Here is a 57,671-nt window from a genome sequence, read left to right on the forward strand (position 1 = left end):
TGCTCTGTGATTTTAATTATTCGTCCGCATCATCGACAAAATCGCTGGCGACCGGCATTTCACCCATCCGCATCGGGATGTTCAAACCAAAGTGCAGGTAGGCGTGCCGGGTAACGACACGCCCGCGTGGGGTACGCATGATATAGCCTTGCTGAATCAAATAGGGCTCGAGTACGTCTTCAATCGTGTGCCGCTCTTCGCTGATCGCTGCGGCAAGGCTGTCGACACCCACCGGACCACCGTCGAATTTTTCGATCATAGTCAGCAGTAGACGCCGATCCTGATGGTCGAAACCACGCTCATCGATGTCCAGCAGGTTCAACGCCAGATCGGCAATCGATTTGGTGATATGACCATTGGCGCGAACTTCAGCGTAATCACGCACACGGCGTAACAGGCGGTTGGCAATACGCGGCGTGCCACGGGCGCGTCGGGCGATTTCATAGGCGCCCTCGGCCTCGATCGGCAGCCCCAGAATACCGGCTGAACGCGTAACGATGGTGGCCAGGTCAGCGGTATTGTAGAACTCCAGACGCTGAACGATGCCGAAGCGATCACGTAGCGGGTTGGTCAACATACCCGCACGCGTAGTGGCCCCTACCAGCGTAAACGGTGGCAAATCGAGCTTGATCGAACGCGCCGCAGGACCTTCGCCGATCATGATGTCGAGCTGAAAATCTTCCATCGCTGGGTACAGCACTTCTTCGACGATAGGCGAGAGCCGATGAATTTCGTCGATGAACAGCACATCGTTGGGCTCAAGATTGGTCAATATCGCCGCTAGATCACCAGGGCGTTCCAGCACCGGCCCCGACGTGCTCTTGATGGAGACTGACATTTCCTGGGCAATGATATGCGCCAGTGTGGTCTTGCCCAGACCCGGCGGCCCGAAAATCAAGGTATGGTCCAGCGCTTCGCTACGTCCGCGCGCAGCCTGGATGAACAACTCCATTTGTTCGCGCACAGTGGGCTGACCAATATAATCAGCAAGACTCAGCGGACGGATCGCACGGTCCAGCTGTTCATCACGGTCGCGGCCGGTAGCGGTTATCAAACGGTCAGCGTCGAGCACTTAAGCCATTCCTTTCAAAGCACGTCGAATCAGGTCTTCACTGCTCAAATCTTTTTCCTTGATCGCAGACACCGCTCTGCTGGCTTCCTGAGGCTTGTAACCCAGGGAAATCAGCGCACTGACCGCATCGGCCTCGGCCGTCGCAACCGGTGCAGCGGCGTTCGGCCCGTTAGACACCAGGGTAAAGGTGCCCGGCAAGGACTCCCACGCCTTGAAACGGTCCTTGAGCTCGACCAGCAAACGCTCGGCGGTTTTCTTGCCGACGCCCGGGATACGGGTCAAGGCCGAGGTGTCTTGGGCCTGAACACAGCGAACCAGTTCATCCACTTCGAGACCGGACATCAGCGCCAGTGCCAGTTTCGGCCCGACACCATTGAGGCGGATCAGTTCGCGAAACAGTTCACGCTCGCGCTTTTCGAAGAAACCATAAAGCAGGTGTGCATCCTCACGAACCACCAGATGGGTGTGCAAGGTCACCGGCTCGCCAACATGCGGAAGCCGATACAGCGTCGTCATGGGCACTTCCAGCTCGTAGCCGACGCCGTTGACATCCAGAACCAGGTGCGGCGGATGTTTTTCAGCCAAGAAGCCGCGTAAACGTCCAATCACGTATCAAATCCTTTCTGGTGGCCAGTCGTATAGATGAAGCTGGCACAAATAGTGGTCGTATTAATGACAGGAGTGAGAACACCTGCAAGCTAAAAAGTTTGAGCCGATGATGCTATCAGAGACGCAGCCGTCCACCGCGACTGCGTGCGGTATTCAAGCCATGCGGTATCAGGCTCGAGCGCGTATGTGCATGACACAGCGCAATAGCCAGGGCATCGGAGGCATCGATCTGAGGTTTTTGAGTCAGTTTGAGCAAATGCATGACCATCATCATCACTTGCTCTTTATTGGCGCCGCCGGTGCCAGCCACAGCCTGCTTGACCTGGGTCGCGGTGTACTCGGCGATTTCCAGGCTCTCTTCAGCACCGGCAACAATGGCCGCGCCACGCGCCTGACCGAGCTTGAGTGCGGAGTCGGCGTTACGCGCCATAAACACTTTTTCGATGCCCATGGTCACGGGACCGTACGTCTGAATGACCTCACGCACACCGCGATACACAATCTGCAAACGCTCATGCAGCAGACCGCTGCCGGTACGAATACAGCCCGAGGCCACGTACACACAGCCGCGACCGGTGTCCCGCACCACGCCATAGCCGGTGATTCGCGAACCGGGATCGATACCAAGAATAAGAGTCATAACGCCTGCAGCTTAATAAGTGACGCACACAATTGAACGCAGCATAAAGGCAGAAGCCGGAGGCCGATAGCGCGTGGTATCACGGCTTCGTACCTCCGGCCTCAGGTTATGCACGAAAAGTGGCTGCGCTCGGTGATGCTGCGTTAAAAACGGCCTCGGAATGCTCATTTAGGGGCCTAAACTTCGCATCCTCGCCCGTTTTTGCCTTGCCTGACCTTCGCTCGCCGACTTTTCGTACAAAACCTGATGTAGTGCCGACAGGCATCTGTCAGCCGAGCTGTTCCATGACCTCGTCCGGGATTTCCGCGTTGGAATAGACGTTTTGCACGTCATCCAGGTCTTCGAGCATATCGATCAGCTTGAGTACCTTTTCAGCAGTCTCCAGATCGAGTACGGCGCTGGTCGTCGGCAACATGACAATTTCCGCGTCGAGTGCTTTGAAACCTGCCGCCTCCAGCGCATTACGCACCGCGTAGAAGCCAGAGAAGGAGGTGAATACGTCAATAGAGCCGTCGTCATTGCTGACCACATCATCGGCGTCCGCTTCCATCGCGGCCTCAATGAGTGCGTCTTCATCAATGCCCGGAGCGAAGGAAATCTGCCCTTTACGATCGAACAGATAAGCCACGGAACCGTCAGTGCCTAGGTTGCCGCCACATTTGGTGAACGCGTGGCGAACAGCTGCGGCAGTGCGGTTGCGGTTGTCAGTCATGGTCTCGACCATGACCGCCACACCACCCGGACCATAGCCTTCGTAACCGAGCTCTTCGACATCATCACCTTCGGCAGCGCCAGCACCTCGTGCCACGGCACGATCGATGGTATCACGTGTCATGTTCGCACCAAGCGCCTTGTCCAGCGCCAGACGCAGACGTGGGTTCGACCCGGCATCACCCCCGCCTTGACGAGCAGCGACAGTCAGTTCGCGGATCCACTTGGTGAAAATCTTGCCTTTTTTGGCATCTTGACGCTCTTTGCGGTGCTTGATGTTCGCCCACTTAGAATGACCTGCCATAACTCGCTCCGAATTCTTTTTGAAACATGTTCACCTTTCGCCCAACGAACCCAAGCAAAAAGCTTCAACTAAATCAGGGTCCGACCCAGGGCGCATCATCAAGATGATGCGCCCTGCTCAGCGTCATTCAGCCTTTGGCTGCTCGCGCAAACGGATGTGCAGCTCGCGCAATGCCTTGGCATCAACCACGCCAGGGGCCTGGGTCATGACATCGGCAGCGCTCTGGGTTTTCGGGAACGCGATCACTTCACGGATCGATTGAGCGCCGGTCATCAACATCACCAGACGGTCCAGACCGAAAGCCAAACCACCGTGCGGTGGCGCGCCGAACTTCAGAGCGTCCAGCAGGAAGCCGAACTTCTCTTGCTGTTCGTCTTCCTCGATGCCCAGCAGTCGGAAGACCGCTTGCTGCATTTCCTTGCGATGGATACGAATCGAACCGCCGCCCAACTCGGTACCGTTAAGGACCATGTCGTAGGCGCGGGACAATGCCGTAGCCGGGTTGGCCTCGAGCTCTTCAGGGCTGCATTTAGGTGCAGTGAACGGGTGATGCAGCGCACTGAAGCTGCCATCGTCGTTCTCTTCGAACATCGGGAAATCGACAACCCACATCGGCGCCCACTCACACGTGTGCAGCTTCAGGTCGTTACCGACCTTGATCCGCAATGCGCCCAAGGCTTCACTGACGATCTTGGATTTGTCTGCACCGAAGAACACGATGTCGCCATCGACGGCACCCACACGGTCCAGAATCACCTTGAGGTTTTCCTCAGGGATGAACTTGACGATTGGGGACTGCAGGCCTTCAGCGCCCTTGGAGCGGTCGTTGACCTTGATGTAAGCCAGGCCTTTAGCGCCATAGATGCTGACGAACTTGGTGTAGTCGTCGATCTGGCTACGCGGCATGCTGGCAGCGCCCGGTACACGCAGGGCGGCGACACGACCTTTAGGGTCGTTGGCCGGGCCACTGAACACCTTGAACTCCACGGCATTGAGCTGATCGGCAACGTCAACCAACTCCAGCGGGTTACGCAGGTCCGGCTTGTCGGAACCATAACGGCGCATGGCTTCTGCGAACGTCATGTGCGGGAAGTCGCCGAATTCCAGGTCCAGCACTTCCTTGAACAACTGACGGATCATCTTCTCGGTAATACCGATGATGTCTGCTTCATTCAGGAAGCTGGTCTCGATGTCGATCTGGGTGAATTCCGGCTGGCGGTCAGCACGCAGATCTTCATCGCGGAAGCATTTGGCGATCTGGTAATAACGATCAAAGCCAGCGACCATCAGCAACTGCTTGAACAGTTGTGGCGATTGCGGCAAGGCAAAGAAACTGCCTGGGTGGGTACGGCTCGGTACCAGATAGTCGCGAGCGCCTTCCGGTGTGGCACGGGTCAGGATAGGCGTCTCAACATCGAGGAAGCCGTTTTCATCCAGATAGCGACGGATGCTGGTGGTGACCCGCGAGCGCAGACGCAGCTTTTCAGCCATTTCCGGACGACGCAGATCGATGAAGCGATAACGCAGGCGCGTTTCTTCGCCGACATCGGAGTATTCGTTCAACGGAAACGGCGGCGTTTCCGACTCGTTCAGCACTTCGAGCTCATAGCCCAGCACTTCGATACCGCCGGACGCCATGTTCGTATTTACCGCGCCAGCAGGACGTGCACGTACCTTACCCGTGATCTTGACCACGTATTCGCTACGCACCCGGTCGGCAGCAGCAAAGCTGTCAGCGCGATCAGGGTCGAACACCACCTGAGCCAGGCCTTCACGATCGCGGATGTCGAGGAATATCACCCCGCCATGATCACGACGACGGTGGACCCATCCGCAAAGGGTAATTTCCTGACCTTCCAGGCTCTCGTTCAGTTGGCCGCAATAATGGCTGCGCATCATGATGGTGTTTTCACTTCTCGTAATTCGAAATTCGGTGGAGCTCTCGCCCTTCGCTTGCGCTCAATAGTGCAAGAACCTTGGCGTGCAGTTCAACCCGACCAGCCTGCGCCCCGTAGTAAGGCGGGGGATTATATAGGGTTAATTGACACTGTGCAGCCGCCCGACCTGATCACGACAACATATGTGCGATCCACCTGAACCAGAGCCCTGCCAGCGGTCCACGACCGTTCGGACGGGGTCACGCCTAGACAGGGGAAAACGCCATCGCTCCAGTTTTTAGCAGATGAGCGACGCAGACCACCCGGATCAGACCACTAAAATTTTTCACACCGCCATGGCGTAGATGCACTTCTCGATCAACATAAGACAGGACAGCATTGACCGAACAATCATTGGACCTGGCAATATCAGCCAAAATACTCCAATACACTTCTTCCAGGCGCAAACACGTCGCCAACCCATTCAAGCGAACAGACTTTGAATGCGGACGCGCGAGGTTCATATTAAAATCTTCAACAAAGGGATCGTCTTGTATTTTTCCATATCGACCGAGGTCTTTAATATTACGTCCAGCGCTTCGAGCCATCATCGCTTCTTTCACGGGCCACCCATCCAAACACAAACAAATCGAAAATAAATGCAACATTCACCTTCATATAAGTCCAGTCGTGGATTTCTAACCAGCAGGGTAAACACATCAACCCTGTAGGACATCACTGTATTTTGGCGAGGATTATCGACAGCAGAAAATCCGCTCACCTGAACCGCGTGCGGCTGCACCCTTAACTATTTATGTTACTTGTTATTAACATCAAAAAAACGGCATAAACAACCTGACCCTTTCACACCATTTGCTCGAAGATCAGGAAATTCAGACGACCAAACGCCACGCACGGCGTGCCACCATGACGCAGGAGCAGCCGATTCGGAGTCGAGAAATAAGCGACTAGCACTGAAAAAATGGAAGGACGAACAACGCGGGAAATATCACCTGCCAGAGAGCGGGAGGGATAACAAGATACTGTGCAAGTGACGCTTGCAGCGTCACCTGCAGATCGTGGTTACTTGGTTTCAAGTAGTGAGCGGAGCATCCATGCGGTTTTTTCATGCACTTGCATACGCTGAGTCAGCAAATCAGCAGTGGGCTCGTCGCTGACTTTATTGACCAGAGGAAAAATACTGCGTGCGGTACGGGTGACTGCTTCTTGTCCCTGGACCAATTGCTTGATCATTTCTTCAGCACCGGGAACACCCTCTTCTTCCTTGATTGAAGAGAGACGAGCGTACGTTGAATAGGTCCCGGGTGCAGGAAAGCCCAATGCACGAATCCGCTCAGCAACCAAATCCACGGCCAAGGCAAGTTCATTGTACTGTTCTTCGAACATCAAGTGCAGGGTGCGAAACATCGGACCACTAACGTTCCAGTGAAAGTTATGGGTTTTCAGATAAAGCACATACGTATCCGACAGCAGCCGAGAAAGACCGTCCACGATCGACTTGCGATCTTCTTCGCTGATACCGATTGCCATGTTTTTCCCCTCTATTTTGGATGATTTCACCGAACGGGTGCAGAGCCACTCTACCAAGAGCGCTGGAGCAACGCAGCCTTCTATTACTCTGCCACCCAACGGAAAAAGTCCTTTCATGCGAGAAATCGCAAACACCGTGGAATCGATGACAAATGATGGCGTCGCAGCTAAAGCGACGAGCGGGCACCTCGTGCTTCAAAAGACCCGACACCCATCCGGGCCGATCAAGACAGGGCAGCGACCGCTCTAAACCGGCTATCGGGGAGTAAACGGACACCCCACTTCAAAGCACCTGCGCACCCAGACTCAAGCAGCGCTAAGCGCTTGATTTGAGTAGCCCCCTGCTTTGCTGTTAAATACACGGGTGTCGCTGCAGACCTGCCGTCTGACTGTAGCGCATAGGCTGACCCAGCGTTCGTGCATCACGCCTCCTCTTATTCAGAAGCGTACCGAACGCAATCAGCTATTTCCTCGTGATCCGTCTTAAATGTGAGTTTATTAAAATGTTGAAAATCGTTCACCTGCTAACGGGCGCAGCAGCCCTGCTGCTCTCCTTCATCCCTAGCCTGCGTAGTGAAGCCCTGTCTTCTTACCTCCTGCAACCCGACGCGCTTTACCTGGCGCTTTTCGGCTTACTCAACCTGATACTTGCCCCAGTGATCCCTTACTGGAATAAAGGTCCACGTTATCAGCTACAAAATCTGGTCAGCGCTCTTCTCGTACTGGCCGTCATCCTTCAAACCTTGACATTGCTTGTTCCCCTGCAAACCATTGCAGGCCAACCGGCAATGATCGTCAGCCTGATCAGCGTCGTTATTGCAGTGTTGCTGCATCTGGGCGTCAGCTTCTATCAATCGTCACCGTCGCCCGCAGCTCAAAGCCATGACATGGCCAACCGCGATACCGGGACAGTCAAGTGGTTCAACACATCCAAAGGGTTTGGCTTCATTTCCCGCGACTCTGGCGACGATATTTTCGTCCACTTTCGCGCCATTCGTGGCGAAGGCCACCGGGTACTGGTCGAAGGCCAGCGCGTCGAGTTTTCAGTGATGAATCGCGATAAAGGCCTGCAAGCCGAAGACGTGATTGCAGCGCTGCCACGCCGCTAACCCACCTCCCCCAAAAAAAGAAAACCCGCGTCTCTTTACGAGATTGCGGGTTTTTTATCGACCAGAGAAAAGCTCAATCAATAATGCGGAGGGGGCGCCTCCTCCTCGAAGGTATCGAACTGACTGCCCATCTCTTCCTGACGCTTAAGAAGCGCAGCCATCTGCAACTGCAAGCGCTCGACCACGCGCTGCTGAGTGACCAGGACGTCATTGAGCGACTGAATCGTGTCGTCCTGAAAGGCCAACCGGCTTTCAAGATCAGTAATACGCGACTCAAGGTTCATGCCTGTTGCTCCTCGAAATGGAAATTGTCTGTTAATAACAACTGTAAGCGGTCACGGATAGCTGAGAGCTGTTCGGGTGTGTAAGGACGTGCCGGGTGCTTACCCCAAACCGGCGCAGGCCACGCTGCATCCTCGCGATAACGAACGATAATGTGCATATGTAGCTGGCTAACGATATTTCCCAACGCCGCGACATTGAGCTTGTCAGCATTGAACGCATCTTTGAGTATTTGCGAGAGCGCAGTGGCCTCCTGCCACAATTGCAATTGATCCGCCGTGTTTAGCTGAAACAGCTCGCTAATCTCCGCCCGACGCGGCACAAGAATGAACCACGGGTAATTCGAATCATTGGATAACAACAAGCGACACAGGGGAAAGTCCCCAACGGGCACAGTATCTTGCGCAAGACGCGGATCTAAAACGAACACCGCAAAACTCCTGATCAACTGGTTAGTTTTAGCGAGATGACCAGAACCGCAGAGTCACCCGGCAATACCGGACAGGATACGCGGGAATTTGTCGTCATTCACCGCCCACCTTGAATTTGGGTGCCACGGTGATACGTACAGATCAACCCTCACGCCATCCTGCCAGGCAAAAGCCTCGACGCGCACCATGAAGGCGCATGCGACTGCTACTCGCACTGATTTGACACAAATTCAAGCGCTGGACAAAACCTGATACACATCTTTGGAAGTGGGTCAATTTTCAACCCGACAGCCTCAAAGTGCCACCCAGTCTCTTTTCTGCAAAATAAACACAGCAAAACTGCCGCCTATGCAGCCTTATAGTCGATCCCACCGACCCATCATCAAGCACACCCGTAACGCCGCGCACCAAAACGACTCACATTTCCCTCCTACCCAGTGTTACCCGCTCACCATTTACCCAACAGGCAGAGCGGGCCGGTAACGCTTCTGAACCCTCCCCTTGATTGTCGAGCACTTTTTAGGGTTTTTAAGCCCTCAAAGAAATCAATAAAAAACCTATATAAAACAAATAGTTATGAAAAAATTCACTCTAAAATGGCGATTTGTGAAAAAAATGTCATAAATTTTGATCTTTGTGCACGGTTGTTGCTTTGTCACACACAAGAGCCAACAGGGACGCTCGCCATGAAGCAGGCGCTTTTGGGGACGAATAGAAACGCTGGTGTACGATCCAGAGAGCGTTTGAATGGCTGCCCATAGACTGTTTTTACCTATGCTTAAGCGTTAAATATTACGGGTATAGTTGGACGGTTTGGTAAGAGGAGCTACACAATTGCGACATGGACAACCTACATTTGCGACACGACCGTAAAGATACTGAAAGGATAGGTTTGTAACTATCGCCAACATGATCAGCGTGATATAAATTTGCGCGGACAAAAATAGAAAAAGCCTCCCAGATAAAAAAACAGGTGGGATGGCAGCAACTCTAATTAAAAAACCAAAGGAGCAAATCACGATGAGAGTGATGAAGTGGAGCGCAATCGCACTGGCCGTAACTGCGGGCAGCACCCAATTGGCAACGGCTGCAGCCTTCGTCAGTGATCAGGCCGACACCAAGGGCTTTGTAGAAGACAGCACGCTGAACGTGCTGCTTCGTAACTACTACTACAACCGCAACAAAACTGGCGGTGCAGTAGACGATAAAGACTGGAGCCAAGGCGTCATCGGCAACTTCAGCTCGGGCTTCACTCAGGGTACTGTCGGCTTCGGTATTGACGCCTTTGGCGACCTTGGCCTGAAACTTGATGGCTCTGACAAGTATTCCGGTTCCGGCAACCTGCAACTCCAGCATAATGCCGACGGCAGTACCAGCAACGAAAACAGCTACGGCAAAGCCGGCGCTGCGCTTAAAGTCCGCATTTCCAAGACTGAGCTGAAAGTCGGCGACATGCAGCCGACCACAAGCCCTGTCTTCGCGGTTGGCGGCACTCGCCTCCTGCCACAAACGGCTACTGGCTTCCAATTGCAGAGCAGTGAATTCAAAGGCCTTGACCTTGAAGGCGGTCACTTCACCTCGGCAACCAGCCAAGACACCACTAAAAGCAACGGCGGTCTTTTTGCCACCTACGCGGGTGTCGAAGCTAAAGCCATGGACTACGCGGGTGGCAAATACGCCATCAGCGACAGCCTGACTGCTTCGATTTATGGTGCCAAGCTGCAAGACATCTGGAACCAGTACTACGCTAACGTGAACTACGTTATGCCGATTGCTGACACGCAATCCTTGGCGTGGGACTTCAACATCTACCGCACAACCGATGCCGGCGCAGCAAAAGCAGGCGAGATCAGCAACACCGCGTTCTCCCTGGCTGCAGCGTATTCGTTCATGACCGCGCACACCCTGACCCTCAGCTTCCAGAAGGTCAACGGCAAAACCCCGTTCGACTACGTCGGTGTGGGTGACGATAACAAAGGCGGCGACTCGATCTTCCTCGCCAACTCCGTTCAGTACTCCGACTTTAACGGTCCTGGTGAAAAATCCTGGCAGGCTCGTTACGACCTGAACATGGCATCCTTCGGCGTACCTGGTCTGAGCTTCATGACCCGTTACGTTACCGGTGACAACATCGACGGTACGCGCACTCCATTGGGCAGCGCCTACGTTGGCCAGTACGGTGCAGACGGCAAACACCACGAGACCAACGTTGAAGCCAAATACGTTGTTCAGACCGGCCCGGCAAAAGACCTATCCTTCCGCCTTCGTCAGGCTTGGCATACTGCCAACGCCGACGACAGCGGCGAAGGTACTATCCAAGAGTTCCGCCTGATCGTCGACTACCCGATTTCGGTCCTGTAATCGCAAATCAGTTGCTCGTTACAAAAAACCCGGCCTAGGCCGGGTTTTTTTATGTGCCCCTGAAAATCGCTCGAACAATTTCCTTGCACCCGCCTTGCCCTGTACGCGACCGGATCCCCCCCGTACAATGCCAGGTCATTTCTAGTCTCAGCAACCGACCACGGCCTACCATGCGCACCAGTCAATATTTGCTCGCCACACAGAAAGAAACCCCTTCCGATGCAGTCGTCGTCAGCCACCAGCTGATGCTGCGTGCCGGCATGATCCGCAAACTGGCTTCTGGCCTTTATACCTGGCTCCCCATGGGCTTGCGTGTACTGCGCAAGGTCGAAGCTGTCGTTCGTGAAGAGATGAACGCTGCTGGCGCGCTCGAAATATTGATGCCCGGCATCCAGCCCGCCGAATTGTGGCAGGAATCCGGGCGTTGGGAGCAGTACGGCCCGGAATTGCTGCGCATGAAAGATCGGCATGATCGTGAATTCTGCGCGGGCCCTACCCACGAAGAAGTCATCACTGATTTGGCACGCAACGAGCTCAACAGCTATAAACAGTTGCCGATCAACATGTACCAGATCCAGACCAAATTCCGTGATGAGACCCGCCCACGCTTCGGTGTAATGCGTGGCCGCGAATTCATCATGAAAGACGCGTACTCCTTCCATGCCGATCAGGCCTCGCTTCAAGCAACCTACGATCGTATGCATCAGGCGTACTGCAACATATTTACGCGCCTGGGCCTGAACTTCCGCCCTGTAGAAGCCGATAACGGCTCCATCGGCGGCGCTGGCTCTCATGAGTTCCACGTGCTGGCCGAGTCTGGCGAAGACGACATCGCATTCAGCGACGGCTCCGACTACGCCGCGAACATCGAAAAAGCCGAAGCGGTTCCGCGTGAGCAGTCACGCCCGGTGCCGACTGAAGAGCTGCGCCTGATCAACACCCCGAACGCCAAAACCATCGCGCAACTTGTGGAAGGCTTCAACCTGCCCATTGAAAAGACCATCAAAACCTTGGTCGTACATGCGACCGAAGAAGGCAAACTGATTGCGCTGATCATTCGTGGCGACCACGAGCTCAACGAAATCAAAGCCGCCAATCTGCCGCAGGTCGCCAGCCCGCTGGTCATGGCATCCGAATCTGAACTGCGCGACGCCATCGGCGCTGGCGCCGGCTCGCTTGGCCCATTGAATCTGCCACTGCCTTGCATCATCGACCGTTCCGTCGAACTGATGAGCGACTTTGGCATCGGCGCCAACATCGACGACATGCACTATTTCGGCGTCAACTGGGAGCGCGACCTGCCGGTTCCAGCCGTCGCTGACCTGCGCAACGTGGTTGCTGGCGACCCAAGCCCGGACGGTAAGGGCACGCTGGAAATCAAACGCGGCATTGAAGTCGGGCATATCTTCCAGCTCGGCACCAAGTACAGCGAAGCGTTGAAGTGCCAGGTACTGGGTGAGAACGGTAAGCCTGTGACCCTGACCATGGGTTGTTATGGCATTGGTGTTTCTCGCGTGGTGGCCGCTGCCATCGAGCAGAACAACGATGAAAACGGGATTATCTGGAACGATGCTTTGGCACCCTTCCAGATCGCTCTGGTGCCGCTGCGCTATGAAACCGACGCTGTTCGCGAAGCAACTGACACGCTGTACGCGGAACTGACCGCTGCCGGCTTTGAAGTACTGCTGGACGATCGCGACAAAAAAACCAGCCCTGGCAACAAGTTTGCCGACATGGAACTGGTCGGCATTCCGCACCGCATCGTGATCAGCGACCGCGGCCTGGCCGAAGGTAACCTCGAGTACAAAAGCCGTACCGAAGCCCAGGCGCAAGCCCTGCCTGTGGCCGATGTCCTGTCCTTTCTTCAAGCCCGCATCCGCCGCTGAGCCCAGGGTACGCGCATGAAAATGTGCGTACCCTCAGCCAAAAGCGCCTGACTAGGCAAGACACGTCCTTTCTGCATCAAGAGATCACATGCTCAAGCGAAGTACCTTAAGCCTCAGGGGTGCCGCACTCTGCGGAACCCTGCTTGTCAGCGGTTGTGCCAACCACTTGTCACAACGCAGCGAACACGAAGAGCGCGTCGAACGCAAATTGCTCAGTCACAGCCTGCAAGTCGATATCGGCGAGCCTAAGGCACTTGAGCTACCGCAGCGGCGCGTGCGGATTCATGAGCAGAAAACATTCGAAGTCACCCAATTCGAAGTCACCCGCAACTATGATCGCTATACCCCCTACCAACCCTGGCGCGAAGTCTATGAAATACCGCTGGGCGCAGTCGCAGTGGTGGGCGGTGTAGGCGCCAACATTCTGAACGTTGTCATGCTTGGCCATTTGCCCGATAGCGTGACCAAGGACTGGATCCGCTATGGCGTTGACGGGCTCAATCCATTCATGAACGTACAGTCTCACGGAAGAGCACAGCAGAACCTGTTCAGCATTGATGAGGTTCAGCGTGACAAGCATGTTGAATACTCCAGCCTGCCATGGAGCGAACGCCCGGTTGAGGTCAAGGCCGGCGCACACACTTACGATCTGACGACCGATCGCAATGGCGTACTGCGCCTGAACCTGCTCGACAGCCCGTTTGCCGAGCATGACCTCAATCAAATCACCCGCTTGCAGATCACCGTCGAGGATGAACAGGACAATGTGCGCGCCAACGCCACCTTGCCGATCAGTCATTCATTACACGGCAAAATGCGCGAAGCTCACACGTTGATCTACGACGACCTTGAAGATGACGATGTCAGCCAATGGGTGCATCGGGTTAAACGTCTCTCGGAACTGGGCCTGGAAGAAGAGGCCAGCGAACTGGAGCAAAGCCTGATCGAACTGACGCGTAACGATCCGGAACTGCAGCAGCAATTCCTTAAGTCACTGACCAAAGACGCCGGGCGCCTGGTGGCCGATCCAGGGCCAAACAGCTAAAGCGTAAACAGCTCCAACTGCTCGTGGGCACCGCGCAAATCCTGCAAACGCACGCCGATTCCTAATAAGCGAACCGGTTTGCCACCTCGAGCGAAGGCCTGGGTCAGCAACTGCTCAAAGCTATCCAGATCACGCCCCGCCCCCGACTGCTCCAGGGTAGTTTGAGTGAAGTCATGAAACTTCACTTTGACGAAAGGCTTACCCGCGCGGTAACTGTCGTCCATGCGCGCCATTCTTCCGGCAAGGGTTGCGAGCAAATCGGGTAGTTTCTCCAGACAGCTGACCAGATCCGGCAGATCCGTATCGTAGGTATTTTCAACACTCACCGACTGACGTCGACTGTCGTTCTGTACCGGTCGGTCATCGATCCCCCGCGCCAGATTCCACAACCGCTCTCCGAAGGTGCCGAACTCGCGCACCAGGGCCAATTTATTCCAGTCACGCAGATCGGTGCACGTGACAATACCCATACGACCCAATTTATCAGCGGTCACCTTCCCGACGCCGTGCAACTTGTTCACTGACAACATGGCGACGAACGCCTCCACTTGATCGGGCGTGATGACAAACAACCCGTTGGGCTTTTTCCAGTCACTGGCAATTTTCGCGAGGAATTTATTCGGCGCCACACCGGCCGACACCGTGATATGCAGTTGATTGGACACACGGCGACGAATATCCTGAGCGATCCGGGTCGCACTCCCCGAGAAATGACTGCTGTCCGAGACATCCAGAAAAGCCTCATCCAACGACAAGGGCTCAATCAGTTCGGTGTAATCGCGGAAAATGGTCTGAATTTCGCGGGAGGCTTCTTTATAGGCATCCATGCGAGGTTTGACGATGGTCAGGTCGGGGCACAGCTTCAAGGCATGTCGGGACGACATGGCCGAGCGCACGCCATAAGCCCGCGCCTCATAGTTGCAGGTGGCGATCACTCCGCGCCGATCCGCCGAACCGCCTACTGCCAGCGGCTTGACAGCAAGACGCGGGTCGTCGCGCATTTCGATGGCGGCGTAGAAGCAGTCACAGTCGACGTGGATGATTTTGCGCTGCGTCATGAGGTGCGGTTATGAATGCTGTGGGCCGTGCAGTATCTCACTCACGCTGGAATGTGCCACTCACGTTACGGGGAGTTATGTGCGAAAGGTCCTAAAAGGGACTCCACTTACCCTCTAAGGTCCGTGCTACAAGCCCTCAAGCCGATTCGCATACCCAGCTGGCGAGGCTAAGCAATTGAAGGAAAAGCACTTTTCTTAAATTAACCATTGACAGCCTAGCGTTCCGCTGTAGAATACCGACACACAGACGCGGGATGGAGCAGTCTGGTAGCTCGTCGGGCTCATAACCCGAAGGTCGTCGGTTCAAATCCGGCTCCCGCAACCAAATATCAAAAAAGGCTACTCGAAAGAGTGGCCTTTTTTGTATCTTCAATTAACCCCCCCCAACCTTGCCCCTCCTCTTTGTAGAACCGCCAGTCATAGACCGGTGGGGGATGAGCAGCGCCCAATCAGAAGAAAGCCTTCGCACTCCGGCCACTTAGCCGTTCTGACAGACTATTTATGGTTAATTACTGCCACCGTGACATTAACAGTTGACACTCCGCCGTTCAGCTGTAGAATGCCGCCACACAGACGCGGGATGGAGCAGTCTGGTAGCTCGTCGGGCTCATAACCCGAAGGTCGTCGGTTCAAATCCGGCTCCCGCAACCAAATATCAAAAAAGGCTGCTCGAAAGAGTGGCCTTTTTTGTGCCTGACTAAAAAGCGCCGGAACAGCGGACGAAAATGCTTGTCAGAACTGTCGATCCGAAGGATAGGTGTCGTCGGCTAAATCGTCGGCTGAAACGAATCCGCTACATTCGCTCGTTAGACTATGACGCGCTAATATCTCGAAATATTTTTTGCGTAGGGATTGGTAACTTGTCTGTATACCTCCATCCTGTCGCGCACGATCCAAGGAGTGATTGATGCGCGCCAATTCGTCCGAAACCAATGAAGCTGTAACCGGCACTCAACCGATTGCGTCTGCTCGCTTGCACTGGCTGGAACTGCTGAGCAAATACCGCCAACCCTTGGGTCTGGCGATAACGTTGCTGCTGTTCTCGATTGCACTGATCGCCTGTCGTCATCTATTGAGTGAACTGGACCTCTACGCCCTGCACGATTCGCTGCTGAGCGTTCCGCTGCCTGCACTGGGCGGAGCCCTGGCGGCGACTGCCGTTGGCTTTGTGGTGCTACTGGGCTATGAGTGGTCGGCCAGCCGCTACGCCAATGTTCAGCTCCCCACCCGAACGCTGATCCTTGGTGGCTTTACTGCGTTCGCCATTGGCAACGCCGTAGGACTGTCGCTGTTGTCAGGTGGGTCGGTACGCTACCGACTTTACGCACGTCATGGCCTGGGCGCCGTAGAAGTGGCGCGCATGACTTTATTTGCCAGCCTGTCACTGGGCTGCGCCCTGCCACCGCTTGCCGCCTTGGCGACCTTGAGCGACCTGCCGGCCGCCTCTGTTGCTCTGCATTTGAGCATTCCACTGCTCGCGTCGGTGGCCGTGGCTGTCCTCGCGCTCAGTGTGTTGCTGGCCGTAGGCATTTATCGTCGTCGTCTGCCCGAACAACCGATCCCGCACAATCTGCTGGTCCGCGCGGGACGTCGCACCCTGCGCCTGCCCGGCCTGAATCTTACGTTGATGCAATTGGTCATCACTGCATTGGACGTCGGTGCCGCAGCCATCGTGCTTTACTTGTTACTGCCCGATGCGCCTCCCTTTGGCGCTTTCTTGCTGGTTTACCTGCTTGCTCTGGCCGCAGGCGTGCTCAGCCATGTGCCAGGTGGTGTGGGTGTGTTCGAGGCGATTTTGCTCGCCGCCTTCGCCGATCAACTTGGCGCTGCACCGTTGGCCGCTGCCCTGCTGCTTTATCGCCTGATCTATGTGGTGCTGCCGCTGCTGCTGGCCTGTGTGGCGTTATTGATCAGCGAAGCTCAACGCTTTCTGCCGACCCGCGAAGCGATACGCGTGGCATCTGGTCTGGCCGCACCGATCCTGGCGTTGCTGGTATTTCTGTCGGGCGTGGTCCTGCTGTTCTCCGGCGCCACACCCGAAATCGATACGCGCCTGCAACACGTTGGCTTTCTAATCCCACACCGCCTGATCGACGCTTCGCACTTTGGTGCCAGCCTGATTGGCGTATTGTGCCTGCTGCTGGCCCAAGGCCTGCGTCGTCGCCTGTCGGCCGCGTGGATGCTGACAGTCGTGCTGCTGCTGGTCGGCGCCCTGCTGTCTCTGCTCAAGGGCTTCGACTGGGAAGAAGCCTGCCTGCTGACGCTGACTGCTGGCCTCCTGACGATCTTCCGGCGATCGTTCTATCGCCCTAGCCGCTTGCTTGAACTGCCCTTTTCGCCGCTCTACCTGGTAGCCAGCATTTGTGTGCTCGGAGCGTCGATATGGCTACTCTTGTTTGCCTATCAAGATGTGCCTTACAGCCATCAGCTCTGGTGGCAATTCACCCTCAACTCCGATGCGCCTCGCGCCTTGCGCTCGGCGCTGGGCAGTGCGGTATTACTGGTAATCGTCTCTCTCACCTGGCTGTTGCGCACCGCGCGTCCGGTGATCACCTTGCCGACTGACGCAGAACTGGCCAAAGCCGCCGAGATCGTGAACGCTTCCGATCAGCCTGATGGCGGCCTTGTACTGACCGGTGATAAAGCGCTACTGCTGCACCCTAGCGGCAAGGCCTTTTTGATGTATGCACACCGTGGTCGAAGCCTGGTAGCGCTGTATGATCCCATTGGCCCGACGCAGCAACGCGCAGAGTTGATCTGGCAGTTCCGCGACCTGTGCGACATCCATCACGCCCGCCCGGTGTTTTACCAGGTGCGTGCGGAAAATCTGCCGTTCTACATGGACATCGGCTTGACTGCGATCAAGCTGGGCGAAGAAGCGCGGGTCGACTTGCGACGTTTTGACATCGACGCCAAAGGCAAGGAGATGAAAGACCTGCGCTATACCTGGAACCGTGGTACCCGGGATGGCTTGTCGCTGGAGATCTACGAGGTCGGTCAGGCTCCGTTGGACGAACTGAAGGTGATCTCCGATGCATGGCTCACCGGCAAAAACGTACGAGAAAAAGGCTTCTCCCTAGGCCGTTTCAGCCCACAATACTTGCAGCATTTCCGGATAGCGATCATCCACTTCGAAGGCAAACCTGTAGCATTTGCCAACCTGCTGGAAACCTCCCGGCATGAACTGGCCAGTCTGGATCTGATGCGCGCGCACCCTGACGCCCCCAAACTGACCATGGAATTCATGATGGTCAGCCTGATTCTGCATTATAAAGAGCAGGGTTATGGGCGCTTCAGTTTGGGGATGGTGCCGCTTTCTGGCCTGCAACCGCGACGCGGCGCACCCTTGACCCAACGCTTGGGCTCGATGGTATTCCGCCGTGGCGAGCAACTGTATAACTTCCAAGGCTTGCGCCGCTTCAAAGACAAATTCCAGCCTGACTGGGAACCCCGCTATATGGCCGTACCCGCCGGACTTGATCCGCTCGTGGCACTGGCTGACACTGCTGCCCTGATTGCAGGCGGCCTGACTGGATTGGTGAAACGCTAATGATTCAACGCTACTGGCGATTTTTGCTCGCAGCCCTGATTGTTCTCGCACTGGTACTTGGTTTTTGGCTATGGAGCCGCCCTGCGCCTGAAGCCAGTCTCGAACACCTGACACTGGAAAATGGGGCAGCCCTGACCCGGGTCTTGCCCGGCACCAAGGCCATCGCTCAAGTTGCCGTGGCCGTCCTGGCGGATGAAGGTCTGACGGACACGCAACTGCTGGCCCTGAGCCAGGACGCCAGCGCTGAGGTCGTACAGGTGATTTTGCCCAAGGATGACTGCGCCCTGCAGCAGCAAACGCTGAATGCCAGCCTGCAAAAGCTCGACGGCGCGCCCACCCTGGTGGCAGGTATCGGCCCGGGCGCAACGCTGGCCTGGCGCTGGCTTGCGGGACAAACCGACGACAAAGCACAAGCGATATCGGTAGGTTTTTCCCTCGAACCACCTGGCTGCAATGATGCACTGCCCAAGACTGCCGCTCACGGTCACTGGCTGGTCGCCTGGAACGACGGCCCGGATGACGCGGCCGCCTCATTCGTTCGTGATCAGCCCAATGCCGAGAACAGCATCAGCGACTATGACATTCACTTGCCGCAGGTACTCAACAGCCAACTGCGCCATCAATTGGTCGCAAATGACAATAACGGCGGCCTGAACATTCCGGTGGTAGAAGTCCCTGCCGGACAGACAACCGACACCGTAACCCTGTTTCTCTCCGGGGACGGTGGCTGGCGCGACCTTGACCGTGACGTGGCCGGCGAAATGGCCAAGATCGGTTACCCGGTGGTCGGCATCGACACCTTGCGCTACTACTGGCAGCACAAGGCTCCCGAGCAAAGCGCCGAGGACCTTGCCAAACTGATGGCGCATTACCGGCAAAAATGGGGCACCAAGCGCTTCGTACTGACAGGTTATTCCTTCGGCGCAGATGTGCTGCCGGCGATCTATAACCGCCTGGATCCCGACGATCAGAAACGTGTCGACGCAATTATCCTGCTGGCATTCGCGCGCAGTGGCAGTTTCGAGATTGAGGTCGAGGGCTGGCTGGGGACTGCGGGCAAGGAAGCACCCACGGGCCCTGAAATGGCCAAGCTGCCCCCTGAGAAAGTGTTGTGCATTTATGGTGCTGAAGAAGATGCCGAGAGCGGCTGCACCGAAGCGACTGCCGTCGGTGAGAAGCTCAGGCTGCCAGGCGGCCACCACTTCGATGAAAACTACCCGGCCCTGGCCAAGCGCATGATCGAGGCCATCGAGAAACGCCAAGGGAAAACCCCTGCCAAACAAGGCTGATCCCTCTCTGCTGAACCCTGCACCACAAAAAAGTCCCCGCAGCCTTGCAGCTCGGGGACTTTTTGTTTCTGCGCCTTACATCTCTACCTGAGTACCCAACTCGATCACCCGATTGAACGGTAGCTTGAAGAAGCGCAGGTTACCGTTGGCATTCTTGAGCATGAACGAGAACAACCCTTCGCGCCAACGCGCCATGCCTTCCAGCTTGGAGGCAACGACTGTTTCGCGGCTGAGGAAGTACGTAGTGCGCATCGGGCTGAAATCCAGCTCGTCCAGGTGGCACAGCTTCAGCGCGGCGGGTACATCCGGTTCGTCGATGAAACCGAAATGCAGAATCACCCGGTAGAAGCCCTCACCGTACGCCTCGACTTCAAAGCGCCGGCTCGCAGGGACACGTGGGGAGTCCTCGTAAACCACGGTCAGCAGCACCACCTGATCGTGCAACACTTGGTTGTGCAGCAGGTTATGCAACAAGGCATGCGGTACCGCATCGGCACGGGCAGTCAGAAATACCGCCGTACCTTGCACGCGATGCGGCGGCTGGACACGGATACTGCTGATAAAGATCGGCAGCGGCAGCCCTCCCTCATCGATCCGATCCACCAGCAACTGTTTCCCGCGCTTCCAGGTGGTCATCAGGATGAACAGAACAATACCTGCCAACACCGGGAACGCGCCGCCCTGCACTATTTTCGGCACGTTAGCGGCAAAGAACAGCGCGTCAACCAGCAAAAAGCAGAGCAGAACCGGTACGGCCAACAACGGTGGCCATTTCCACAACAGCAACACCACCGCCGCCACCAGGATCGTGGTGATCAGCATAGTCCCGGTCACGGCAACCCCGTAAGCGGAAGCCAGGGCACTGGAAGACTCGAAACCCAACACCAGCAAGATCACACCCACCATCAGCGCCCAGTTCACCGCGCCAATATAAATCTGGCCTTGGGCAGAGCTGGAGGTGTGCTGGATGTGCATACGCGGGATATAACCCAGCTGAATCGCCTGCAACGTCATAGAGAAAGCCCCGGAAATAACTGCCTGCGAAGCAATCACCGTGGCCAGAGTCGACAGAGCGACCAATGGGATCAACGCCCAACTCGGCGCCAGCAGGTAGAACGGGTTACGCGCAGCTTCCGGGTTATCGAGCAGTAACGCACCCTGACCAAAATAGTTCAGCACCAGCGCTGGCAGCACCAGAACGAACCAGGCACGGGCGATGGGTTTGCGACCAAAGTGCCCCATATCGGCATACAGTGCTTCAGCGCCCGTCAATGCCAGTACCACAGCACCAAGAATGGTCACACCGACGCCCGGGTGGACCATAAAAAAATGCAAGCCCCATGCCGGGTTAAGTGCGTTGAGCACATCTGGATGCTGCATGACTCCGTAGAGGCCCAGCGCAGCCAGCACGAGGAACCAGAGGACCATCACCGGTCCGAACAGAATGCCGATCCGCGCCGTACCGTGACGCTGAATTAGAAACAACCCCACCAGCACGATCAACGAAAGGGGCACCACCCAATGTTCGACGCCCTTGAACGCCAGCTCCAGACCTTCCACCGCCGAGAGCACGGAGATGGCCGGGGTAATCATGCTGTCGCCATAAAATAGCGCCGCGCCGAACAGACCGCAAACCACCAATGCACCGCGTAACCTGGGATACGGCGAGGCAGCCTGCCGAGCCTGCGCGGTCAGCGCCATGATTCCGCCCTCGCCCTGGTTGTCAGCGCGCAAAATGAACAGCACGTATTTAAGCGAAACCACCCAAATCAGCGACCAGAAGATCAGCGCCAGGATGCCGAGCACCCCATCGCGATCTACCGTTACCCCATACCCTCCGGAGAACACCGTTTGAAGGGTGTACAGAGGGCTGGTGCCGATATCGCCGTAAACCACACCGATGGCTGCGATCAGCAGTCCCAGTGGCTTTGCCGAATGATGTCCAGCCTCTGCCTGACTAATTGCCTGACCCATTTACCACTCCTACAACCAAGACCTGGGTTCCAAAAGCACAACGCTGTGCCTGAGCGAGCGCCGTTTTTACAGATACCGATTAACGCCATCGATGCGATCGAGCGTAACGCCGCGAAGCATAGCGCAGCACTCGTCGTAATTCTCTGCATAAAGCTGGTCAATCTACTGTGTCGCCGCTAGAATTGCGCACTTTTTGATCAGCGGCGTGCCAAGCGCCCAGTCGGTACCCCAGCCATTTGCCCGGGCGCCACCCAATACCGAGGTTCGCTATGTCCACCGTCACCACGCCGTCTGCCCCAAAGGTTGGCTTCGTTTCCCTGGGTTGCCCCAAAGCCCTGGTCGATTCTGAACGCATCCTCACCCAACTGCGCATGGAAGGCTACGAAATCGTCGCCACCTACCAGGACGCTGACGTCGTGGTAGTCAACACCTGCGGCTTTATCGACACTGCCAAAGCAGAATCACTGGAAGTGATCGGTGAAGCCCTCGCTGAAAACGGCAAGGTAATCGTTACCGGCTGCATGGGCGTAGAAGAAAGCGCGATCCGCCTGGTCCACCCCAGCGTGCTGGCCGTTACCGGCCCGCAACAATACGAACAAGTGGTCAACGCCGTTCATGACGCCGTGCCGCCAAACCTTGATCACAACCCGCTGATCGATCTGGTGCCGCCTCAAGGCATCAAGCTGACGCCACGCCACTATGCCTACCTGAAGATTTCCGAAGGCTGCAACCACAGCTGCAGCTTCTGCATCATCCCGTCGATGCGCGGCAAGTTGGTCAGCCGTCCAGTCGGTGACGTACTCGACGAAGCCCAGCGCCTGGTCAAGGCCGGGGTCAAGGAACTCCTGGTGATCTCCCAGGACACCAGTGCTTATGGCGTCGACATCAAATACCGCACCGGTTTCTGGAACGGGCAGCCGGTCAAGACACGCATGACTGAATTGTGCGAAGCACTCAGCACTCTCGGGGTGTGGGTCCGCCTGCACTACGTTTACCCGTACCCGCACGTCGATGAATTGATTCCGCTGATGGCGGCCGGGAAAATCCTGCCGTACCTGGATATCCCCTTCCAGCATGCCAGCCCGAAAATCCTCAAGGCGATGAAACGTCCGGCCTTCGAAGACAAGACCCTGGCGCGGATCAAGAACTGGCGTGAAATCTGCCCGGACCTGATCATCCGCTCGACCTTCATCGTCGGCTTCCCCGGCGAAACTGAAGAAGACTTCCAATACCTGCTCGAATGGCTGACCGAAGCCCAACTCGACCGCGTAGGTTGCTTCCAGTACTCCCCGGTCGAAGGCGCACCGGCCAACGCCTTGGGCGATCACGTCCCGGACGAGATCAAACAGGACCGTTGGGACCGCTTCATGGCGCACCAGCAAGCCATCAGCGCAGCCCGCTTGCAATTGAAAGTCGGCAAAGAGATTGAAGTGCTGATCGACGAAATCGACGAAAACGGTGGTGCCGTAGGCCGCTGCTTCTTCGACGCGCCAGAAATCGACGGCAACGTCTTTATCGACAGTGACCAGGACCTCAAGCCGGGTGACAAAGTCTTGTGCCGGGTAACCGACGCTGACGAATACGACCTGTGGGCTGAAACGGTTTAAATCAGCCGCTCGAAAAAAAAGCCCTGCCCTTTAACTGGCAGGGCTTTTTTGCAACTTAGGGAAAAGTCTTACCGCCTGTCACTCCCTCCGCCGACATAACCCTCTCTCCATTCCCGTCATAGTCGTCGCTTTCTATAAACGCGAAGGATTGTGCAAATGGGATCGGCCACTGCTAAACGGATCGCGTTGCCAGAAGATCTCCCCTGGCAACAAAGCGTCGGCCTGCTGCTTGATGCCGTACAGGTCGAGAAGCTTTTGCCGCGTCTATTCGAGTGGGCCGAGATTCCGAAGGTGGACGTGCTTTACCTCACCACCCGGCTTGCCGAGTTTAGAGACCTCTCCCCGTGCCTTGTCCGCCTGAAAAGTGCAGACGACCCAACGCTTGCGCAGTTCCTGGCCAACGTCGATCAACAATGGGGCTACCTGCTGGTCAGCGATGAGCCCTGGGAGCAGGTCGTGGCGCATCTGCGCTGGTTGACCGTCATTGAGCATCCGTCCGGGCAAGAAATGCTGCTGCGCATGGCCTACCCGCCGGTAGCAGATGCCCTGTTTGGGGCGGAATATCCAGACTCCGTGCTGTTCGGTCCCTGCCAGCACATTTTCACAGCAGACCTTGCGCGCAACGGTTGGCATCACTACACCCGCCCCGGCGAAATGCCGCCCCCGAAACACGATGCACCCTACCGACTTAACGAAAAGCAGTGGGACAGTCTCGACGACGCCAGCTTTCACAAGACGGTGACCGGACTCTCCCGGCACATGAAGCACTACTTCCCTGACTACCAGGCTGATTTAACGGACCCGCAGTATTGGGAGCATCTGCAGGCATTGGCGCGCCGTGCTGTCGAGCACGGTTTTGGAAGTGAAAAAGAACTCTATCTGTATGCCACCGCTCACGGATTTATGAATGAACAGGCGTTACTGGGCGACCGCCTCATTGCCAGCCTTTTGCAGCATAACCCCAACTATCCCGCCACCGAGCGGGCCGAAACCATCGCAGATCTGGCCCAAATAAGGAGCCAGCCATGACCGACTTCATGACCCCTCGCGGCCACATGGCCATCCTGGTCGCAAGATCCAAAAGCGCCACGCCCTTCGGCGAAGTCGGTGTTTGCCCACTCATGCAAACAACCCTTCACCTGCTGCCGGTACGTTACGGCCTGGTTGAAGACGGTCTCGATCCGAGCGCTGATCTGGCGATGCCTTACACGCTGCAAAGCCGCCCCTTGGGTCTGCGCATGCTGCGTGACGGTTATCTGTATGTGATCGACAGCGTCACCGGCATGCTGAGTGAATACAGCATCAAAGACGGCTCGCTGGAGTACTGGCTGTTCACCGGCAAGGCGTTCAAAGCGCATCGCCCGCCCCTGGGCGATCCACCCGAAATGATCTTCTCCCGGCGCAGCGTGCTGCATGTCGCCTACTCGGAGGTGCAGTGGACCGTCGCCAAATGCCGGCAGGTGCTCGATAGCGCCACCGAGCGCGAGCACTTCATGCAGCGTATCGACCTTGCGCCGGTCAACAGCGAACACATCGTCGCGCCGCTGCTGCATGAGCGGCACGCGAAAAAATGGCTGGCCGAGGTGGTGCGGGATCACGACGCCCCTCATCAAGGCCTTACGCCTGAAGAAAACATCCCGTACCTGTGGGAACACCCACCGCTGTTTCGTCAGACCTTGATCGAGGAGCTGACCAGCCAGGTCAGCAACGAGCACAAAAACGACTTCCTGTTCCTCGCCGTGCGCGACGATATCGGCGTAATGCGCGACCTGGCGAACTATCAGGACAAGGTGGTGGGCTGGATCGATGACTGGGCCCGCAGCGGTCAGGAAGAAGGCCACACCGAGCGTGATTACTTGCTGGGCTGCTACATCGAATCGCTGAGCCAGATCAGCGCCGCCAACCTCAGCGAGATGGCCAAGAGCACCGATGACCCTGCGCTCAAGGCGTTATTGCTTGATCTGGAAACGCTGCCCGAACCCCAACGTGGGGAAACGCGGCAGGCGTTGCTGGAGGTGCTGAACCTTGATCCGGTGGCCAATCCGCTGCCCGGTGTTTCGGACCCTGATCATCCTGCCGACCTCAAGGCACAGCTAAAAAGCATCCAGCTCGGCCCCGTGCGAGCCATTGGCTACAACATGGTCAGCGAGCTGAACAAAGCCGTCGAGCTTTACTACCTCAAACAAAAACTCGCCACCGCCGACCCCGATTTCATCGCCATCCACTGGCAAACCCTGGTCAAGCTGCACCGCGAACAGGATAACCGGCTAAGAGACCTGCTGTACGGCGCACGCTGGGGCCAGCGCGGAATCAACGACCTGATCGACCGTCCGCGCATGGACGCTTTTCTCAAGGAGCAACGCCCCAAGCTCGCGCATTGGAACGCCCTGCTTGATCGCATCACCTACGACCGACTGGAAATGCTGACCCACAACCGTTTCCACCGCGCCGCCTGGTATTACGACGCCAACGATCTGGAGCAGATCGATCACGCCTTGCTCACCCAATACGACTGCCTGAAAGACCTGTGCCGCAGTGACACCGCCAACGACACCATTGTTGCCTGGCTGAACCGCAACCCGCATCAGAGTCGGTCGCTGTTTTTTACCTTGCCGCTGAGCGTGCAGACCGAACTGGCCGCACAATTCGCCTTGCTCACCAACGCAGGCTGGCTGCTGATCAAAGACGCGCCGGAGTGGCTAGAGAAGCTGAAAACGCTGTTTGCCGGCCATCTGCCGGACATCGAGACCCTGCCCAACCCCACCCAAGTCAATGCCACCGCCGCTTGGGGCACCCTCGCCCCCGCCGTGCAATGGGGCGTGCAACAAGGGCTGCACGATTTCATGCAGGCCTTGGACAAAGGCCAGATGCCGGACATCGAGGCACTGTTTCGCTACCTGCCCAAGACCTTCGGGGTTTCGTTGCTCGACGCGGCCCGGCGCGAGAAGGTCAGTTTTCAAATAGCAGATGCCGATGACCTGAAAGCCTTGGGTGAGACGGTCAAGGAGGTGCAGGCGGAACGTAGACACCTGCGTTCCCTGAACAACAATGCCCGTCGCTATCGTGCGGAAAAAGATCACTGGCTGGCTCAAGAGCTGGAAAGCCAGCGGCCCGAGACTCAACAGAAACTTAACGTTCTGGAAGAGCGACTGGCCCGGATGCTGAGCCCGATTCGTGAACTGCCAGTGGGGGCGGTTCATTTGCAAACGGCGACGGCCGGCAAGCCTGGGTTGGCGCTGGTGTTCCCGCCGGAGCAGCAGGCGCAGGTGCGCTCGTTGCTGGAAAACTATCGGCAAGGGGTAAGGGTTGCGCCTAACGCAGGGTTGTTGGGGGATGGGGCTGGGTTGCTGGTGTTTGCGGCGCAGTTGGTGAATTTTGTGCAGGTGTGGAAAGAGGTAATGGTTCAACCCGAGCAAAAAAGGGACACCGGGCTATTGTGGGGTCCATTTTTTACTACCGCCGCAGCAGGGTTCGGGGCTGCACAAGGCATAGCCGATACAGCACTTGGCGCGCAGGCGGCGGTGTTGAGCAAGAACATAAAAGTAGCCGAGTTGAAAGGCGTCCACGTCCAATTGGGAAGGTTGCATCTTGGCTTGGGCCTTGCCGGCTACTTCGTAGGAACGCTAGCCGCAGCAATGAGCCTGAAGAGCACTAGTAGCAATTGGTTAAATGCTGCACGCGAGGGCAACGGTGCAGCACAAGCGGGTGCCACTCTAAGCATGGCGGGCAATACCGGCTTTTTACTAAGCAACGCTTATGGTTTTGGTGAAACATTGATGGCGGGCAAAAACGTCCTATCCGTCGCGTCTCAAACTGATGCGCGCCTAGCCGCTTGGGCAGCGGCTGGCACTCGCCTTTCTACAGTACTTTTCCGCGTTAACATGGCTGGTATTTTGTTTACTGCGCTGGAGCTATCCGGTAGTTGGCTTTATAACCGCTACAATCTCAGCCGCCATGATCAATGGCTGCTCACCACTCCCTGGAGTCGAGATGCGGATCGACGTTTGTCGCTGGCGTTAAGCGGGTACCAAAAAAGTCTGCACGTTCAGGTCAAGGCCCCAAAAATCGAAGTATGCCCCAACCAATCCGATAATCAGGGCACCCTGTCCGCGACGCGAATAATGCTGCACCTGCCCACCACCTCCAGTGCCGACCTTATGAAGCCGTTCGGCAGCAGAACGGCTAAAACCGTGCTCCGGATAGGCGGCTATGAAGTACGCACTCACACCACGCGAGTAAAAGCTGTCGAGCGCTGGACTGTCGCAACTGACGCCCTGATCCAAAAACTGCAGATCAAACAAGCAACACCTCTGGTTCTGGAGTTTGAGGCGCCCACTCGCGAGTATCACCCAACCGCCACCGAGCGCGACGAGTTGGTGGTCACCGTTGAACTCGGAGACTTTAGCCCCGAGGACGGCGTTTACTTACTCAACGTTTATCAATTCCGCGTACCTCTCGACGGCCAAGGCGGTGAGATCGCTGATAAGAACCTTGAACCTCAAGGGGAGAAATGCACTTTTTACCAAATTGATCCCCTCCACCTGCCACAGGAGGACGATTGATATGGCTAAACCCTCCGTTAGCAGTCCTCCGCAGATCAATCAGGAACCTTACGCAGGGATGATTGAAACATTTCCCAGTGGCCAGGTTATTTATCTGGCCCCCGTTCCGTTGCCCACCGATACGCTGGCTCAGGACTATGGAAATGCGGTGGGTTCGATAAGTGACGCCTATATGGATTTTGGGCTGGGATTACCGACTGCATTTAGTTGGCAATTAATAGTGGGAGGTCCATTTTCATGCTTTGTTATGGTCGCTTTCTTGGCTCCGATGATCTTTGGTCTAATGGGATTATTCCTAGGGGAGGATCTAAAAAGTTCTGTCGATTTTGCATCGGGCATGATCCCATCTGGCTTGCAAATCGGCGCGTGGGGCGGCGGCCTCGCTCTAGCCCTCGGCATCATCATCTCCCTCAACCACCTCGCAAAATACGAAACCCTCGTCCCCACCCGCTTCAACCGCCAACGCCGTGAAGTCTGTTTCGTCCCGGCCGGTCAAACCGAACCGATCTTCGTCCCCTGGGAGTCACTTTCTGCGTGGGTCGTTCAGGCCCGAGGGGTCACCCAATACGGCCTGAACATCCAGTACGCCATGGGCCTCGGTTTTTACCACCCGCCTCACGATCAGCAATACACCCTGGAATTTCACTGCGCCGGTTTTGAGTTGGCCATCTGCAACTGGGAAGCCATTCGTGCATACATGGAGTACGAGGTCCACACCCTCAAAGAGATTCAGGACCCCCTCGACCTGCAAGGCCCCGACGATCCGCCACACGAAGGGCTGCACACTTTCTACAACGCCCGCGAACGCATGCGCCGTCGGCGTAAAGCCGGGGAAGTGGGCTGGAGTTATCCGTTCTGGTGGTACCTGTACCACGTCATGACCCTCTGGACGTTGCCCAACCACCTCACCGAATGGGAAATCCGCCGCATCAAGAGCATGGGCCGCGCCGCCGTGCCCGAGGCCATGCAGGCATGGTCAGCTCCGCTGCCGGAAGCTGAATGGGCCAAACCCAGCGCGAAGCTGCAACGCATGAGCCGAATGGTTATGGACCTGCGCCAGCAAGAGCCGCAGGTTTCGTTGATTCAACACTTCGTTGAAGTGCAGATTGCTGAAGCGAAACGAGAGCTTCAAGGAGAGGAAGGCGATGCCCCCCTGATTGATCCCCTCCACCTGCCACAGGAGGACGACTGATATGGCTAAACCGCCCCTTGACGCGCCGCCACCAATCAGTCGTGAACCGTATGCTGGGATGATCGAAAACTTCCCCAGCGGCCAGGTTATTTATCTGGCCCCCGTTCCTTTGCCCACTGACAAGCCGGCTCAGGACTATGGAAATGAGGTAGGTGGAGTAAATGACATCTATATGGCCTTTGGGTCAGGAATGCCGGCGGTATTTGGCTGGCACATAACATTAGGTGTTCCTTTGGGCATTTTTTTTATGACCGCTATCTTGGCTCCAATGATCTTTGGCCTAATGGGATTATTCTTAGGGGAGGACCTAAAAAGCTCTGTCGATTTTGCATTGGGTATGATTCCATCTGGCTTGCAAATTGGCGCGTGGGGCGGTGGCGCCATCCTCACCCTTGGCATCATCATCTCCCTCAACCACCTCGCCAAATACGAAACCCTCGTCCCCACCCGCTTCAACCGCCAACGCCGTGAAGTCTGTTTCGTCCCTGCCGGCCAGACCGAACCCATCTTCGTCCCCTGGGAATCCCTCTCCGCCTGGGTCGTCCAGGCCCGAGGTGTTACTCAATACGGCCTGAACATCCAATACGCCATGGGCCTCGGCTTTTACCACCCTCCTCACGATCAGCAGTACACCCTGGAATTTCACTGCGCCGGTTTTGAGTTGGCCATCTGCAACTGGGAAGCCATTCGCGCTTACATGGAGTACGAGGTCCACACCCTCAAAGAGATTCAGGACCCTCTCGACCTGCAAGGCCCCGACGATCCGCCGCATGAAGGGCTGCACACTTTCTACAACGCCCGCGAACGCATGCGCCGTCGGCGTAAAGCTGGGGAAGTGGGCTGGGGTTATCCGTTCTGGTGGTACCTGTACCACGTCATGACCCTCTGGACCCTGCCCAACCACCTCACCGAATGGGAAATTCGCCGCATCAAAAGCATGGGCCGCGCCGCCGTGCCCGAGGCGATGCAGGCGTGGTCCGCTCCGCTGCCGGAAGCTGAATGGGCCAAACCCAGCGAGAAGCTGCAACGCATGAGCCGAATGGTCATGGACCTGCGCCAGCAAGAGCCGCAGGTCTCGTTGATTCAGCACTTCGTTGAAGTGCAGATTACTGAAGCGAAACTGAAGTAAGGGCTAAACATCAGCGATGGAACGCCGCTTTTTACCTTAAACGCTCTTCGGGACCGGCTTGTTCAACTCGCACAATGGGCAGGCCAGCTGTCCGCTGAGGATTTTGTCGACTTGCCCCTGCGACGCAAAAACAGTGTCGGCAACCAAGGGTTGAACCTGCCCCGGCATCAATGGCATCGCGGGCATTCCCGGCATCGGCACCCCGCCCAACACGATCGGTACGCTGCTGAAAATGCCGGCAGGGCTTATGAGGATGTGCTGACCGCCCGCGCTTAACGTCAGGCTGACGCCAGCATCGATAATGAGGTTAACGCCGGATTTGAGGTGCACCTCGAATCCGGCCTCCATGACCAACGCCTCGCCGACGCGGGTATGGCTGTTGCCTGCCACCTGCAGATGATCGCCCGCTAGCAGTTGAACCTTGCGCTCGCCGGTGGTGGTGCGGTGTTCTTCATTTTTGAGTACCGAGGTGCTGTTGCCCTTGATGGTCTCCAGGCGCTGACCGCCAATTTCAGTCCGGCGGTCGTTCTGGATCAGTTGCTCCATGTCGCGCTGGGCACGCAGGTAGACCCGTTCCGAACCGCTCTTGTCGTCAAAGTGGACTTCGTTGAAGCCCGTGCTCGCACTGGAACTCCGACTGCGAAAGACGCTTTTGGTCTTGTTTTCTGGCAGTCCATGCGCAACGGGGTTCAGGTTATTGGGCAGGCAGCCGACGATAACCGGCCTGTCGGCATCTCCTTCCAAATAGGAAACCAGCACCTCCATGCCCACCCGTGGGATGGTGACGGCACCATACCCGTCGCCCGCCCAGCTGGATGCGACCCGCACCCAGCAACTGGTTCTTTCGTCGTCCTGTTCGCTGCGGTCCCAGTGGAATTTGACTTTCACCCGGCCGAATTTGTCGCAGTAGATTTCTTCATTCACCGGGCCGGTAACCCTGGCGGTCTGGGTACTGTGGATTCGTGGTTTCGGGTGCTCCAGTGCAGGCCGGAACTGGACAGCTTCCGGCAGGGCGGTGAAGGTGTTGCGGTAACCCTGAACGATGCGCCCCTCTTCAACCGGGCGGCTGTCGGCCAGCTCCTCAAGCACCTGCGGCTGTCTTGCTTCATGCTGCACAAAAATCAGCACCCAATGGGTTTGGGGGGCGTAATCCTGAACCAGGTGCAAGCGCAATCCGCTCCGCAAACGTGATTCATCACTCTCACCCTCCGCCAGGCGAAACCCGGTTTGATGGCGCTCAAGCGTACGCCGGGATAACGCGTCACCACGTCTCCTCTCTTCGAAATTGCCGGGGTAGACGTAATCCTCCAGGTAGGGACCGTATTTGGGGACTTCGCCGCTCTCCCATTGCGCCTGCGTTCGCATGGGGTTTTGCAGGCTTTGCAGCGGGATATGGGCCTGTTTGAAGTCATGGTCGCGCAGGGCGACATGATTGGTTTGCGCGGTCAGACGCACGCCGAAGGCCTTGACCGCCGGACCTTCTGCCACCAGGCCACTCGCCGGTTTGAGCGGCAGCACCAGCGGGGATTTTTGCGGGAATCGGGTTTCATCGTCGGCAAAAATCAGGCGATGACTGTCAGGCGTATGCTCAAACCGGTAGAAAATCCCCTCTTCCTCGCATAACCGGCTGAGAAAGTGCAGGTCCGACTCGTCGTACTGAACGCAATAGTCGCGCGGCGCCATAACCGCCGTGATGCGGTCGAACGAGGCATCGGTGCCATTGAGCATGTGGTGCCCTTTCAGCACCTCAAGAATGATCGCCGGCACGGTCATGTGCTGGAACGAACGGCGATGGCTGGAATGCTGCAAAAAGGCCAGATAAGGCGCCAGCACCAGATGGTAATGGGTGAATCCCTTGCCTGTTTTACCCTGGCGAATCGAATAAATATGACCGTGCAGCCCCTGCCCTTGCGCCCCGAATCTCAGGTAGGCCGCTTTATGCAGCAAACCGTCCAATGCATGGGATGAGCGCCTGCTCACCAGTTCGATGTTGATTTCATACGGTCGACTCAGCGCCTCAGTCCCGTAAAAACTCAGTACCTGCAAGTCAGTTTGCGGCTTCCCGTTGATGTCCAGAGAGAACGTCGGGGTAAGGGCGGTTTGAGACATGCGCGGATCTTCGTGTTGAAAGGGGTTGGTAGTGTCATTGAAGATGGACTCAGCGGATGCCAGTAATGGTACGAGGAGCGCGTAGGATGCTTCCCGATATTGAGTGGGCGTGATTAGATTAAATAAGCATAAAATCACGCGCCAAAAAAAATCGACGTTAAAAATCTACCGAATCACGGACCCACACTTTTGCCTCAGGAGACAGGTTGTATGCGCAGTCATTCGGTCATTCATACACCCCGACAGAGTGATTACCCGGAACTCGCCCGTATTTGGGAAGATTCGGTACGGGCTACACACGATTTCTTGCCCGACTCCTACATCTCGATGCTCAAGAGCCTGTTGCTCAATCAGTACCTGGAGGCGGTGATGCTGATTTGCAGCAAAGACACTCAGCAACGAATCACCGGTTTCGCCGGAATCGCCGCTGGCAAGGTCGAAATGCTGTTCATCGACCCTGAGCACCGTGGCCAAGGGTTGGGCAAGTTACTGCTCACCCATGCCATCGATTACTTTCACGCCGACGAACTGGACGTCAACGAACAGAACCCTCAAGCGCTGGGGTTCTATCTCAAGCAGGGTTTTGAGGTGATCGGTCGTTCCGAAGTAGACGGTATGGGTCAGCCTTATCCGTTGCTGCATATGCGCCTGAGCAGGCAAGCCGTTTGATGCGACTCGCATGCCTGTCAGTGCAGCAAGCCGTCGATCAAGGCCTTATTGAAGTTCTGCGGGTCCTGAATTTGCGGCGCGTGCCCCAGGTTCGCGAACTCGACCAGCGTTGCATGGGGAATGCGTTTAGCCACGGCCTTGCCTAGCTCGGGATAGTTGCCCAATGTCTTGCGCAGTTCTTCAGGTGCGAGGTCTTTGCCGATGGCAGTGTTGTCCTTTTGCCCGATCATCAACAGGGTCGGCATTTTCAGTTTTTCGAACGCGTAGAACACCGGTTGATTAAAGACCATCTCATACGTCAGCGCCGAGGCTCGGGCCACTTCTTTGCGCCCCTTGCCGTTGTACATGCCTGCCTGCATATCAACCCAATGATCAAACTCCGGGCGCCACTCGTTGGCGTAATAAGTCGCCTGCTGGTATTTGCGGATGCTGTCGGCATTGGTTTTAAGGTCGCGGGCATACCATTGCTCGAACGTGAGGGACGGCACGCCTTTGGCTTTCCAGTCCTCAAGGCCGATGGGGTTGACCAACACCAGTTGATCCACCTGTTGCGGGTACATCAACGCAAAGCGGGTGGCCAGCATGCCGCCCATGGAATGCCCGACCACGATAACGTGGTCGATACCCAGGCGGGTGAGCAGCGCTTTGGTGTTCTGCGCCAATTGCTCGAACGTATAGCTGTAATGTTCGGGTTTACTCGATCGGCAGAAACCGATCTGATCGGGTGCAATCACCCGGTATCCAGCGTCGCTCAGCGGTTTGATGGTCCCCCCCCACGTCGCGCCGCAAAAATTCTTGCCGTGCAACAGCACGATGGTCCGCCCATTGGGCTCACGGGACGGCTTGATGTCCATATAGCCCATCTGTATTCGTTGCCCCTGCGACTCAAAAGCAAAATTCTTTGCCGGATAGGGGTAATCGAAACCTTGCAACTGTGGGCCGTAGGACGGTATTTCAGCGGCGGATAACGGCAAACTGACGCTCATCATCAACGCTGCAAACCATTTGGACATGAACCACACTCCATAAACATAAGCGTTAGCCAACTCAGACAACGATTGGCTGGCGATGGGTTCCTTGATGGCCTTCCTCTGAAAAAGCACAGGACATACACCTATCTTGAAGGCATTTTCAATGTAGCCGCGTTTAACACTGCTTGCGCGGGTACAATAGCCGCCTTTCCCCTTAAGTAACGGCTCTTTGTCATGACAGACCCCATTCGCCTTTCCAAACGCCTTGTCGAGCTGGTCGGCTGCTCCCGCCGGGAGGCTGAACTATTTATCGAAGGCGGTTGGGTCACGGTCGATGGTGAAGTCATTGAAGAACCCCAGTTCATGGTCGATACCCAAAAAGTCGAACTTGACCCTGAAGCCAAGGCAACCGCCCCTGAACCCGTGACTATTCTGTTGCACCAGCCCGCGAGCTTCGATGCTGAAAGCGCGCTGCAATTGATAAGCCCCGGGACCTTGTCCGAAGAGCATCGATACGGTAAACGCCCACTCAAAGGGCACTTCATGCGCCTGTCACCCATCTCGACCCTGCAGGCCAACGCCAGCGGTTTGATGGTGTTCAGCCAGGACTGGAAAGTACTGCGCAAGCTGACTGATGATCGCAGCAAGATCGAACAGGAATACGTGGTCGAGATTGCCGGTACGATGGCAGCCCATGGCCTTAATCGCCTCAACCACGGCCTGACTTACAAAGGCAAGGAACTGCCGGCAGTGAAAGCCAGTTGGCAGAACGAAAACCGCCTGCGCTTCGCCATGAAGAACCCCCAACCCGGCGTCATCGCCCAGCTGTGTGAAAGCGTTGGCCTCAAGGTTGTGTCCATTCGGCGTATCCGCATCGGCGGCGTGTCCATGGGTAAGCTGCCAGAAGGCCAATGGCGCTACCTGTCCGGCAAGGAAAAGTTCTAGGCCTGTTTGCCCCACCACATTTCAGCGTCGCACGGGCTCCCTGTGCGACGTTCACGCCAGACATATCAGGACCGTAACCATGATGAACAACGATGTACTGCGTAGCGTTCGCTACATGCTCGATATCAGCGATGGCAAAGTCGTGGAGATCATCAAGCTGGGCGGGCTGGACGTGTCCAAGGACGACGTGATCGCCTTCATGAAAAAAGACGAGGAAGAAGAAGGCTATCTGAATTGCAGCGATGAAGTCATGGCGCACTTTCTCGACGGTCTGGTGATCTTCAAGCGAGGCAAGGACGACAGCCGCGCACCGCAAAAAATCGAAGTGCCCGTGACGAACAATACCGTACTGAAAAAACTACGCGTCGCCTTCGAACTCAAGGAAGACGACATGCACGCCATTCTCAAGGCCTCCGAGTTTCCGGTGTCCAAGCCAGAGCTGAGCGCACTGTTCCGCAAGTTCGGTCACAGCAACTACCGGACCTGCGGCGACCAACTGCTGCGCAACTTCCTCAAGGGCCTGACGCTGCGCATTCGCGCCTGAGTCCCCTGCCTCAAAGCGAATGGCCCGACGGACCTCGACCCAAGATCATGACCATGACTTACAACGTCTCGCCCGTCGGCTTCATGCGTTCCTGCTTCAAGGAAAAATTCGCCATACCTCGGCAGCCTCAATTGGCTCCCGCGGCGCGTGGCGTCCTGGAGTTAGTCGCGCCCTTCGATCACGCCGACGCCGTGCAAGGGCTCGAGCAGGTCAGCCATATCTGGCTACTCTTTCTTTTTCATCAAGCACTGGAAGAAAAGCCACGCCTGAAGGTTCGCCCGCCGCGCCTTGGCGGCAACCAATCCATAGGCGTGTTTGCCACACGTGCGACCCATCGCCCTAATGGCATAGGCCAATCGGTGGTGAAGCTGGACAAGGTAGAGCCGGGGCGCCTCTGGGTGTCAGGCATCGACTTGCTGGACGGCACACCCGTGTTGGACATCAAGCCGTACGTGCCCTATGCCGATAGCGTCGAGGGTGCCTCAAACACGATTGCCAGTGCGGCACCGATGTTGATTCCAGTGCAATGGGAAGACAGTGCGCTGCTTCAGGCCCATGAACATGCGCAGCGGCTGAACGAGCCATTGGTTGAGTTGATCGAGCAATGCCTGGCACAAGATCCGCGCCCAGCTTATCAGGTACCCACCCCAGAGCGCCGCTACGGCGCACAGCTGTGGGATCTGGATGTCCGCTGGCATTACCCGCAAGCAGGGCTGATACGCGTGCTTGAGGTCGTGCCTGCGACACAGTAAGGCAACACATCACAAAAGAAAAAACCCGCTCGGCCATTGACTGCCGAAGCGGGTTTTTTTCTGAATCGACTGACCTTACTTCTCTACGAAGGCGCGCTCGATCAGGTAATCGCCAGGCTCACGCATCCGCGGGGATACCTTCAGACCAAAGCTGTTGAGAACTTCGCTGGTCTCATCAAGCATGCTCGGACTGCCACACAGCATTGCACGATCATCCTGTGGATTGATCGGCGGCAGACCGATATCCGTGAACAACTTGCCGCTGCGCATCAAGTCGGTCAGGCGACCTTCGTTCTCGAACGGCTCACGCGTCACGGTTGGGTAATAAATCAGTTTTTCACGCAATGCTTCACCGAAGAACTCGTTCTGCGGCAAGTGCTCAGTGATGAACTCGTGATAGGCCACTTCGTTCACGTAGCGTACGCCGTGGCAGAGAATGACCTTCTCGAAGCGTTCATACGTTTCCGGGTCCTGGATGACGCTCATGAACGGCGCCAGACCTGTCCCCGTGCTGAGCAGATACAAGTGCTTGCCCGGCTTGAGATCGTCCAGCACCAGAGTGCCGGTCGGTTTCTTGCTGATGATGATCTCGTCGCCTTCCTTCAAGTGCTGCAACTGCGACGTCAGGGGACCATCAGGCACCTTGATGCTGAAGAATTCGAGATGCTCTTCCCAGTTCGGGCTGGCAATCGAGTAAGCGCGCATGAGCGGACGCCCGTTCGGCTGCTGAAGACCGATCATGACAAACTGACCGTTCTCGAAGCGCAAACCTGGATCACGGGTGCACTTGAAACTAAAGAGGGTGTCATTCCAATGATGGACGCTGAGGACACGCTCGTGGTTCATGTTGCTCATGTACGGGGGCTCCGGAAATTTTCGCTCGCGATAACTCTGAGCGCTATTGCGCGTCATTCTAGTGGCAAGCACAATATCTGTTAAATGAATTATCAAGATATGGGTTATCGGTTATATAGATATGCGATTTACTCTACGTCAGCTTCAAATTTTCGTCGCCGTCGCCCAGCAGGAAAGCGTCTCGCGCGCGGCTGAGCTTTTGTCACTCTCACAATCGGCGGCCAGCACCTCTATCACTGAGCTGGAGCGCCAATCCAGCTGCCAATTATTTGATCGCATGGGCAAACGCTTGAGCCTGAACGCGACCGGCCGTCAGTTGCTGCCGCAAGCGGTGGCCCTGCTCGATCAGGCCAAGGAGATCGAAGACCTGCTCAATGGCAAATCCGGCTTCGGCTCATTGGCCGTCGGTGCCACGCTCACCATTGGCAATTATCTGGCCACCCTGTTGATCGGAAGCTTCATGCAGCGTCATCCCGAGAGCCAGGTGACGCTGCATGTACAGAACACCGCGAATATTGTGCAACAGGTTGCCCATTATGAAATTGATCTAGGTCTGATCGAAGGCGACTGCACCCATCCCGACATCGAAGTTCAGACGTGGGTCGAAGACGAACTGGTAGTCTTTTGCGCCCCGCAGCACCCTTTGGCCAAACGCGGTCATGCCACCCTGGACGAACTGACCCAGGAAGCCTGGATTCTGCGGGAACAGGGTTCGGGCACGCGCTTGACCTTCGATCAAGCCATGCGCCACCACAGAAACGCCCTGAATGTGCGTTTGGAGCTGGAGCACACCGAAGCGATCAAGCGCGCGGTGGAATCCGGTTTGGGTATCGGCTGTATTTCTCGCCTGGCACTACGCGATGCTTTCCGTCGAGGCAGTTTGGTAGCGGTGGAAACCCCGGAGCTGGACCTGTCGCGGCAGTTCTACTTCATCTGGCACAAGCAGAAGTATCAGACCTCTGCCATGCGTGAGTTTCTCGACCTGTGCCGCGCGTTCACCGCAGGGGTTCAGCGCAGCGACGAAATCGTGCTGCCGAGTATTGCCTGACCCGTCAGCCTGTCATCGAGCCATCAACCCAACAGGACGACGCCCCACACCAGACCTATCATGCCTAACGCAATGAATTGCGCCGCGCTGCCCATGTCCTTGGCGCTTTTCGACAGCGGGTGCAAATCCAGCGAGATCCGATCAATTGCCGCCTCGACAGCCGAGTTGAGCAACTCGACAATCAATGCCAGCAAGCACACGGCAATCAGAATCGCCCGCTCACCCCGACTGACATGGAACATGAAAGCCAGCGGTATCAGGATCACGTTGAGCAGCACCAACTGACGAAATGCAGCCTCACCCTTGAAGGCTGCGCGCAAACCGTCGAACGAATAACCCGCGGCATTGAGGACACGTTTCAGGCCGGTCTGGCCTTTAAAGGGCGACATAAATAGGCAACTGTGTAAAAAAAGACAGCAAAGACTAATTTAACAAACGTCAAAAAAGTGAGAACAACCAAGCCCGAATGCGGGTTTAGTTGGCTGGAATTGACTCCATCTGCTGTAAGAGCAACGCGGCCTGGGTGCGAGTGCGCACATTGAGCTTACGAAAAATCGCGGTGACATGAGCCTTGATCGTGGCTTCCGACACGCTGAGCTCATAAGCGATCTGTTTGTTCAACAACCCTTCGCAGACCATCGTCAGCACCCGGAACTGCTGGGGAGTGAGGCTCGCCAGACCTGCACTGGCAGCCTTGGCTTCAGCCGAAACGCTGATCGCTTCATTGACTTGCGGCGGCCACCAGACATCGCCATCGAGCACCGTACGCACGGCCTGCTGAATGGTCTCAAGAGAACTGGACTTGGGAATAAAACCACTGGCGCCAAACTCCCGCGAGCGAACCACGATGGACGCTTCTTCTTGCGCTGACACCATCACTACCGGGATTTGCGGGTACTGTCCGCGCAACAGAACCAAGCCCGAAAATCCATAAGCGCCAGGCATATTCAGATCCAGCAACACCAAGTCCCAATCGGCTTTTTCAGTCAGACGGGTTTCAAGCTCGGCGATGCTTTCAGCCTCGACCAATCTCGCCTCGGGGCCAAGGCCCAGGGTCAAGGCCTGATGCAGCGCACTGCGAAATAATGGGTGGTCATCGGCAATCAGGATTTCGTATGTCATTTATCAATGATCCTGTTTATAGGTGAGCGCCAATGGATTCAGCCCTCACGAAGGCATCCATCGATGCCAGCAAACTCACGGTACCAACAAGGCACATTCAACGCCAAGACCCATAAATCCAGCGTTCAAGCGTTATTACGGCGACAGGATGACGAGCGAAACCGGGGTGGTCAAGTTCAACGCTTTACGGCAAAGTCCACGCCTTGCACATTAGAGCGCCATCATGCGAAAACAAGCCCTGCGGGCCGACCTGTTAATGTTGATAACCGCAATGATCTGGGGGTCCGGTTTTGTCGCGCAGACCTCCGGCATGGACCATATCGGACCTTATCTCTATACCGGCCTGCGCTTCGCTCTCGGTTCTTTGTGCTTGTTGCCCTTGCTGTTTCGTCGCTCTGACGCGGTAAAGCCCGAACCCCTACTGACTCGCGGCCTGCTGCTCGGCGGCATGGTGATGGGGGTCGCGCTGTCCATAGGCATCAACCTGCAACAAGTCGGCCTATTGTTTACCAGCGTGACTAACGCCGGATTCATCACCGGCCTTTACGTCATTGTAGTTCCGCTGCTGGGGCTGCTGTTGGGCCATAAGACCGGAATGGGCACTTGGCTGGGTGCCGGTCTGGCAGTGGCCGGCATGTTTCTGCTCAGTGTCGGCGACAACTTTCATGTTGCCTCAGGCGATTGGTTGCAATTGATCGGAGCCTTTGTCTGGGGCGGACACGTGATCCTGGTCGGCGTGTTTGCCAGCCGCCACGACGCGATCCGCCTGGCGTTCCTACAATTTCTGACGTGCTCGATCATCAGCCTGATTCTGGCGCTAACGTTCGAAGACATTGAGTTGCACGCCATCATCGCCGCTGGCCCGGCCCTGCTTTACGGCGGAGTGGTTGCGGTAGGGATCGGTTATACCCTGCAAGTCATTGCACAGAAGGATGCCATTGCCTCCCATGCAGCGATCATTCTTTCCCTGGAAGCTGTCTTTGCCGCCATTGCTGGCGCGCTGCTGCTCGGAGAATCACTGCACCTGAAGGGCTACCTCGGCTGCGCGCTGATGCTTGCAGGCATGCTGTTGGCACAATTGTGGCCAAAAAAACTTGAGCCCACGATGGGTTATAAAAATGCCTTGAGATAGGTATGTGATGCATCGTCCAGGTCGACCGGGAGCAGATGTTTGGCAGCCAGATAGTGAGCGGTGAATACATCCAGGTACGCGTCCAGCACGCCACCAGCGATATTATCCTCGGCCAGCTCAAGACAAAGCGCGGCCACCTCGGCGGTGCAGAAATGATCATCCCGCTTGGAACGGCGCAGCCGATAACGGGAAATCTGTTCCGGCTCCAGGCTGAGCACTGGAAAACGATCCAGATACGGGCTCTTGCGAAACATCTTGCGCGCCTCACTCCAGGTCGCATCCAGCAGAATAAAGAGTGGACGCTTGCCTTCCTCCAGCCTGACCTCGGTAACCACCCGCTCTTTGGCCACAAATTCGCCAGGAAACACGATGTATGGCTGCCACTGTGGGTCATCGAGCAACGCCGGCAACTCAGCATCCACTTCAGTCCGCGACCAACCGAACGCGTGGGTCTCTTCGATGACATCGGCGATAAGCCAGCCGGTATTGGTTGGTTTCAGCGGCTCGACGTCATACATCAACAGGCACACGGCTGATTTGGCCGCCACCTTCGGGCGCCAGGCGCACAAGCAATAGCTGAAGATCACGCGGCACCCAGGACAACGCTCAGCCCTCGAGCCTCGGGCAGTAAAGGGCTTGATGCTGCGCGCCAGGCGTTGAGTTCGCAGGCGCGAAACGGCATGGCTCATCGTGGGTGACGCCAACAAATGGATAGCATCGACACAGCAAAAACTCGGCAGAAAATAGTCAGGGCAGTTTATCAGAGGCGGGTGACCCACCCTTTGTTTCCTCGCCCTTTGTTTACTTTATACTGCACCACCACTCGAACCTGCCCGGGCAGACACGGTCTGCGGTGATCGGCTTCATAGTCACCGGACCGAGCAGTGAACGCACTTTCAAGTCGCTGGTCCAACGGCCAGTCACTGAATCAGGAGAGTTTCATGCTGCGCCTTATCGTCCCCACCTTCATGCTTTGCCTGGTAGCGCCATTCTGCGCCCAAGCGGCTTCAAAGCAGGATTTCGAGCTGAGCAAAATGCTGCAAAAAGTCGCGCAGGAAAGCAGCGTCGGCACTCCGCGGGCGATCAATGAAGATATTCTGGATCAGGGTTATACCGTTGAAGGCAAGGTGCTGATCGATCACCTGAGCGTGCTCGAAAGCCATGCAGTGAAGATGCGCGCCAACCCGGACGCGGTTCGCAACCAATTGGGCGCCAGCGTTTGCAACAACGCCGGTTACCGACAGCTCATGGCCAAGGGCGCATTGCTCAAGTATGAGTTCACTGAATACAAAACCAACCGGAAGGTCGCTACCCACATCTTCAAAGCCGCCGATTGCTCGCTTAGAAAATAGCGTCGACTAGAAACCTTATCCGCTGGATGCGCGACGGTGTTCATCATCGGCGCGTTGTTCAGCCATAAGCGCTTGCATATACCGTGAGCACCCTCCCCAGCCGTCGCACACAGCCTCAAGCAGTCGTTGCCTGTTTTAACGACATAAGCACATGATCGAATCAACATGAGCAGCGATCAGGGTCTATACCGTTATAAGGCTTCTTTGTTTTCAGGGCAAAAAAAGGGGGTTGCTCGTAACGCTGCGTAATGCCAATGTTTTTCTTTTAACCCAAGGACATAAGCAGAATCAGTATGGATCAATCGGTAACGATATCCGTGCGAAGCTGGCGGTCCAAAGCCAGTTGCAATGCTCAGGCAGATGCCGGAGTAGCCAGCGACACACGATGTGTCGTGGTCCTGTCGATTATTTCGGCATGATCGATGATTTTGCAGAAGGAGAAGGTTTGAATGCCCTATGAACCGAATGATTTTTTGTCTCGTCACTTCCAGAGCAACGGTATCGACCTCACTGGCAAGGTTGAAGATTATATCGGCCTGGTTGCCCCCAACAGCCCCAACCTACCGCTCTACCGCGACATGATGCTGACTGTGCTGCGCATGGCGCAGGACGACCGTAATCGTTGGAACGCAAAAATCACCCTGCAAGCATTGCGCGAGCTGGATCATGCTTTCCGAGTACTGGAACAATTCAAGAGCCGTCGTAAAGTCACCGTGTTCGGCTCTGCTCGAACACCCGTAGACCATCCCCTGTATGCCTTGGCACGGGAAGTGGGTGCTGCCTTGGCGCGCTCCGATCTGATGGTTATTACCGGTGCCGGTGGCGGCATTATGGCTGCAGCGCACGAAGGCGCAGGGTTGGGCCACAGCCTGGGCTTCAATATCACCCTGCCTTTCGAGCAGCATGCCAACCCCACCGTTGAAGGTACGGAGAATCTGCTGCCTTTCCACTTCTTCTTTACCCGAAAACTGTTCTTCGTCAAGGAAGCGAACGGACTGGTGCTATGCCCAGGTGGCTTCGGCACGCTGGATGAAGCACTGGAAGTCTTGACGCTGATCCAGACGGGCAAAAGCCCACTCGTGCCTGTCGTACTGCTCGATGCACCCGGCGGCAGCTTCTGGCAAGAGGCGCTTAATTTCATCAGCAATCAACTGGAGGCCAATCACTACATATTGCCGAGCGACATGAAGTTACTGCGACTGGTTTACAGCGCTGAAGAAGCGGTCGATGAAATCAACCAGTTCTACAACAACTTCCACTCCAGCCGCTGGCTGAAGAATCTGTTCGTGATTCGCATGAATCACCCGCTCAATGAGCAGGCCATCGAACACATGCAGGTGGCGTTCGCCGACTTGCGGTTGAGCGACAACTTCCATCAGCATATGTACATGGGGGAAGAGCATGACGAACCGCAATTCAGCCACCTTGCGCGACTGGCCTTTACCTTTAATGGACGAGACAACGGTCGCTTGCGAGAACTGGTCGACTACATCAACAAACCAGAAAACTGGGCCAAAGCCCCTTCCCAGCAACAAACCCGCACCCGAGAACCACTAAAGGTCACGTAGATGGGTCCTACCCCGGGGCAAGCTCAACAGCTTGCCCGCTTCGTTCAGTCATCCCCACCCCGGCCGCTCAACAAGCGGCCAATCATGTCCAGCGGATAACCCCGATAGCTAAGGAAACGCCCTTGCTTCGCACGCTCGCGAGCGTCCACCGGCAGTTTCCCTGCAAACTTGCGTCGCCAGGTTTCTTCCAGTTGCGCCTGCCAGTCAAAGCCACACTCGCGTAATGCCTGCTCTATATCTGCTCGCTGCAAACCACGCTGCCCCAACTCTTCACGGATGCGCAAAGGCCCCTGACCCGAGCGTGCACGGTAAGAGACGAAGCTTTCGAGGTATCTCGATTCGGACAACAGCCCTTCTTCCGTCAGACGGTCAAGGGCAGGTTCGATCAATTCAGGAGGGGCGCCGCGCTGACGCAACTTGCGCGTCAGCTCAACTCGACCATGCTCGCGACGTGCGAGCAGGTCCATTGCCGTACGCCGTACGGCGACAGGCGTATCAAGCACCGCTGTCATAGGCAGTATCAGATATCAACGTCGGCTTCGGCCAGATCAGCAGCAGCTACTTTGGCACCTTTGGCAGGTGATGCCTTGGTGTCGGCAGCAGGTGATGCCTTGGTATCGGCCGTCGGAGCCAGCAGCTTTTCACGAATCAGCTTCTCGAGGGTCGCACCGACTTCTGGATTATCTGCCAGGAACTTGGCCGAGTTCGCTTTGCCCTGACCAATCTTGCTGCCCTGATAGCTGTACCAGGCGCCGGATTTCTCTACGAAGCCGTGAAGCACAGCCAGGTCGATGATCTCACCGTTCAGGTAAATGCCCTTGCCATAGAGAATCTGGAACTCTGCCTGACGGAACGGCGGAGCCACTTTATTCTTCACGACTTTGACGCGAGTTTCACTGCCTACCACTTCGTCACCTTCTTTCACCGCGCCAGTACGACGGATGTCCAGACGGACCGAAGCGTAGAATTTAAGCGCGTTACCACCCGTGGTGGTTTCCGGGCTACCGAACATCACACCGATCTTCATACGGATCTGATTGATGAAGATGACCAGGCAGTTGGCGTTCTTGATGTTACCGGTGATTTTACGTAGCGCCTGAGACATCAGACGGGCCTGAAGGCCTACGTGCATATCACCCATTTCGCCTTCGATTTCAGCTTTCGGAACCAAGGCTGCTACGGAGTCGATGACAATAACGTCGACAGCGTTGGAGCGCACCAGCATGTCGGTGATTTCCAGCGCTTGCTCACCAGTATCAGGTTGCGAAACCAGCAGATCGTCAACATTGACGCCCAGCTTGCCAGCGTATTCTGGATCGAGTGCGTGCTCAGCATCGACGAATGCACAGGTAGCACCCAGTTTCTGGGCCTGGGCAATAACTGAAAGCGTCAGCGTGGTTTTACCCGAAGATTCCGGACCGTAGATTTCAACGATCCGGCCTCGTGGCAAGCCACCGATACCGAGGGCGATATCCAACCCGAGTGAGCCGGTAGAAATAGAAGGAATCGCCTGGCGGTCATGATCCCCCATGCGCATCACGGCACCTTTACCGAATTGACGCTCGATCTGACCCAAGGCCGCAGCCAAGGCTTTCTTCTTGTTCTCGTCCATTGAAGTCCTCACGTAATCAATAAGGCCTGACGGCCATAACACCTGTATAAGTAGACAGTATTATTCCACAGGGTGGAGCGCTCGCCTACCCCCGTTTTAGTATTTATCCAGCCGTAAGCTGTATGAGCCCCTCTAGCGCGGCCTTCACCGTTTGTCGGCGAACCTCATCACGGTCACCATCGAACTGTCTGCGCTCGGAAATGAGCTGCTGTCCTGCGCCCCATGAAAGCCATACCGTTCCTACCGGCTTGTCAGCCGAGCCGCCATCAGGCCCGGCAACACCACTGACCGCGACAGCAAAATGCGCCCCACTTTTTTCCTGGGCGCCCGCCACCATGGCCTCGACAACTTCGCGACTGACCGCCCCAGCCGTGGAGAACAGCCCGGCGGGCACATTCAACTGGCAGGTTTTTTGCGCGTTGGAGTAAGTGACATAACCTGCCTCAAACCAGGCGGAGCTACCCGGTATACGGGTGATCGCCTCGGCAATCCCGCCGCCGGTGCAGGATTCAGCGGTGGTCACGTGTGCCTTTAGCGATTGCAGATGCTTGCCAAGTACAGCGGCAAGCTGAGTAATGTCATCCACGGCCTTCTCCGGTTTTCAGCGCATCAGGGAAGATACCGTACACCCGCTCTTTATACGTGCAAGAGCAGGAGCATTTCTCTCATGCCTCCACCCCTACCCGGCGCCCAACACTCAACTCGCCGAGCAGCCACCCTTCTTGACCGGCTTTTTAACCGTTTCAATCGTTGTTTCTCTCGGGCGTTTTTTGGCTTCCTCAACACGGATGAAGCGACCGTTGACTGAATCTCGACCACGTTTATTCGACATAAGAACATCCTGTTCATGCTGTATCTGGAATGAAGCGACCTATTCATCAGCGTAGCCATCCTTGAACAACAGCCCCTCGTGAAGTCGTAACCAGGCTTTTCACCGAGCGTCACTCTGCGGGGCAAGATCGTGCGTGTTAACCTTGCGTCCATTGTAAAAACAGACGGACATAAGGACCTCATCCACACCGATGAGCGCCGCAAAATGCCCGATATCTGCCCATATTTTTAACGAACCCGCCTAAAACACCGATGAATAAAGCCCTGACCGACCTGTCCTCCCACACACCGATGATGCAGCAGTACTGGCGGCTGAAAAATCAGCACCCTGATCAGCTGATGTTCTATCGCATGGGCGACTTCTACGAGATTTTCTACGAAGACGCCAAAAAAGCCTCCAAGCTGCTGGATATCACCCTGACTGCGCGTGGCCAGTCGGCGGGACAGGCGATTCCCATGTGTGGGATTCCTTACCACGCGGCCGAAGGTTATCTCGCCAAACTAGTGAAGCTCGGCGAGTCGGTAGTGATCTGCGAACAGATGGGCGACCCTGCGACCAGCAAAGGTCCGGTGGACCGTCAGGTGGTGCGGATCATCACACCTGGCACGGTCAGCGACGAGGCTTTGCTTGACGAACGTCGGGATAACCTGATTGCTGCGGTATTGGGCGACGAACGTCTGTTTGGCCTTGCGGTCCTGGACATCACCAGTGGCAATTTCAGTGTTCTTGAAATTAAAGGCTGGGAAAATCTGCTGGCGGAACTCGAGCGAATCAATCCAATCGAGCTGATGATCCCCGACGATTGGCCACAAGGGTTGCCCGCCGAGAAGCGTCGTGGAACCCGGCGTCGTGCACCGTGGGACTTCGAGCGCGATTCGGCGTTTAAAAGCCTGTGCCAGCAATTTTCTACCCAAGACCTCAAAGGCTTTGGTTGCGAGAACCTGACGCTGGCCATCGGTGCCGCCGGTTGCCTGCTCGGTTACGCCAAAGAAACCCAGCGCACCGCCCTGCCGCATTTGCGCAGCCTGCGCCATGAACGGCTGGACGACACCGTCGTGCTCGATGGCGCTAGCCGACGCAATCTGGAGCTGGATACCAATCTGGCAGGCGGACGTGACAACACCCTGCAATCAGTCATAGACCGCTGCCAGACCGCCATGGGCAGTCGCCTGCTGACCCGCTGGCTGAATCGCCCGCTACGCGACCTGAGCGTGCTGCAAGCTCGACAAAGCTCAATCACCTGCCTGCTCGAACGCTACCGTTTCGAAAATCTGCAACCACAGCTGAAAGAAATCGGCGATATCGAGCGGATTCTCGCCAGGATCGGCCTGCGCAACGCGCGTCCGCGTGATCTGGCCCGTCTGCGTGACGCTCTGGCTGCATTGCCCGAGCTGCAACGGGCGATGGCTGATCTGGAAGCCCCGCACCTTCAGCAATTGGCGCTGACAACCAGCACCTACCCGGAACTGGCAGACCTGCTGCAGCGGGCCGTCGTCGACAACCCGCCTGCGGTCATTCGTGATGGCGGCGTGTTGAAAACCGGCTACGACGCCGAGCTGGACGACCTGCAATCGCTCAGCGAGAACGCCGGGCAGTTTCTGATCGATCTGGAGGCTCGAGAAAAAGCCCGCACGGGCCTGGCCAACCTCAAGGTCGGCTACAACCGGATTCACGGCTACTTCATCGAATTGCCCAGCAAGCAAGCCGAGCAAGCACCCGCTGACTATATCCGGCGCCAGACGCTCAAAGGCGCCGAGCGCTTCATCACCCCTGAATTGAAGGCGTTCGAAGACAAGGCGCTGTCAGCCAAAAGCCGTGCGCTGGCTCGCGAGAAGATGCTCTACGAAGCGTTGCTCGAAGACCTCATCGGCCACTTGGCGCCCTTGCAAGATACCGCTGCGGCGCTGGCTGAACTGGACGTGCTGAGCAACCTGGCCGAGCGCGCGTTGAACCTGGACTTGAACTGCCCACGTTTCGTCGATGAGCCCTGCATGCGCATCGAGCAAGGTCGGCATCCGGTTGTCGAACAGGTGCTGACCAGTCCATTCGTCGCCAACGATCTGGCGCTCGATGACAACACCCGAATGCTGGTGATCACCGGGCCGAACATGGGCGGTAAGTCGACGTACATGCGCCAGACCGCCCTGATCGTTTTGCTGGCTCACATCGGCAGCTTCGTACCGGCAGCCAGTTGCGAATTGTCGCTGGTGGATCGGATTTTTACCCGGATCGGTTCCAGTGACGACCTGGCAGGTGGCCGCTCGACCTTTATGGTGGAAATGAGCGAAACCGCGAACATTCTGCATAATGCAACCGACCGCAGCCTAGTGTTAATGGATGAAGTCGGGCGCGGCACCAGTACATTCGACGGTTTATCGCTGGCGTGGGCTGCGGCAGAATGTCTCGCCCAGTTACGCGCTTATACGCTGTTCGCTACTCACTATTTCGAGCTGACAGTACTCCCGGAAAGTGAGCCGCTGGTTGCAAACGTGCACCTGAACGCAACAGAGCACAACGAACGAATCGTCTTCCTGCATCGTGTCCTGCCCGGACCTGCCAGCCAGAGCTATGGCCTGGCAGTGGCCCAGCTGGCGGGGGTTCCAGCCAAGGTCATCCTGCGCGCCAAGGAACATTTGCAGCGTCTGGAAACCACGAGCCTGCCCCACGAGGGACCACGATCAGCCCCTGGCAAACCATCGATTCCACAGCAAAGCGATATGTTCGCCAGCCTCCCGCATCCGGTACTCGAAGCGTTGTCAAAAACCAAAGTGGACGATCTGACCCCACGCCAGGCGCTAGAGTTGTTGTACGCCTTACAGTCACGTATCTAACGGGAATCGTTGCAAGCTGTTAGAATCCCGCGCGGTTTGGGATGCTGCAGGTTTTTAGCCTGACTGCGCAGATTATCCGAGCCGCGTGAGAACGAGCGAACCACGGTAGGGCAAGGCGCGAGGTTGTATAAGCGCCTTCCCACTGACTGCATTGTTTCACACGGCCAGAGAACGTCCCGAACTTAGCAGCCCTGCTGGAAGGGTTCTGCTACCGCCGCCTGAGGAGAGAATTAGAAATGACCTTCGTCGTCACCGACAACTGCATCAAGTGCAAGTACACCGACTGCGTAGAAGTGTGTCCGGTGGACTGCTTCTACGAAGGCCCGAATTTCCTGGTGATTCACCCGGATGAGTGCATTGACTGTGCGCTTTGCGAGCCTGAATGCCCGGCACAGGCGATCTTCTCGGAAGATGAAGTGCCTGAGGATATGCAGGAATTTATCCAGCTGAACGTAGAGTTAGCGGAAATCTGGCCGAATATCACAGAGAAGAAAGAAGGCCTTCCCGATGCTGAAGAGTGGGATGGCGTCAAAGGCAAGATCAAGGATCTCGAGCGCTAAGTCTTGTTGCTCTTGCAAAAGGCCCCTCTGGGGCCTTTTGTATGTTGAGTCTTTGAACCGGTGACGCCCTATCGGACCTTTTACGCTGGCCGCTTTTTATAGGCGAAAAAAGGGGCGGTATGACCCGCCCACATTTTTTCCTTAGTCCCTGTAATCCTTGTCATCGTCCTGATGAATCGCATCCTGCGATTTCCTTGGCTGTCATCCTTGACGACCTGTGCCTGTCCCTCGACACAGTTCTTATAATAGGGATTTAACCGCCAGGAGCAACCCGTCAAATCTTTCAAAAAGATACTTGATGACTCGTTCAGTTAAAAATAAATCCATTTAAAATCAATAATATAAAAAACAAAAAAAGTGAAAAGGACAATATTCCCCGCCAAAAACCGCGATAACTTACATCACGCGTAAGCAAAAGCTTACAGGGAAAAAGTCTTCTTGCCCGGCACGTTTGAAGCATCAAAGACACCCTTTAAAAAGACCCTACATGCCGTGCCATTGCTTAATCACCCCATCAATATAAAAACACCCCGACCAGGTCGAGGTGCTTTTATAAAGAGAGTCACACTACTTCGTACACGATTGAGTCAATGGACTGCTATTGAAACAGAGACTCGCTCGACAGGCCGTTCTTTTCAAGAATCTCACGCAAGCGCTTGAGACCCTCGACCTGAATCTGTCTGACCCTTTCGCGCGTCAGACCTATTTCCAGGCCTACGTCTTCCAACGTACTGCTTTCATGTCCCCGCAGACCGAAACGCCGTACCACCACCTCACGTTGCTTATCCGTAAGCTCGGAAAGCCACTGATCGATGCTCTGGGAAAGATCATCGTCCTGCAGCAGTTCGCAGGGGTCTGTAGGTCGATCATCGGTCAGCGTATCGAGCAATGTCTTGTCCGAATCTGGGCCGAGGGAAACGTCTACAGAAGAAACCCGTTCATTGAGCCCAAGCATGCGCTTGACCTCACCCACCGGCTTCTCGAGCAGGTTGGCGATTTCTTCTGGAGAGGGTTCGTGGTCAAGCTTCTGGGTCAATTCACGAGCGGCACGCAGGTACACGTTGAGCTCTTTGACCACATGAATCGGCAACCTGATCGTGCGGGTCTGATTCATGATGGCACGCTCGATGGTCTGGCGAATCCACCATGTCGCGTAGGTTGAGAAGCGGAAACCGCGTTCAGGATCGAATTTCTCGACCGCCCGGATCAAGCCCAGGTTGCCTTCTTCGATCAAATCAAGCAATGAGAGTCCACGATTGACATAACGTCTGGCGATTTTTACCACCAGCCGCAGATTGCTTTCAATCATGCGCTTGCGCCCTGCCGGGTCACCGCTTTGCGACAAACGCGCAAAGTGGACTTCTTCTTCCGGCGAAAGCAGAGGAGAGAAACCAATTTCATTGAGATACAACTGGGTGGCGTCTAGCGCCCGGGTGTAGTCAATGTACTTGTGTTGCTTAAGCGATGTGGAGTGTTTGGCCTTGGCGCGAGCGGAAGGCACAGCCGTTTCCTCGCTCGAAGCCTGGTCCAAAACGATGCCGGGGCCCGTAAGGAGCACCTCATCGTCGATGTCAAACTCCGGCGCTTCTTTACTGAGAGCCATTGTTATAGTCCTTTGGTGAGTTCGACCTCAAGCCCTAGCGGCGCCTTATTATCCATGGCAACGCTTGAGCCTGTTCCCTCTACGCCAGGAAACAGGCTGGTAACCGATCAACGACGTGGCAAAAACTCCATAGGATCTACAGGTTTACCTTGGCGGCGAATCTCAAAATGCAGCTTCACCCGGTCAGTCCCCGTTGACCCCATTTCGGCAATTATCTGCCCGACCTTGACCTGTTGCCCCTCCCGAACCAAAAGCCTACGGTTATGTCCGTAAGCGCTGACGTAGGTATCGCTGTGTTTAATGATTACTAACTCGCCGTAGCCCCGCAAGCCACTCCCGGCGTACACCACTGAACCATCAGACGCAGCCAAAACAGGCTGTCCCAAATCTCCAGCGATATCAATTCCTTTATTCAAACTACCGTTTGAGGAGAACTTACCTATCAAAACGCCATTAGACGGCCACGCCCACCCGGATGGCGAACGTCCTACAGACTGTATCGGCGTTGTCGCAGGAGTCGTTGTCGAAGCAGGAATAATCACAGGTACAACCCCGACAGGACGCGAGAGCACGGTATTCTTGATCGAACCGGAAGGGGCTACAACAGATGTGGAAACGACTGACGTCGGCGCTGAATTTGAACGCCCATCAAAGCGAATCGTCTGACCTGGATGGATGGTATAGGGCGCGGGAATCTGATTGCGTTCGGCCAGCGCTTTCCAGTCCCAGCCGTAACGAAATGCAATAGAGAAAAGGGTATCGCTACGTCGCACCACGTACTGACCGGTTGTAACCGGCTGACGTTGGGGTGCCGCCTTGTTGCGATCAACAACATTCACCCCGCCAGAAGGCGTGCTTGAGCAGCCGGCCAAAAACAGACCAAAGGCAATGCTAATCACCAGGCGCTGAAAGCTTGTTATAGACATACGTTGTCGAATGACTGTGAGACCCACCCGCCACTCCCTTTACTGGTGACTGAATTAAAGTTGCCTATTGTGCCGTAATAATAGCCGGCAGCTAACACTTAACTGGTTACAAAACCGTGCGTTACAGCACTCATTCAAGAGACTGCGTTAACTGACCGCCGACTTATGACCTTCAAGACCGGAAAGAATTCATTACGAGCTGTAATGAACCTCACGCCAGCGGCCCGTTGAGCAACGGCACGAACCGTACGGCACCGAGCGCATGACGAGAGAATCCATTCTCCTCGCGGATGATCAACATCAATTGCTGTACCTCGCCTGAGCCGACCGGAATGACCAACCGCCCGCCCGGCGCCAATTGATCGAGTAAGGCCTGCGGTACATCGGCCGCCACAGCGGTCACGATAATGCCATTGTATGGCGCCAGAGCTGGCCAGCCCTCCCACCCATCACCCCAGCGAAAAACCACATTGCGCAGGTTCAACTCGACCAGCCGCTCTTTGGCGCGGTCCTGCAAAACCTTGATGCGCTCCACCGAAAAAACCCGCTCGACCAGTTGTGCCAGAACCGCCGTCTGGTAACCGGAGCCGGTGCCTATCTCCATTACCTTGTCCAAGGGACCTGCCGCCAGCAGCAGTTCGCTCATGCGCGCCACCATGTAAGGCTGGGAAATGGTCTGGTTGTGGCCGATGGGTAACGCAGTGTCCTCGTAGGCGCGGTGCGCCAGTGCTTCATCAACGAACAGATGCCGCGGAGTACTCCGGATCACTTCCAGCACCTGAGCGTTGGACAGGCCTTCTTCATATAAACGTTGAATCAAACGCTCTCGGGTACGCTGGGAGGTCATCCCGATCCCACGTCGTAACCGATCATCTTGCTCGCGCGACATCAATGCAGTCCCTCTAGCCAGCTATTGAGGCTACTGAAGCCATCTTGATACGTGCGATCCAGCTGTAGCGGGGTAATCGACACATAACCTTGCATTACCGCGTGAAAATCGGTCCCTGGCCCGCCGTCTTCAGCGTCGCCAGCCACCGCAATCCAATAACCGATCTTGCCACGCGGGTCGACAACCTTGACCGGCGCGGCGGCGCGGGCGCGATGCCCCAATCGGGTCAGTTGAATCCCGCGAATATGCTCAAGCGGAAGATTCGGAATATTGACGTTAAGCACGGTGCGCGGCGGCAAGTCGAGCTGTTCATGGGCTTCGACCAGCAGGCGAGCGAAATGCGCGGCGGTAGGCAGATTGTCCGCCAGACGCGATAACAACGAAAACGCGAACGACGGACGTTCGAGAAAACGCCCCTCCAGCGCTGCGGCCACCGTGCCGGAATACAGCACATCATCACCCAGGTTTGCACCCAGATTGATACCCGAGACAACCATGTCCGGCTGCAGATCAAGCAGCCCATTAAGCCCAAGGTGCACGCAATCGGTCGGCGTACCGTTCAGACTGATAAAGCCATTGGCCAATGTGAGAGGGTGAAGCGGGCGATCAAGCGTGAGCGAGCTGCTTGCACCGCTTTTGTCTTGATCAGGGGCAATGACCACGCACTCGCTATAGTCCGCCAGCGCAGCATGAAGCGCGGCGAGACCGGGAGCCATTACCCCATCATCGTTAGAAATCAGAATACGCATGAGTTGTCCGTCTGCCCCTGCGGTACCAGATCGACGAGTTCGCGCACCAGCACGGTGGCGAAGCATCCGGCCGGAAGGACGAATTCCAATTGCAGAATATCAGGCTCGGGATAATGCCACGTCAACCCGCCAATGGGCAGTCGCAGGATGCGCCGTTCGTGCTCCATGCCTGCTTTGATCAGCCAATCGCGCAGTGTCGGTTCGCGAGCCGCGATGGCTTGCTCAAGCTCGCCAGTCACGCCGGTCGCAGGCGAATCACCTTCGCCCCACTGAGGCCCGGTCGGGTGCAGGTCGAGGATAGCCAGACGCGGGTCACTGCATTCAGCCTCACCCGCAGGAAAAAAGCTGCGACTGTCAGTGAACGCCAGTAGATCGCCCACTTGCGCCCGCTGCCAACTGCCGTCAGCCACTCGCGCCGCCAGCACCTGATTGAATAGATAGCTGCGAGCCGTCGACAGCAGCCGCGAACGCACATTGCGTTGCTCTGGCAATGCCTGGCGCGATGCATACTCACGAGCTTCGCCCAAATTGCCACCCTGCCAACCGAAGCGCTGGACACCAAAATAATTGGGGATGCCATGGCTGGCGATCAATTCGAGGCGCGCCTGCAAGGCCGCGTGATCAGCGTGCAACTGGGTCAGACGCAAGGTGAAGCCATTGGCCGCATGAGCGCCACGGTTCAGTTTGCGTTTATGACGGCCAATTTTCAGAATTTTCAGCGTGTCGTCCTGAGCCGCGGACAGATCAGGGTCCGCCTTACCCGGCAGGTGCAAGCTGAACCACTGGCGCGTCAATGCCTGACGATCCTTCAAGCCTGCATAACTGACGGTACGCAACGGCACACCGGCCGCACGCGCCAGACGACGGGCCGCTTCTTCGGTGTTCAGGCCGCGCTTCTCGACCCACAACCACAGGTGTTCGCCGTCGCCGGACAATGGAATATCCAGGACTTCATCAACCTGGAAGTCTTCAGCCGTGGCTTTGAGCACCGCAGTACCCAACGCATCGCCATAGGCACACGGGCCAAGCAATTCGAATTCCGTCATGCCGAGAGCAACAAGGCGACAGCATGAACCGCGATGCCTTCTTCACGGCCCACAAAGCCAAGATTTTCGGTGGTGGTAGCTTTTACGTTCACTTGATCCAACTCGATGTGAAGATCCGCGGCAATCAGCGCGCGCATCGATTCGATATGAGGGGCCATTTTCGGCGATTGGGCAACAATGGTGGCGTCGACATTGCCAACTTTCCAGCCTTTGTTATTGACCAATGTCACGACGTGGCGCAACAACGCGCGACTGTCAGCACCCTTGAATTGCGGGTCTGTATCGGGGAAGTGTCTGCCGATATCTCCCAGCGCTGCCGCGCCGAGCAAGGCATCGCTGAGTGCATGCAGCAATACGTCGCCATCGGAATGGGCGAGCAGCCCGAAGCTGTGTTCGATCCGCACGCCACCCAAGGTAATGAAATTGCCTTCAGCGAAACGGTGCACATCATAGCCGTGGCCAATACGCATAAAAAAACGCCCCGAAAAAGTCAGGGCGTGATTCTACCTACTTTGTTCAACATTAACCGCTTAGTGCGGCCCCATGATGACGTAGGTGATCTTCGATAAAGCTCGCGATGAAGAAATAGCTGTGGTCATAACCGGGTTGCATACGCAGGGTCAGCGGATGCTGAGCCGTTTTTGCGGCCTGTACCAGCGCCTCTGGCTTGAGCTGATTGGCGAGAAAATCGTCACGATCGCCCTGATCCACGAGGATCGGCAATTTTTCCCTGGCCTCAGCGATCAATACACTGGCATCCCATTCGCGCCAACGCGAACGCTCTTCCCCCAGGTAACGGGAAAAAGCTTTCTGGCCCCATGGGCAGTCCATCGGATTGCTGATCGGCGAGAAAGCCGACACCGACCGGTAGCGCCCAGGATTACGCAAGGCGCACACCAGCGCGCCGTGCCCACCCATGGAGTGACCGCTGATTCCGCGCCGGTCCGAGGCCGGGAAATGCGCCTCGACCAGTGCTGGAAGCTCGTTCACCACATAGTCGTGCATGCGGTAGTTCTTCGCCCATGGCTGCTGGGTAGCATTCAGATAAAAGCCAGCGCCTAGACCAAAATCCCAGGCGCCATCCGGATCGCTCGGCACCTCTGGGCCTCGCGGGCTGGTATCGGGGGCGACGATGATGAGTCCCAGCTCAGCCGCGACGCGTTGCGCCCCGGCCTTGTGCATGAAGTTCTCATCGGTACAGGTCAACCCTGACAGCCAATACACCACCGGCAATTTACCGCCCTGCTCCGCTTGCGGCGGCAGATATACGGCAAACACCATGTCGCAGCCGAGCACATCGGAGTGATGTTTGTAGCGCTTGTGCCAGCCACCGAAGCTTTTCTGGCAGGACAGGTTTTCCAGGCTCATGACAGACCTCAGAAATGGATGACAGAGCGGATGCTCTTGCCTTCATGCATCAGCTCGAAAGCCTTATTGATGTCTTCCAGGCCCATGGTGTGAGTGATGAAGGTGTCCAACGGGATTTCGCCCGTCTGCGCCATGTCGACATAGCTCGGCAACTCAGTGCGACCCCGTACACCGCCGAACGCCGAACCACGCCAGACGCGCCCGGTGACCAACTGGAAAGGTCGGGTCGATATCTCTTGACCGGCGCCCGCCACGCCAATGATCACGGACTCGCCCCAGCCTTTATGGCAGCACTCAAGCGCGGCACGCATGAGTTGCACGTTGCCGATGCACTCGAAGGAAAAATCCACACCACCGTCGGTCAGATCAACGATTACGTCCTGGATAGGGCGATCGTAATCTTTAGGGTTGATGCAGTCAGTGGCACCCAACTGTTTGGCGATTTCAAACTTGGAGGGGTTGATGTCGATGGCGATGATACGCCCGGCCTTGGCCTTGACTGCACCGATCACCGCTGACAGGCCGATGCCACCCAGACCAAAGATCGCCACGGTGTCGCCCGGTTTGACTTTGGCCGTGTTCAGTACCGCACCAATCCCGGTGGTGACGCCACAACCGAGCAGGCAGACTTTTTCCAGTGGTGCATCTTTGGAGATTTTCGCGACTGATATTTCCGGCAACACGGTGTACTCGGAGAAGGTCGAGGTGCCCATGTAATGGAAAATCGTCTGGCCTTTATAAGAGAAACGCGAGGTACCATCCGGCATCAAACCTTTGCCCTGGGTGGCGCGAATGGCTTGGCACAGGTTGGTCTTGCCCGACAGGCAGAATTTGCATTTACGGCATTCCGGGGTGTACAGCGGGATCACGTGATCACCGACTGCAACTGACGTCACGCCTTCGCCGATTGCTTCGACGATTGCGCCACCTTCATGACCGAGGATCGACGGGAAGATGCCTTCCGGGTCGGTGCCAGACAAGGTGTAGGCATCGGTGTGACACACACCGGAAGCGACGACCCGGAGCAGCACTTCACCAGCCTTGGGCATCGCGACATCGACTTCAACGATTTCGAGCGGTTTCTTGGCTTCAAAGGCAACGGCAGCACGTGACTTGATCATCAATCTTCTCCAAGCGAAGTAAAAACAAGCCTGAGAGTGTAAAGCAGTGCCGTTTGATGAATAATCGGGTCAAAAGCAAAACATTATTGCTGTACAGGGATAATCGATGTACGCCAATCGCTGGGAAGGGCTTGATGAGTTTGTGGCGGTTGCTGAATGCGGGCAGTTCACCGCTGCCGCCGAACGCCTAGGCGTTTCGTCGTCACATATCAGCCGGCAAATCGCCCGGCTCGAAGAGCGCCTGCAAACGCGGTTGCTGTATCGCAGTACGCGGCGCGTAGCCTTGACCGAAGCCGGGCAGACATTTCTTCAGCACTGCCAACGCCTGCAAGATGGTCGAGAAGAAGCGCTGCGCGCTGTAGGCGACCTGACCAGTGAGCCCAAAGGCCTCCTGCGCATGACCTGCGCCGTGGCGTATGGAGAGCGCTTCGTTGTACCGCTGGTGACCGGCTTCATGGCGCTTTACCCGCAATTACGCGTGGATATCGAGCTGAGCAACCGCACCCTGGATTTGGTGCATGAAGGCCTGGACCTGGCGATTCGCCTGGGTCGCCTGCAAGACTCGCGACTGATTGCCACCCGCCTGGCGCCCCGGCGTATGTACCTGTGCGCATCGCCCTCTTACCTTGAGCGTTATGGGCGACCGCACAGCCTGTCGGAGTTGAATCGGCACAATTGCTTGATCGGCAGCACCGACACGTGGGTACTGCAACAAAATGGCCGGGAATTTTCACAGCGGGTTCAGGGTAACTGGCGCTGCAACAGCGGGCAGGCGGTGCTCGACGCGGCATTGCAGGGGGTCGGATTGTGTCAGCTGCCGGATTACTA

General features: G+C 56.4%; 51 protein-coding genes, 2 tRNA genes and 1 pseudogene (1 of these 54 running past the window's edge). 25 read left to right on the plus strand and 29 right to left on the minus strand.

The window, feature by feature from the left end:
• Positions 1 to 16: 16 nt before the first annotated feature.
• The 7 genes from ruvB to AC1ME2_RS06260 form a co-directional block, all read right to left on the minus strand.
• Entirely contained in the window at positions 17 to 1,072 is a 1,056-nt protein-coding gene (ruvB, locus tag AC1ME2_RS06230; protein ID WP_480439920.1) for a Holliday junction branch migration DNA helicase RuvB, read from the minus strand.
• Positions 1,073 to 1,681: a Holliday junction branch migration protein RuvA gene (gene ruvA, locus AC1ME2_RS06235; protein WP_480439921.1), complete on the minus strand. Its 609-nt coding sequence runs from the start codon at positions 1,679 to 1,681 to the stop codon at positions 1,073 to 1,075.
• Between the two features lie 115 nt (positions 1,682 to 1,796).
• A complete protein-coding gene (gene ruvC, locus AC1ME2_RS06240; protein ID WP_480439922.1) occupies positions 1,797 to 2,321 on the minus strand; it encodes a crossover junction endodeoxyribonuclease RuvC in 525 nt (174 codons plus the stop codon).
• Positions 2,322 to 2,589: 268 nt separating this feature from the next.
• Positions 2,590 to 3,336 carry a YebC/PmpR family DNA-binding transcriptional regulator gene (locus AC1ME2_RS06245; RefSeq protein ID WP_480439923.1) on the minus strand — a complete coding sequence of 249 codons (747 nt, stop codon included), beginning with the start codon at positions 3,334 to 3,336 and terminating at the stop codon, positions 2,590 to 2,592.
• Positions 3,337 to 3,459: 123 nt separating this feature from the next.
• Positions 3,460 to 5,235 carry an aspartate--tRNA ligase gene (gene aspS / locus AC1ME2_RS06250; protein ID WP_480439924.1) on the minus strand — a complete coding sequence of 592 codons (1,776 nt, stop codon included), beginning with the start codon at positions 5,233 to 5,235 and terminating at the stop codon, positions 3,460 to 3,462.
• Positions 5,236 to 5,479: 244 nt separating this feature from the next.
• Entirely contained in the window at positions 5,480 to 5,824 is a 345-nt protein-coding gene (locus AC1ME2_RS06255) for a ribbon-helix-helix domain-containing protein (RefSeq protein ID WP_480442026.1), read from the minus strand.
• Between the two features lie 472 nt (positions 5,825 to 6,296).
• Complete coding sequence (locus AC1ME2_RS06260) at positions 6,297 to 6,764, minus strand: Dps family protein (RefSeq protein ID WP_480439925.1); 468 nt, start codon at positions 6,762 to 6,764, stop codon at positions 6,297 to 6,299.
• Between the two features lie 503 nt (positions 6,765 to 7,267).
• Between AC1ME2_RS06260 and AC1ME2_RS06265 the strand changes: the two are divergent.
• Positions 7,268 to 7,591, plus strand: a pseudogene (locus AC1ME2_RS06265) (cold shock domain-containing protein membrane protein); the annotation flags it as partial.
• A gap of 60 nt (positions 7,592 to 7,651) precedes the next feature.
• Positions 7,652 to 7,873 (plus strand): cold shock domain-containing protein, encoded by a 222-nt coding sequence (locus AC1ME2_RS06270; protein WP_205993822.1) that lies wholly within the window; start codon positions 7,652 to 7,654, stop codon positions 7,871 to 7,873.
• Between the two features lie 77 nt (positions 7,874 to 7,950).
• Here the strand turns inward: AC1ME2_RS06270 and AC1ME2_RS06275 are convergent, their stop codons facing one another.
• Together AC1ME2_RS06275 and AC1ME2_RS06280 are read right to left on the minus strand one after the other, a co-directional pair.
• Complete coding sequence (locus AC1ME2_RS06275) at positions 7,951 to 8,157, minus strand: SlyX family protein (protein ID WP_480439926.1); 207 nt, start codon at positions 8,155 to 8,157, stop codon at positions 7,951 to 7,953.
• Positions 8,154 to 8,585, minus strand: a complete 432-nt coding sequence (locus tag AC1ME2_RS06280) for an HIT domain-containing protein (RefSeq protein ID WP_480439927.1) — start codon at positions 8,583 to 8,585, stop codon at positions 8,154 to 8,156. Before AC1ME2_RS06280 ends, AC1ME2_RS06275 begins: the two co-directional genes overlap by 4 nt.
• Before the next feature lie 1,021 nt (positions 8,586 to 9,606).
• Here AC1ME2_RS06280 and AC1ME2_RS06285 point away from each other — a divergent pair.
• The 3 genes from AC1ME2_RS06285 to AC1ME2_RS06295 all read left to right on the plus strand — a co-directional run bounded on the left by AC1ME2_RS06285 (position 9,607) and on the right by AC1ME2_RS06295 (position 13,878).
• Positions 9,607 to 10,947: an OprD family porin gene (locus AC1ME2_RS06285; protein ID WP_480439928.1), complete on the plus strand. Its 1,341-nt coding sequence runs from the start codon at positions 9,607 to 9,609 to the stop codon at positions 10,945 to 10,947.
• Positions 10,948 to 11,117: 170 nt separating this feature from the next.
• Positions 11,118 to 12,833, plus strand: a complete 1,716-nt coding sequence (locus AC1ME2_RS06290) for a proline--tRNA ligase (protein WP_480439929.1) — start codon at positions 11,118 to 11,120, stop codon at positions 12,831 to 12,833.
• A gap of 88 nt (positions 12,834 to 12,921) precedes the next feature.
• On the plus strand, positions 12,922 to 13,878 hold the full coding sequence (locus AC1ME2_RS06295) for a hypothetical protein (protein ID WP_480439930.1): 957 nt from the start codon (positions 12,922 to 12,924) through the stop codon (positions 13,876 to 13,878).
• Here AC1ME2_RS06295 and dinB read toward each other — a convergent pair.
• On the minus strand, positions 13,875 to 14,936 hold the full coding sequence (gene dinB / locus AC1ME2_RS06300; RefSeq protein ID WP_480439931.1) for a DNA polymerase IV: 1,062 nt from the start codon (positions 14,934 to 14,936) through the stop codon (positions 13,875 to 13,877). The two genes, AC1ME2_RS06295 and dinB, sit on opposite strands and share 4 nt — an antisense overlap.
• A gap of 248 nt (positions 14,937 to 15,184) precedes the next feature.
• On the opposite strand from dinB, the gene AC1ME2_RS06305 reads away from it, so the two are divergent.
• The 4 genes from AC1ME2_RS06305 (at position 15,185) to AC1ME2_RS06320 (ending at position 19,775) form a co-directional block, all read left to right on the plus strand.
• Positions 15,185 to 15,261 (plus strand) — tRNA-Met (locus AC1ME2_RS06305).
• 249 nt (positions 15,262 to 15,510) lie between these two features.
• Positions 15,511 to 15,587, plus strand: a tRNA-Met gene (locus AC1ME2_RS06310).
• A gap of 256 nt (positions 15,588 to 15,843) precedes the next feature.
• Complete coding sequence (gene mprF, locus AC1ME2_RS06315) at positions 15,844 to 18,486, plus strand: bifunctional lysylphosphatidylglycerol flippase/synthetase MprF (RefSeq protein WP_480439932.1); 2,643 nt, start codon at positions 15,844 to 15,846, stop codon at positions 18,484 to 18,486.
• Positions 18,486 to 19,775 carry a virulence factor family protein gene (locus tag AC1ME2_RS06320; RefSeq protein ID WP_480439933.1) on the plus strand — a complete coding sequence of 430 codons (1,290 nt, stop codon included), beginning with the start codon at positions 18,486 to 18,488 and terminating at the stop codon, positions 19,773 to 19,775. Before mprF ends, AC1ME2_RS06320 begins: the two co-directional genes overlap by 1 nt.
• A 75-nt stretch (positions 19,776 to 19,850) precedes the next feature.
• On the opposite strand, the gene AC1ME2_RS06325 is transcribed toward AC1ME2_RS06320, so the two are convergent.
• On the minus strand, positions 19,851 to 21,749 hold the full coding sequence (locus tag AC1ME2_RS06325; RefSeq protein ID WP_480439934.1) for a potassium transporter Kup: 1,899 nt from the start codon (positions 21,747 to 21,749) through the stop codon (positions 19,851 to 19,853).
• A 269-nt stretch (positions 21,750 to 22,018) separates the two neighbouring features.
• Between AC1ME2_RS06325 and rimO the strand changes: the two genes are divergently transcribed.
• From rimO to AC1ME2_RS06350, 5 genes are all read left to right on the plus strand, one after another.
• Positions 22,019 to 23,356, plus strand: a complete 1,338-nt coding sequence (gene rimO, locus AC1ME2_RS06330; RefSeq protein ID WP_322180408.1) for a 30S ribosomal protein S12 methylthiotransferase RimO — start codon at positions 22,019 to 22,021, stop codon at positions 23,354 to 23,356.
• 156 nt (positions 23,357 to 23,512) lie between these two features.
• Positions 23,513 to 24,385 (plus strand): DUF4123 domain-containing protein, encoded by an 873-nt coding sequence (locus AC1ME2_RS06335; protein ID WP_480439935.1) that lies wholly within the window; start codon positions 23,513 to 23,515, stop codon positions 24,383 to 24,385.
• Positions 24,382 to 27,918, plus strand: coding sequence for a toxin VasX (locus AC1ME2_RS06340; RefSeq protein WP_480439936.1), 3,537 nt, complete (start codon positions 24,382 to 24,384; stop codon positions 27,916 to 27,918). Before AC1ME2_RS06335 ends, AC1ME2_RS06340 begins: the two co-directional genes overlap by 4 nt.
• 337 nt (positions 27,919 to 28,255) lie before the next feature.
• On the plus strand, positions 28,256 to 29,110 hold the full coding sequence (locus AC1ME2_RS06345; RefSeq protein WP_480439937.1) for a hypothetical protein: 855 nt from the start codon (positions 28,256 to 28,258) through the stop codon (positions 29,108 to 29,110).
• A 337-nt stretch (positions 29,111 to 29,447) separates the two neighbouring features.
• Complete coding sequence (locus AC1ME2_RS06350) at positions 29,448 to 30,239, plus strand: hypothetical protein (protein ID WP_480439938.1); 792 nt, start codon at positions 29,448 to 29,450, stop codon at positions 30,237 to 30,239.
• A gap of 36 nt (positions 30,240 to 30,275) precedes the next feature.
• On the opposite strand, the gene AC1ME2_RS06355 is transcribed toward AC1ME2_RS06350, so the two are convergent.
• Entirely contained in the window at positions 30,276 to 32,348 is a 2,073-nt protein-coding gene (locus AC1ME2_RS06355) for a type VI secretion system Vgr family protein (protein WP_480439939.1), read from the minus strand.
• Positions 32,349 to 32,558: 210 nt separating this feature from the next.
• Here AC1ME2_RS06355 and AC1ME2_RS06360 point away from each other — a divergent pair, with 210 nt between their 5' ends.
• A complete protein-coding gene (locus AC1ME2_RS06360; protein WP_480439940.1) occupies positions 32,559 to 33,017 on the plus strand; it encodes an acetyltransferase in 459 nt (152 codons plus the stop codon).
• Between the two features lie 17 nt (positions 33,018 to 33,034).
• On the opposite strand, the gene AC1ME2_RS06365 is transcribed toward AC1ME2_RS06360, so the two are convergent.
• Positions 33,035 to 34,030, minus strand: coding sequence for an alpha/beta fold hydrolase (locus tag AC1ME2_RS06365; protein WP_480439941.1), 996 nt, complete (start codon positions 34,028 to 34,030; stop codon positions 33,035 to 33,037).
• A 192-nt stretch (positions 34,031 to 34,222) separates the two neighbouring features.
• Between AC1ME2_RS06365 and AC1ME2_RS06370 the strand changes: the two genes are divergently transcribed.
• From AC1ME2_RS06370 to tsaA, 3 genes are all read left to right on the plus strand, one after another.
• Positions 34,223 to 34,933, plus strand: coding sequence for an rRNA pseudouridine synthase (locus AC1ME2_RS06370; protein ID WP_480439942.1), 711 nt, complete (start codon positions 34,223 to 34,225; stop codon positions 34,931 to 34,933).
• Positions 34,934 to 35,012: 79 nt separating this feature from the next.
• The gene (locus AC1ME2_RS06375; protein ID WP_480439943.1) at positions 35,013 to 35,477 is read left to right on the plus strand and encodes a YehS family protein; all 465 of its coding nucleotides are present in this window, start codon (positions 35,013 to 35,015) and stop codon (positions 35,475 to 35,477) included.
• Between the two features lie 53 nt (positions 35,478 to 35,530).
• Positions 35,531 to 36,229: a tRNA (N6-threonylcarbamoyladenosine(37)-N6)-methyltransferase TrmO gene (gene tsaA / locus AC1ME2_RS06380; RefSeq protein WP_480439944.1), complete on the plus strand. Its 699-nt coding sequence runs from the start codon at positions 35,531 to 35,533 to the stop codon at positions 36,227 to 36,229.
• A gap of 75 nt (positions 36,230 to 36,304) precedes the next feature.
• On the opposite strand, the gene fpr is transcribed toward tsaA, so the two are convergent.
• Positions 36,305 to 37,084, minus strand: coding sequence for a ferredoxin-NADP reductase (gene fpr, locus AC1ME2_RS06385; protein ID WP_480439945.1), 780 nt, complete (start codon positions 37,082 to 37,084; stop codon positions 36,305 to 36,307).
• Between the two features lie 121 nt (positions 37,085 to 37,205).
• On the opposite strand from fpr, the gene AC1ME2_RS06390 reads away from it, so the two are divergent.
• On the plus strand, positions 37,206 to 38,132 hold the full coding sequence (locus tag AC1ME2_RS06390) for a LysR family transcriptional regulator (protein WP_480439946.1): 927 nt from the start codon (positions 37,206 to 37,208) through the stop codon (positions 38,130 to 38,132).
• A gap of 23 nt (positions 38,133 to 38,155) precedes the next feature.
• Here AC1ME2_RS06390 and AC1ME2_RS06395 read toward each other — a convergent pair whose 3' ends face one another.
• Entirely contained in the window at positions 38,156 to 38,521 is a 366-nt protein-coding gene (locus AC1ME2_RS06395; RefSeq protein WP_480439947.1) for a diacylglycerol kinase, read from the minus strand.
• Positions 38,522 to 38,606: 85 nt separating this feature from the next.
• Positions 38,607 to 39,254, minus strand: coding sequence for a response regulator transcription factor ErdR (erdR, locus tag AC1ME2_RS06400; RefSeq protein ID WP_480439948.1), 648 nt, complete (start codon positions 39,252 to 39,254; stop codon positions 38,607 to 38,609).
• 223 nt (positions 39,255 to 39,477) lie between these two features.
• On the opposite strand from erdR, the gene AC1ME2_RS06405 reads away from it, so the two are divergent.
• A complete protein-coding gene (locus AC1ME2_RS06405) occupies positions 39,478 to 40,386 on the plus strand; it encodes a DMT family transporter (protein WP_480439949.1) in 909 nt (302 codons plus the stop codon).
• Here the strand turns inward: AC1ME2_RS06405 and AC1ME2_RS06410 are convergent.
• Complete coding sequence (locus AC1ME2_RS06410) at positions 40,365 to 41,075, minus strand: tRNA-uridine aminocarboxypropyltransferase (RefSeq protein WP_480439950.1); 711 nt, start codon at positions 41,073 to 41,075, stop codon at positions 40,365 to 40,367. The genes AC1ME2_RS06405 and AC1ME2_RS06410 overlap by 22 nt on opposite strands.
• Positions 41,076 to 41,327: 252 nt before the next feature.
• On the opposite strand from AC1ME2_RS06410, the gene AC1ME2_RS06415 reads away from it, so the two are divergent.
• Both AC1ME2_RS06415 and AC1ME2_RS06420 read left to right on the plus strand, forming a co-directional pair.
• Complete coding sequence (locus AC1ME2_RS06415) at positions 41,328 to 41,738, plus strand: quorum-sensing-regulated virulence factor family protein (RefSeq protein WP_480439951.1); 411 nt, start codon at positions 41,328 to 41,330, stop codon at positions 41,736 to 41,738.
• 449 nt (positions 41,739 to 42,187) lie between these two features.
• A complete protein-coding gene (locus AC1ME2_RS06420) occupies positions 42,188 to 43,306 on the plus strand; it encodes an LOG family protein (RefSeq protein WP_480439952.1) in 1,119 nt (372 codons plus the stop codon).
• A 44-nt stretch (positions 43,307 to 43,350) separates the two neighbouring features.
• On the opposite strand, the gene recX is transcribed toward AC1ME2_RS06420, so the two are convergent.
• From recX to AC1ME2_RS06440, 4 genes are all read right to left on the minus strand, one after another.
• On the minus strand, positions 43,351 to 43,818 hold the full coding sequence (gene recX, locus AC1ME2_RS06425; protein WP_480439953.1) for a recombination regulator RecX: 468 nt from the start codon (positions 43,816 to 43,818) through the stop codon (positions 43,351 to 43,353).
• Positions 43,819 to 43,826: 8 nt separating this feature from the next.
• A complete protein-coding gene (gene recA / locus AC1ME2_RS06430) occupies positions 43,827 to 44,918 on the minus strand; it encodes a recombinase RecA (RefSeq protein WP_480439954.1) in 1,092 nt (363 codons plus the stop codon).
• A gap of 103 nt (positions 44,919 to 45,021) precedes the next feature.
• Complete coding sequence (locus tag AC1ME2_RS06435) at positions 45,022 to 45,504, minus strand: CinA family protein (protein WP_480439955.1); 483 nt, start codon at positions 45,502 to 45,504, stop codon at positions 45,022 to 45,024.
• A gap of 111 nt (positions 45,505 to 45,615) precedes the next feature.
• Entirely contained in the window at positions 45,616 to 45,750 is a 135-nt protein-coding gene (locus AC1ME2_RS06440; RefSeq protein WP_480439956.1) for a hypothetical protein, read from the minus strand.
• A 263-nt stretch (positions 45,751 to 46,013) separates the two neighbouring features.
• Here AC1ME2_RS06440 and mutS point away from each other — a divergent pair, with 263 nt between their 5' ends.
• Entirely contained in the window at positions 46,014 to 48,581 is a 2,568-nt protein-coding gene (mutS, locus tag AC1ME2_RS06445; RefSeq protein WP_480442027.1) for a DNA mismatch repair protein MutS, read from the plus strand.
• Between the two features lie 236 nt (positions 48,582 to 48,817).
• Positions 48,818 to 49,141 carry a ferredoxin FdxA gene (gene fdxA, locus AC1ME2_RS06450; RefSeq protein WP_480439957.1) on the plus strand — a complete coding sequence of 108 codons (324 nt, stop codon included), beginning with the start codon at positions 48,818 to 48,820 and terminating at the stop codon, positions 49,139 to 49,141.
• A gap of 598 nt (positions 49,142 to 49,739) precedes the next feature.
• Here the strand turns inward: fdxA and rpoS are convergent.
• The 8 genes from rpoS to AC1ME2_RS06490 form a co-directional block, all read right to left on the minus strand.
• Positions 49,740 to 50,744: an RNA polymerase sigma factor RpoS gene (rpoS, locus tag AC1ME2_RS06455; RefSeq protein ID WP_480439958.1), complete on the minus strand. Its 1,005-nt coding sequence runs from the start codon at positions 50,742 to 50,744 to the stop codon at positions 49,740 to 49,742.
• Positions 50,745 to 50,851: 107 nt separating this feature from the next.
• Complete coding sequence (locus AC1ME2_RS06460) at positions 50,852 to 51,697, minus strand: peptidoglycan DD-metalloendopeptidase family protein (protein ID WP_480439959.1); 846 nt, start codon at positions 51,695 to 51,697, stop codon at positions 50,852 to 50,854.
• 184 nt (positions 51,698 to 51,881) lie between these two features.
• A complete protein-coding gene (locus AC1ME2_RS06465; RefSeq protein ID WP_480442029.1) occupies positions 51,882 to 52,517 on the minus strand; it encodes a protein-L-isoaspartate(D-aspartate) O-methyltransferase in 636 nt (211 codons plus the stop codon).
• A 41-nt stretch (positions 52,518 to 52,558) separates the two neighbouring features.
• Complete coding sequence (surE, locus tag AC1ME2_RS06470) at positions 52,559 to 53,308, minus strand: 5'/3'-nucleotidase SurE (protein ID WP_480439960.1); 750 nt, start codon at positions 53,306 to 53,308, stop codon at positions 52,559 to 52,561.
• On the minus strand, positions 53,296 to 54,354 hold the full coding sequence (gene truD, locus AC1ME2_RS06475) for a tRNA pseudouridine(13) synthase TruD (protein WP_480439961.1): 1,059 nt from the start codon (positions 54,352 to 54,354) through the stop codon (positions 53,296 to 53,298). Before truD ends, surE begins: the two co-directional genes overlap by 13 nt.
• Entirely contained in the window at positions 54,351 to 54,824 is a 474-nt protein-coding gene (gene ispF / locus AC1ME2_RS06480; RefSeq protein WP_480439962.1) for a 2-C-methyl-D-erythritol 2,4-cyclodiphosphate synthase, read from the minus strand. Before ispF ends, truD begins: the two co-directional genes overlap by 4 nt.
• 52 nt (positions 54,825 to 54,876) lie before the next feature.
• Positions 54,877 to 55,722: an S-formylglutathione hydrolase gene (fghA, locus tag AC1ME2_RS06485; RefSeq protein ID WP_480439963.1), complete on the minus strand. Its 846-nt coding sequence runs from the start codon at positions 55,720 to 55,722 to the stop codon at positions 54,877 to 54,879.
• A gap of 8 nt (positions 55,723 to 55,730) precedes the next feature.
• Positions 55,731 to 56,843 (minus strand): S-(hydroxymethyl)glutathione dehydrogenase/class III alcohol dehydrogenase, encoded by a 1,113-nt coding sequence (locus AC1ME2_RS06490; protein ID WP_480439964.1) that lies wholly within the window; start codon positions 56,841 to 56,843, stop codon positions 55,731 to 55,733.
• A 106-nt stretch (positions 56,844 to 56,949) separates the two neighbouring features.
• On the opposite strand from AC1ME2_RS06490, the gene AC1ME2_RS06495 reads away from it, so the two are divergent.
• On the plus strand, positions 56,950 to 57,671 hold the 5' portion of the coding sequence (locus AC1ME2_RS06495) for a LysR substrate-binding domain-containing protein (protein WP_480439965.1). Its footprint extends 175 nt past the window's final position; the window shows 722 of its 897 coding nt (coding positions 1–722); its start codon is at positions 56,950 to 56,952; the stop codon falls past the right edge of the window.

Source organism: Pseudomonas sp. ASL9 (assembly GCF_056680335.1).

Bases quoted from the DNA above. Each gene is read 5' to 3' on its own strand.
- AC1ME2_RS06245 (WP_480439923.1), bottom strand. From the start codon at position 3,336: ATGGCAGGTCATTCTAAGTGGGCGAACATCAAGCACCGCAAAGAGCGT.
- AC1ME2_RS06290 (WP_480439929.1), top strand. From the start codon at position 11,118: ATGCGCACCAGTCAATATTTGCTCGCCACACAGAAAGAAACCCCTTCC.
- AC1ME2_RS06325 (WP_480439934.1), bottom strand. From the start codon at position 21,749: ATGGGTCAGGCAATTAGTCAGGCAGAGGCTGGACATCATTCGGCAAAG.
- AC1ME2_RS06415 (WP_480439951.1), top strand. From the start codon at position 41,328: ATGCTGCGCCTTATCGTCCCCACCTTCATGCTTTGCCTGGTAGCGCCA.
- AC1ME2_RS06275 (WP_480439926.1), bottom strand. From the start codon at position 8,157: ATGAACCTTGAGTCGCGTATTACTGATCTTGAAAGCCGGTTGGCCTTT.
- AC1ME2_RS06405 (WP_480439949.1), top strand. From the start codon at position 39,478: ATGCGAAAACAAGCCCTGCGGGCCGACCTGTTAATGTTGATAACCGCA.
- rimO (WP_322180408.1), top strand. From the start codon at position 22,019: ATGTCCACCGTCACCACGCCGTCTGCCCCAAAGGTTGGCTTCGTTTCC.
- dinB (WP_480439931.1), bottom strand. From the start codon at position 14,936: ATGACGCAGCGCAAAATCATCCACGTCGACTGTGACTGCTTCTACGCC.
- fpr (WP_480439945.1), bottom strand. From the start codon at position 37,084: ATGAGCAACATGAACCACGAGCGTGTCCTCAGCGTCCATCATTGGAAT.
- ispF (WP_480439962.1), bottom strand. From the start codon at position 54,824: ATGCGTATTGGCCACGGCTATGATGTGCACCGTTTCGCTGAAGGCAAT.
- erdR (WP_480439948.1), bottom strand. From the start codon at position 39,254: ATGACATACGAAATCCTGATTGCCGATGACCACCCATTATTTCGCAGT.
- aspS (WP_480439924.1), bottom strand. From the start codon at position 5,235: ATGATGCGCAGCCATTATTGCGGCCAACTGAACGAGAGCCTGGAAGGT.
- AC1ME2_RS06390 (WP_480439946.1), top strand. From the start codon at position 37,206: ATGCGATTTACTCTACGTCAGCTTCAAATTTTCGTCGCCGTCGCCCAG.
- fghA (WP_480439963.1), bottom strand. From the start codon at position 55,722: ATGAGCCTGGAAAACCTGTCCTGCCAGAAAAGCTTCGGTGGCTGGCAC.
- AC1ME2_RS06355 (WP_480439939.1), bottom strand. From the start codon at position 32,348: ATGTCTCAAACCGCCCTTACCCCGACGTTCTCTCTGGACATCAACGGG.
- AC1ME2_RS06370 (WP_480439942.1), top strand. From the start codon at position 34,223: ATGACAGACCCCATTCGCCTTTCCAAACGCCTTGTCGAGCTGGTCGGC.
- AC1ME2_RS06270 (WP_205993822.1), top strand. From the start codon at position 7,652: ATGGCCAACCGCGATACCGGGACAGTCAAGTGGTTCAACACATCCAAA.
- AC1ME2_RS06260 (WP_480439925.1), bottom strand. From the start codon at position 6,764: ATGGCAATCGGTATCAGCGAAGAAGATCGCAAGTCGATCGTGGACGGT.
- recX (WP_480439953.1), bottom strand. From the start codon at position 43,818: ATGACAGCGGTGCTTGATACGCCTGTCGCCGTACGGCGTACGGCAATG.
- AC1ME2_RS06350 (WP_480439938.1), top strand. From the start codon at position 29,448: ATGATTCCATCTGGCTTGCAAATTGGCGCGTGGGGCGGTGGCGCCATC.
- recA (WP_480439954.1), bottom strand. From the start codon at position 44,918: ATGGACGAGAACAAGAAGAAAGCCTTGGCTGCGGCCTTGGGTCAGATC.
- AC1ME2_RS06395 (WP_480439947.1), bottom strand. From the start codon at position 38,521: ATGTCGCCCTTTAAAGGCCAGACCGGCCTGAAACGTGTCCTCAATGCC.
- AC1ME2_RS06365 (WP_480439941.1), bottom strand. From the start codon at position 34,030: ATGTCCAAATGGTTTGCAGCGTTGATGATGAGCGTCAGTTTGCCGTTA.
- AC1ME2_RS06490 (WP_480439964.1), bottom strand. From the start codon at position 56,843: ATGATCAAGTCACGTGCTGCCGTTGCCTTTGAAGCCAAGAAACCGCTC.
- mprF (WP_480439932.1), top strand. From the start codon at position 15,844: ATGCGCGCCAATTCGTCCGAAACCAATGAAGCTGTAACCGGCACTCAA.
- AC1ME2_RS06335 (WP_480439935.1), top strand. From the start codon at position 23,513: ATGGGATCGGCCACTGCTAAACGGATCGCGTTGCCAGAAGATCTCCCC.
- AC1ME2_RS06255 (WP_480442026.1), bottom strand. From the start codon at position 5,824: ATGATGGCTCGAAGCGCTGGACGTAATATTAAAGACCTCGGTCGATAT.
- AC1ME2_RS06375 (WP_480439943.1), top strand. From the start codon at position 35,013: ATGATGAACAACGATGTACTGCGTAGCGTTCGCTACATGCTCGATATC.
- rpoS (WP_480439958.1), bottom strand. From the start codon at position 50,744: ATGGCTCTCAGTAAAGAAGCGCCGGAGTTTGACATCGACGATGAGGTG.
- AC1ME2_RS06320 (WP_480439933.1), top strand. From the start codon at position 18,486: ATGATTCAACGCTACTGGCGATTTTTGCTCGCAGCCCTGATTGTTCTC.
- surE (WP_480439960.1), bottom strand. From the start codon at position 53,308: ATGCGTATTCTGATTTCTAACGATGATGGGGTAATGGCTCCCGGTCTC.
- AC1ME2_RS06410 (WP_480439950.1), bottom strand. From the start codon at position 41,075: ATGAGCCATGCCGTTTCGCGCCTGCGAACTCAACGCCTGGCGCGCAGC.
- AC1ME2_RS06465 (WP_480442029.1), bottom strand. From the start codon at position 52,517: ATGACCTCCCAGCGTACCCGAGAGCGTTTGATTCAACGTTTATATGAA.
- AC1ME2_RS06440 (WP_480439956.1), bottom strand. From the start codon at position 45,750: ATGTCGAATAAACGTGGTCGAGATTCAGTCAACGGTCGCTTCATCCGT.
- AC1ME2_RS06285 (WP_480439928.1), top strand. From the start codon at position 9,607: ATGAGAGTGATGAAGTGGAGCGCAATCGCACTGGCCGTAACTGCGGGC.
- AC1ME2_RS06345 (WP_480439937.1), top strand. From the start codon at position 28,256: ATGATCCCATCTGGCTTGCAAATCGGCGCGTGGGGCGGCGGCCTCGCT.
- fdxA (WP_480439957.1), top strand. From the start codon at position 48,818: ATGACCTTCGTCGTCACCGACAACTGCATCAAGTGCAAGTACACCGAC.
- AC1ME2_RS06360 (WP_480439940.1), top strand. From the start codon at position 32,559: ATGCGCAGTCATTCGGTCATTCATACACCCCGACAGAGTGATTACCCG.
- truD (WP_480439961.1), bottom strand. From the start codon at position 54,354: ATGACGGAATTCGAATTGCTTGGCCCGTGTGCCTATGGCGATGCGTTG.
- AC1ME2_RS06340 (WP_480439936.1), top strand. From the start codon at position 24,382: ATGACCGACTTCATGACCCCTCGCGGCCACATGGCCATCCTGGTCGCA.
- AC1ME2_RS06420 (WP_480439952.1), top strand. From the start codon at position 42,188: ATGCCCTATGAACCGAATGATTTTTTGTCTCGTCACTTCCAGAGCAAC.
- AC1ME2_RS06295 (WP_480439930.1), top strand. From the start codon at position 12,922: ATGCTCAAGCGAAGTACCTTAAGCCTCAGGGGTGCCGCACTCTGCGGA.
- tsaA (WP_480439944.1), top strand. From the start codon at position 35,531: ATGACTTACAACGTCTCGCCCGTCGGCTTCATGCGTTCCTGCTTCAAG.
- ruvC (WP_480439922.1), bottom strand. From the start codon at position 2,321: ATGACTCTTATTCTTGGTATCGATCCCGGTTCGCGAATCACCGGCTAT.